This window comes from Pseudomonas sp. GW821-FHT02A11, assembly GCF_059421985.1.
This window is the reverse complement of record NZ_JBWKWB010000018.1, coordinates 1-55704: the sequence shown is the minus strand read 5'-3', so window position 1 is coordinate 55704 and position 55704 is coordinate 1. Positions and strand designations below refer to the sequence as shown.

General features: G+C 60.0%; 56 protein-coding genes (1 of these 56 only partly in view). 31 read left to right on the top strand and 25 right to left on the bottom strand.

Annotated elements, in window-relative coordinates; genetic code table 11:
- The 7 genes from AC07V9_RS21895 to gap all read right to left on the bottom strand — a co-directional run.
- On the bottom strand, positions 1–140 hold the 5' portion of the coding sequence (locus tag AC07V9_RS21895; protein ID WP_495017729.1) for a DUF5064 family protein. Its footprint begins 211 nt before the window's first position; the window shows 140 of its 351 coding nt (coding positions 1–140); its start codon is at positions 138–140; the stop codon falls past the left edge of the window.
- Between the two features lie 73 nt (positions 141–213).
- Complete coding sequence (locus AC07V9_RS21890) at positions 214–639, bottom strand: YbaN family protein (RefSeq protein WP_495017728.1); 426 nt, start codon at positions 637–639, stop codon at positions 214–216.
- Between the two features lie 94 nt (positions 640–733).
- On the bottom strand, positions 734–1333 hold the full coding sequence (locus tag AC07V9_RS21885) for a biliverdin-producing heme oxygenase (RefSeq protein WP_495017727.1): 600 nt from the start codon (positions 1331–1333) through the stop codon (positions 734–736).
- 190 nt (positions 1334–1523) lie between these two features.
- Entirely contained in the window at positions 1524–4112 is a 2589-nt protein-coding gene (locus AC07V9_RS21880; protein WP_495017726.1) for a TonB-dependent receptor, read from the bottom strand.
- Between the two features lie 121 nt (positions 4113–4233).
- Entirely contained in the window at positions 4234–5139 is a 906-nt protein-coding gene (locus AC07V9_RS21875) for a FecR family protein (RefSeq protein WP_495017725.1), read from the bottom strand.
- 140 nt (positions 5140–5279) lie between these two features.
- Positions 5280–5795, bottom strand: a complete 516-nt coding sequence (locus AC07V9_RS21870) for an RNA polymerase sigma factor (protein WP_495017724.1) — start codon at positions 5793–5795, stop codon at positions 5280–5282.
- A 259-nt stretch (positions 5796–6054) separates the two neighbouring features.
- Entirely contained in the window at positions 6055–7056 is a 1002-nt protein-coding gene (gene gap / locus AC07V9_RS21865) for a type I glyceraldehyde-3-phosphate dehydrogenase (RefSeq protein ID WP_495017723.1), read from the bottom strand.
- A 236-nt stretch (positions 7057–7292) separates the two neighbouring features.
- On the opposite strand from gap, the gene edd reads away from it, so the two are divergent.
- The 10 genes from edd (at position 7293) to AC07V9_RS21815 (ending at position 19586) form a co-directional block, all read left to right on the top strand.
- Positions 7293–9119: a phosphogluconate dehydratase gene (gene edd, locus AC07V9_RS21860; protein WP_495017722.1), complete on the top strand. Its 1827-nt coding sequence runs from the start codon at positions 7293–7295 to the stop codon at positions 9117–9119.
- Between the two features lie 8 nt (positions 9120–9127).
- Positions 9128–10081 (top strand): glucokinase, encoded by a 954-nt coding sequence (locus AC07V9_RS21855; protein ID WP_495017774.1) that lies wholly within the window; start codon positions 9128–9130, stop codon positions 10079–10081.
- A gap of 157 nt (positions 10082–10238) precedes the next feature.
- On the top strand, positions 10239–10976 hold the full coding sequence (locus AC07V9_RS21850; RefSeq protein WP_495017721.1) for a response regulator: 738 nt from the start codon (positions 10239–10241) through the stop codon (positions 10974–10976).
- A 6-nt stretch (positions 10977–10982) separates the two neighbouring features.
- Positions 10983–12443 (top strand): ATP-binding protein, encoded by a 1461-nt coding sequence (locus AC07V9_RS21845; protein ID WP_495017720.1) that lies wholly within the window; start codon positions 10983–10985, stop codon positions 12441–12443.
- Between the two features lie 273 nt (positions 12444–12716).
- A complete protein-coding gene (locus AC07V9_RS21840; RefSeq protein ID WP_495017719.1) occupies positions 12717–14003 on the top strand; it encodes an ABC transporter substrate-binding protein in 1287 nt (428 codons plus the stop codon).
- A gap of 146 nt (positions 14004–14149) precedes the next feature.
- Positions 14150–15058 (top strand): carbohydrate ABC transporter permease, encoded by a 909-nt coding sequence (locus tag AC07V9_RS21835; protein ID WP_110946572.1) that lies wholly within the window; start codon positions 14150–14152, stop codon positions 15056–15058.
- Positions 15051–15896: a carbohydrate ABC transporter permease gene (locus AC07V9_RS21830; protein WP_495017718.1), complete on the top strand. Its 846-nt coding sequence runs from the start codon at positions 15051–15053 to the stop codon at positions 15894–15896. The genes AC07V9_RS21835 and AC07V9_RS21830 overlap by 8 nt, the downstream gene beginning before the upstream one ends.
- A 2-nt stretch (positions 15897–15898) precedes the next feature.
- Positions 15899–17059, top strand: a complete 1161-nt coding sequence (locus AC07V9_RS21825) for an ABC transporter ATP-binding protein (RefSeq protein WP_495017717.1) — start codon at positions 15899–15901, stop codon at positions 17057–17059.
- A 138-nt stretch (positions 17060–17197) separates the two neighbouring features.
- Positions 17198–18553 (top strand): carbohydrate porin, encoded by a 1356-nt coding sequence (locus AC07V9_RS21820; protein ID WP_495017716.1) that lies wholly within the window; start codon positions 17198–17200, stop codon positions 18551–18553.
- 157 nt (positions 18554–18710) lie between these two features.
- Positions 18711–19586, top strand: coding sequence for an aldose epimerase family protein (locus tag AC07V9_RS21815; protein WP_495017715.1), 876 nt, complete (start codon positions 18711–18713; stop codon positions 19584–19586).
- Positions 19587–19713: 127 nt separating this feature from the next.
- On the opposite strand, the gene AC07V9_RS21810 is transcribed toward AC07V9_RS21815, so the two are convergent.
- On the bottom strand, positions 19714–20583 hold the full coding sequence (locus AC07V9_RS21810) for a MurR/RpiR family transcriptional regulator (protein WP_495017714.1): 870 nt from the start codon (positions 20581–20583) through the stop codon (positions 19714–19716).
- A gap of 231 nt (positions 20584–20814) precedes the next feature.
- On the opposite strand from AC07V9_RS21810, the gene zwf reads away from it, so the two are divergent.
- Genes zwf through AC07V9_RS21795 form a run of 3 tightly spaced genes read left to right on the top strand, consistent with a single transcriptional unit; the run spans position 20815 to position 23682 of the window.
- A complete protein-coding gene (gene zwf, locus AC07V9_RS21805) occupies positions 20815–22284 on the top strand; it encodes a glucose-6-phosphate dehydrogenase (RefSeq protein ID WP_495017713.1) in 1470 nt (489 codons plus the stop codon).
- Complete coding sequence (pgl, locus tag AC07V9_RS21800; protein WP_495017712.1) at positions 22271–22990, top strand: 6-phosphogluconolactonase; 720 nt, start codon at positions 22271–22273, stop codon at positions 22988–22990. Before zwf ends, pgl begins: the two co-directional genes overlap by 14 nt.
- A 17-nt stretch (positions 22991–23007) precedes the next feature.
- Positions 23008–23682 (top strand): bifunctional 4-hydroxy-2-oxoglutarate aldolase/2-dehydro-3-deoxy-phosphogluconate aldolase, encoded by a 675-nt coding sequence (locus tag AC07V9_RS21795; RefSeq protein WP_495017711.1) that lies wholly within the window; start codon positions 23008–23010, stop codon positions 23680–23682.
- Between the two features lie 352 nt (positions 23683–24034).
- Here the strand turns inward: AC07V9_RS21795 and AC07V9_RS21790 are convergent, their stop codons facing one another.
- Both AC07V9_RS21790 and AC07V9_RS21785 read right to left on the bottom strand, forming a co-directional pair.
- Positions 24035–25240, bottom strand: a complete 1206-nt coding sequence (locus AC07V9_RS21790; protein WP_495017710.1) for an aminotransferase class V-fold PLP-dependent enzyme — start codon at positions 25238–25240, stop codon at positions 24035–24037.
- 22 nt (positions 25241–25262) lie between these two features.
- Positions 25263–25526: a DUF3820 family protein gene (locus AC07V9_RS21785; protein ID WP_495017773.1), complete on the bottom strand. Its 264-nt coding sequence runs from the start codon at positions 25524–25526 to the stop codon at positions 25263–25265.
- Between the two features lie 230 nt (positions 25527–25756).
- On the opposite strand from AC07V9_RS21785, the gene AC07V9_RS21780 reads away from it, so the two are divergent.
- A complete protein-coding gene (locus AC07V9_RS21780; RefSeq protein WP_495017709.1) occupies positions 25757–26227 on the top strand; it encodes a PA2169 family four-helix-bundle protein in 471 nt (156 codons plus the stop codon).
- A 45-nt stretch (positions 26228–26272) separates the two neighbouring features.
- Here AC07V9_RS21780 and AC07V9_RS21775 read toward each other — a convergent pair whose 3' ends face one another.
- The 11 genes from AC07V9_RS21775 to AC07V9_RS21725 all read right to left on the bottom strand — a co-directional run bounded on the left by AC07V9_RS21775 (position 26273) and on the right by AC07V9_RS21725 (position 35086).
- Positions 26273–27802: a sensor domain-containing diguanylate cyclase gene (locus AC07V9_RS21775; RefSeq protein WP_495017708.1), complete on the bottom strand. Its 1530-nt coding sequence runs from the start codon at positions 27800–27802 to the stop codon at positions 26273–26275.
- A 233-nt stretch (positions 27803–28035) separates the two neighbouring features.
- Positions 28036–28308 carry an HPr family phosphocarrier protein gene (locus tag AC07V9_RS21770; RefSeq protein ID WP_495017707.1) on the bottom strand — a complete coding sequence of 91 codons (273 nt, stop codon included), beginning with the start codon at positions 28306–28308 and terminating at the stop codon, positions 28036–28038.
- A gap of 16 nt (positions 28309–28324) precedes the next feature.
- Entirely contained in the window at positions 28325–29182 is an 858-nt protein-coding gene (gene rapZ / locus AC07V9_RS21765) for an RNase adapter RapZ (protein ID WP_495017706.1), read from the bottom strand.
- 2 nt (positions 29183–29184) lie between these two features.
- The gene (ptsN, locus tag AC07V9_RS21760) at positions 29185–29649 is read right to left on the bottom strand and encodes a PTS IIA-like nitrogen regulatory protein PtsN (protein WP_495017705.1); all 465 of its coding nucleotides are present in this window, start codon (positions 29647–29649) and stop codon (positions 29185–29187) included.
- 12 nt (positions 29650–29661) lie between these two features.
- Entirely contained in the window at positions 29662–29970 is a 309-nt protein-coding gene (gene hpf / locus AC07V9_RS21755) for a ribosome hibernation-promoting factor, HPF/YfiA family (protein WP_003377554.1), read from the bottom strand.
- A 77-nt stretch (positions 29971–30047) separates the two neighbouring features.
- The gene (locus AC07V9_RS21750) at positions 30048–31547 is read right to left on the bottom strand and encodes an RNA polymerase factor sigma-54 (RefSeq protein WP_495017704.1); all 1500 of its coding nucleotides are present in this window, start codon (positions 31545–31547) and stop codon (positions 30048–30050) included.
- A gap of 187 nt (positions 31548–31734) precedes the next feature.
- On the bottom strand, positions 31735–32460 hold the full coding sequence (lptB, locus tag AC07V9_RS21745) for an LPS export ABC transporter ATP-binding protein (RefSeq protein ID WP_495017703.1): 726 nt from the start codon (positions 32458–32460) through the stop codon (positions 31735–31737).
- The gene (gene lptA / locus AC07V9_RS21740) at positions 32460–33008 is read right to left on the bottom strand and encodes a lipopolysaccharide transport periplasmic protein LptA (protein ID WP_495017702.1); all 549 of its coding nucleotides are present in this window, start codon (positions 33006–33008) and stop codon (positions 32460–32462) included. The genes lptB and lptA overlap by 1 nt, the downstream gene beginning before the upstream one ends.
- The gene (gene lptC, locus AC07V9_RS21735; RefSeq protein WP_495017701.1) at positions 32995–33567 is read right to left on the bottom strand and encodes an LPS export ABC transporter periplasmic protein LptC; all 573 of its coding nucleotides are present in this window, start codon (positions 33565–33567) and stop codon (positions 32995–32997) included. The genes lptA and lptC overlap by 14 nt, the downstream gene beginning before the upstream one ends.
- A gap of 10 nt (positions 33568–33577) precedes the next feature.
- Complete coding sequence (locus AC07V9_RS21730; RefSeq protein WP_495017700.1) at positions 33578–34111, bottom strand: KdsC family phosphatase; 534 nt, start codon at positions 34109–34111, stop codon at positions 33578–33580.
- Positions 34112–35086, bottom strand: coding sequence for a KpsF/GutQ family sugar-phosphate isomerase (locus tag AC07V9_RS21725; RefSeq protein ID WP_495017699.1), 975 nt, complete (start codon positions 35084–35086; stop codon positions 34112–34114).
- A 311-nt stretch (positions 35087–35397) separates the two neighbouring features.
- Between AC07V9_RS21725 and AC07V9_RS21720 the strand changes: the two genes are divergently transcribed.
- From AC07V9_RS21720 to hisC, 10 genes are all read left to right on the top strand, one after another.
- Complete coding sequence (locus AC07V9_RS21720; protein ID WP_495017698.1) at positions 35398–36207, top strand: ATP-binding cassette domain-containing protein; 810 nt, start codon at positions 35398–35400, stop codon at positions 36205–36207.
- Entirely contained in the window at positions 36207–37004 is a 798-nt protein-coding gene (gene mlaE, locus AC07V9_RS21715; protein ID WP_495017697.1) for a lipid asymmetry maintenance ABC transporter permease subunit MlaE, read from the top strand. Before AC07V9_RS21720 ends, mlaE begins: the two co-directional genes overlap by 1 nt.
- Positions 37004–37471 (top strand): outer membrane lipid asymmetry maintenance protein MlaD, encoded by a 468-nt coding sequence (mlaD, locus tag AC07V9_RS21710; RefSeq protein WP_495017696.1) that lies wholly within the window; start codon positions 37004–37006, stop codon positions 37469–37471. Before mlaE ends, mlaD begins: the two co-directional genes overlap by 1 nt.
- An 11-nt stretch (positions 37472–37482) precedes the next feature.
- Positions 37483–38139, top strand: coding sequence for an MlaC/ttg2D family ABC transporter substrate-binding protein (locus AC07V9_RS21705; protein ID WP_495017695.1), 657 nt, complete (start codon positions 37483–37485; stop codon positions 38137–38139).
- Positions 38136–38441: an STAS domain-containing protein gene (locus tag AC07V9_RS21700; protein ID WP_495017694.1), complete on the top strand. Its 306-nt coding sequence runs from the start codon at positions 38136–38138 to the stop codon at positions 38439–38441. The genes AC07V9_RS21705 and AC07V9_RS21700 overlap by 4 nt, the downstream gene beginning before the upstream one ends.
- Positions 38442–38555: 114 nt before the next feature.
- Positions 38556–38795 carry a BolA family protein gene (locus AC07V9_RS21695; protein ID WP_495017693.1) on the top strand — a complete coding sequence of 80 codons (240 nt, stop codon included), beginning with the start codon at positions 38556–38558 and terminating at the stop codon, positions 38793–38795.
- Positions 38796–38818: 23 nt separating this feature from the next.
- Positions 38819–40084, top strand: coding sequence for a UDP-N-acetylglucosamine 1-carboxyvinyltransferase (gene murA, locus AC07V9_RS21690; protein ID WP_495017692.1), 1266 nt, complete (start codon positions 38819–38821; stop codon positions 40082–40084).
- Positions 40085–40246: 162 nt separating this feature from the next.
- On the top strand, positions 40247–40882 hold the full coding sequence (hisG, locus tag AC07V9_RS21685) for an ATP phosphoribosyltransferase (protein WP_495017691.1): 636 nt from the start codon (positions 40247–40249) through the stop codon (positions 40880–40882).
- Between the two features lie 147 nt (positions 40883–41029).
- Positions 41030–42358, top strand: a complete 1329-nt coding sequence (gene hisD / locus AC07V9_RS21680) for a histidinol dehydrogenase (RefSeq protein ID WP_495017690.1) — start codon at positions 41030–41032, stop codon at positions 42356–42358.
- Between the two features lie 2 nt (positions 42359–42360).
- Complete coding sequence (hisC, locus tag AC07V9_RS21675) at positions 42361–43413, top strand: histidinol-phosphate transaminase (protein WP_495017689.1); 1053 nt, start codon at positions 42361–42363, stop codon at positions 43411–43413.
- A gap of 160 nt (positions 43414–43573) precedes the next feature.
- Here hisC and algW read toward each other — a convergent pair whose 3' ends face one another.
- On the bottom strand, positions 43574–44746 hold the full coding sequence (gene algW, locus AC07V9_RS21670) for a Do family serine endopeptidase AlgW (protein ID WP_495017688.1): 1173 nt from the start codon (positions 44744–44746) through the stop codon (positions 43574–43576).
- A 101-nt stretch (positions 44747–44847) separates the two neighbouring features.
- On the opposite strand from algW, the gene AC07V9_RS21665 reads away from it, so the two are divergent.
- From AC07V9_RS21665 to cysN, 3 genes are all read left to right on the top strand, one after another.
- Positions 44848–45606 (top strand): Nif3-like dinuclear metal center hexameric protein, encoded by a 759-nt coding sequence (locus tag AC07V9_RS21665; RefSeq protein ID WP_495017687.1) that lies wholly within the window; start codon positions 44848–44850, stop codon positions 45604–45606.
- A 277-nt stretch (positions 45607–45883) separates the two neighbouring features.
- Positions 45884–46801 (top strand): sulfate adenylyltransferase subunit CysD, encoded by a 918-nt coding sequence (gene cysD / locus AC07V9_RS21660; RefSeq protein ID WP_495017686.1) that lies wholly within the window; start codon positions 45884–45886, stop codon positions 46799–46801.
- A 16-nt stretch (positions 46802–46817) separates the two neighbouring features.
- Positions 46818–48716, top strand: coding sequence for a sulfate adenylyltransferase subunit CysN (gene cysN, locus AC07V9_RS21655; RefSeq protein ID WP_495017685.1), 1899 nt, complete (start codon positions 46818–46820; stop codon positions 48714–48716).
- 218 nt (positions 48717–48934) lie between these two features.
- Here cysN and AC07V9_RS21650 read toward each other — a convergent pair whose 3' ends face one another.
- Positions 48935–49117 (bottom strand): hypothetical protein, encoded by a 183-nt coding sequence (locus AC07V9_RS21650; protein WP_495017684.1) that lies wholly within the window; start codon positions 49115–49117, stop codon positions 48935–48937.
- A 150-nt stretch (positions 49118–49267) separates the two neighbouring features.
- Positions 49268–49705, bottom strand: coding sequence for a Z-ring associated ZapG family protein (locus AC07V9_RS21645; RefSeq protein ID WP_495017683.1), 438 nt, complete (start codon positions 49703–49705; stop codon positions 49268–49270).
- Between the two features lie 145 nt (positions 49706–49850).
- Here AC07V9_RS21645 and AC07V9_RS21640 point away from each other — a divergent pair, with 145 nt between their 5' ends.
- From AC07V9_RS21640 to zapE, 3 genes are all read left to right on the top strand, one after another.
- Positions 49851–50474 carry an alpha/beta hydrolase gene (locus tag AC07V9_RS21640; RefSeq protein ID WP_495017682.1) on the top strand — a complete coding sequence of 208 codons (624 nt, stop codon included), beginning with the start codon at positions 49851–49853 and terminating at the stop codon, positions 50472–50474.
- A 33-nt stretch (positions 50475–50507) separates the two neighbouring features.
- Entirely contained in the window at positions 50508–51857 is a 1350-nt protein-coding gene (locus tag AC07V9_RS21635; protein WP_495017681.1) for a tryptophan--tRNA ligase, read from the top strand.
- Between the two features lie 202 nt (positions 51858–52059).
- Positions 52060–53154 (top strand): cell division protein ZapE, encoded by a 1095-nt coding sequence (gene zapE, locus AC07V9_RS21630; protein WP_495017680.1) that lies wholly within the window; start codon positions 52060–52062, stop codon positions 53152–53154.
- A gap of 151 nt (positions 53155–53305) precedes the next feature.
- On the opposite strand, the gene AC07V9_RS21625 is transcribed toward zapE, so the two are convergent.
- Positions 53306–54202 carry a GlxA family transcriptional regulator gene (locus AC07V9_RS21625; protein WP_495017772.1) on the bottom strand — a complete coding sequence of 299 codons (897 nt, stop codon included), beginning with the start codon at positions 54200–54202 and terminating at the stop codon, positions 53306–53308.
- Positions 54203–54447: 245 nt separating this feature from the next.
- Here AC07V9_RS21625 and AC07V9_RS21620 point away from each other — a divergent pair, with 245 nt between their 5' ends.
- A complete protein-coding gene (locus tag AC07V9_RS21620) occupies positions 54448–55584 on the top strand; it encodes an acyl-CoA dehydrogenase family protein (RefSeq protein ID WP_495017679.1) in 1137 nt (378 codons plus the stop codon).
- The last annotated feature ends 120 nt before the right edge of the window (positions 55585–55704 follow it).

Here is a 55704-nt window from a genome sequence, read left to right as displayed (position 1 = left end):
TTGATCTCGCCATCCAGCGTGAAATGCAGACCGGGGCCGGAGGCGGTCTGGCTGGCTTCGTAGCGGATATGAAGGTCGTAACCGATGTCATCCGGTTGCAGGGCGGGGCGGGCGATGTGCAGATGGCCTGGCTCGAACATGTGACTGCTCCCTCAAGAAACGATGATCGTAAGGAGCAGACCGTGGACGATGGCGGGGGTTCATCCTCGCAGGTCAGGGTCGCCCGGAAGACTCCGGGCAGCTGTCGGTCTGCGCGCCGGGTTCGGGGCGTGACCAGATCCACAGATTGACCAGCACCATGCCGGTCACCGCGAAGTAGATCCACCAGTTGTGGTTGAGCACCACCAGCATGACCACTGCACAGATCAACATCGTGACCGTCGCGCTGATCTTGGCGCTACGGGCGATGAGTTTGCCGTTGCGCCAGTTGCTCAGCATTGGGCCGAACAGGCGGTGGTTTTCCAGCCAGGCGCTCAAGCGCGGCGAGCTTTTGGTCGCAGCCCAGGCGGCGAGCAGGATGAATTCGGTGGTGGGCAGCCCGGGAATGAAGATCGCAATGATGCCGATGGCGAGGCTGACGTAGGCCAGGATGCCGAACAGGATGCGGGACAGTTTGCTGCCTTGGGGTGTGTTGGTCATGAGTCTCGGGTACGGCAGGGTGACGACGTGTTTCCAAGAGGCGATCTCTCGAAAGGCGCCCAGCTTAACAGCGCCGGGCGCCAAACGCTTCGATTCAGGCAGGTTCCGTTTCAGCAGCCGACGTATAGGCATGTTCGAGCAACACATTGAAACGTTCGAAGGCCGCGACTGCGCCTTTGTCGATCTGGCGCTCCTGCTCTTCGCTCAACGGCAGATCGTCGAGAATCCGGATGAACCGCTTCCAGCCCTCGGCACGACCACCGGCCGGCTCACCCAAGTGGCGTGCGCCAAAGGTTTCGCTGAGGTTCAGGGCCACTGCGCGCTTGATCAGAAACGCTGCGCCCAGCTTCGAGCCTTCAGACACAAACAACCAGCCCAGCGCTTCGGCCAGCGGCGGTTGCTCGACAGCGCCTGCCACGGGCGCGGGAATTGGCGTGTCCAGATCGTGCAGATCGGCTTTTGCCTGTTCGGCGCGGCAACGTTGGGGCAGGTCGCTGATCAGCTCGATCAGTTGAGGGTCGGTGTACAGCGCTTTGAGTTCCTGCTGGAACAGGTATTGGGCGCTGAGAAAACGCGTGTAACTGGCCAGGGTTTCGAACGGCGCGTTGGCTTTGACGGCCTTGTCCAAGTGTTCGTGAGGCGCGTGGGTGATCTGGTTCAGCCGCTGTGAGCGACGGATCGAGTCGGTGGACATGGGTGTCTTCCTTGGAAATTGAGGCCTTGTAGACAAGACGAGTGAGCGCGGGCAAACGCGTAAAAATCCATCTGGCGCGCAACGCTGTAGAAGCGCGCTTGCCCGCCATAGGGTCTGTCAGGCAAACATTCATTGACTGACTCACCGCCATCGCGGGCAAGCGCTTCCGCAAGGTGAGGCGCGCTGAGCGTCAGATATCCCACACCAGATTGATCGCGAAGTTGCGTCCCGGCTGGGTCAGGCGGTCCAGGCTGGCCGGTGCGGTCACGCCCGCTTCGCCGACACCGTCGTAGCCGCGCACGTCATCCCACAGCCAGTATTTCTTGTCGGCCAGGTTGTACAGGCCGCTGCTGACGGTCACGTCGTCGGTGACTTTGTAGTAGCCGGTGAGGTCCATCAGGCCAAAGCCTGGGGTCTTGAACTGGGTCGACGAGCCGTCCGGCGCATGGAAGTTGGAGTCGTCCACGCGGGTCTTGCGTTTGACCAGCGTCCAGCTCAGCAGGCCGCCGTAGTTGTCCTGCTCGTAACCCAGGCCGAACACGCCGGTCAGTGGGTTGACGCTGTTGATCGGCTGGCCGGTGTCATCGTTGCGACCGTACGCGTACGCCACCGAGCCCTGGGTGTAGAGGCCTTGCGGCGCACCGAAGCTGTCCAGATTCAGGCGGCCCTTGAGCTCAACGCCCTTGATCGTGGCGTGTTTGATGTTGTTGGACTGGAACACCGCTTCAGTCGAGGTGGCAGGCTGAATAGCGTCTTCATTAATGAAGTCGCGGTATTTGTTGTAGAACACAGCCACATCGAACGAGCCCTCATCGAAACGACCACGCAGGCCGGTTTCGTAGCTCTTGCTCTTCTCGGGTTCCAGGTTCGGGTTCGGCTCGACGACGTAGCCGGTGTTGAGGTTTTCGAAACGGCCGTAAAGCGCTTTCGCGCTTGGCGTGCGGAAGCCTTCGGCGTACTGGCCGTACCAGGCGTAGGCGTCGTCGATGGCATAGGTCACACCCAGTTTGGGCGACAGGCGATGCCATTTTTTCTCTTTGTCGTTGAACTGGCTGGGGTCGGTCAGGCTGACGGCGCGCAGGAATTCAGGCGTCGCGTGGGGGTTGAGCGTGGTGTAGTCATAACGCGCACCGGGCATGAAGGTCCAGTCGCCCCACTTGATCTGGTCCTGAGCGAACAAGGCGTAGGTGTTGATGGTCGGGTCCGGGAAATCGCTGGTCGGGGCCAGGCTGTCGGAGGCGGTCGGGCTGGTGGCACCGATGGTGCGGCAGGTGCCCAGCACGCTGGCGCAGGTCGCGGTGCCGCTGCGCTCGCCTGTGACTTTTTGCTGTTTCAGTGTGGTGCCGTAGGTCAGCAGATGCTCGGTGTCGCCGATGGCAAACGCCTTGTCCAGCTGCGCGTCGAAAATCCACTGACGTTCTTTGTAATAGGTATCGCGGGTCCGCCAGACATCGCGGCTGCCCGGCACGTAGCGCTCGATCGTGTCCTGATCGGTTTTGGCGATCTGATAGTTCAGGCTCCACTTGACGTTATCAACGAGCAGGCTGTCCAGCGCAAAGGTGTTCTGCAGACCGAAACGCTCGCGAGTGATCACGTCGTTGCCTTCGCGTCCGCGATAGAAGCCGAAGCCGCTCCCTGCGTTGAACGGCCCGCCCACTGCGCTCTTCTGATTGGTGTGGGTGTCATCCTTGAATTTTTCGTAGGTAAAGGCCAGGCGATCGCCGTCGCCGTAGTTCCAGCCCAGCTTGGCCAGCATGTTGGTGGCGCGGACATCGCCGGGGTTCGCGGCTGTGCGGCCCAGGCCGGTGCCGCCGTGTTCGCCATAGGATTCGGTTTCACGGCCGTTGCGCTGGCTGACATGCAGCAAGCCATCGAAGTCCCCCTCGCGACCGGCGACGGTGGCCGAGTTCAGCCAGCTGTTGTCGGCCGAGCTGTAACCGGTTTTCAGGCGCGCGCCGACGTCTTTGCCTGGCTTGATGATGTCGTCCGGGTCCAGGGTGTAATAACTCACTGCGCCGCCGATGGCGCTGCTGCCGTACAGGGCCGAGGCCGGGCCGCGCAGGATCTCGACGCGCTTGATGATTTCCGGGTCCACATAGTTGCGGTGGGTGTTGGCGTAGGGGCCGGAGAAGTAGTTGTCCGGCACTTCGACGCCATCGACCTGCGTCAGAATCCGGTCGCCGTCGATGCCGCGAATGTTGTAGCCGCTGGTGCCCGCGCGCTGGCCTGCGCCGCCTACGGAAACGCCGGGCTCATAGCGCGCCAGATCACGAATGTTGTTGACGTTCTGCCGATCCAGATCGACTCGGTCGCGCACAGAAACGGTGCTGGGAACCGAGTCCACCGATTGCGCCTGCCGGGTCGCGCTGACGGTCACTTGGTCCAGCGCCAGGGTGCCGGCGTTGGTGCGTTTTTCCAGCACGACGTTGTTGCTGCCCAGGTTGCGGTAACTCAGGTTGCTGCCGGCCAGCAGGCGATCCAGCGCTTTTTCCGCCGACAGGGTGCCGCTGACGCCGGGCGAGGTGACGTTCTGCGCCAGATCCGAAGACATCCCGACCTGCCAGCCCGTGACCTTGCTGAATTCGTTCAGGGCCGAGACCAGCGGCTGCTGCTTGATCGCGAACCGATAGCTGCCAGCTACGCGCACCGGTTGTTCGGCGGCGGCGATTGGCGCGCTGTGCAGACCAGCGGAGAAGACCGCGACGGTCAGCAGGGAAAGGGCGAAGTTGCGGGTGTTGCCTGGCGAGTCGGATGTGGCGGGGTTAAACGTGGACGGCATCGAGAGCGCTCCGTGTCGTGCGTGTCGTTTTCGTGTTGGCAAGTGTGTGAGTAATAGGAATCACTTGCATTGGCTAAGACGAGACGTACGACGCAGAGCTATCGCGTAAAAATAATTATTCTCAGTTGAGGATGACCAGCGCAGGCAGTTCATGCAGGCGCGCCGAGGTGATTTGTGCCAGCGAGCGGACCACGTCGACTGGGTTGTCCAGACGGTAATTGCCTGTCACCGCAACCTTATCCAGCCGCGTGTTGGCGTTGACGATCCAGCCGGGGTAGTAGCGACGCAGCTCTGTCAGCACTTCGCTCAGCGGGCAGTTATCGAAAATCAGTCGACCCTGAACCCAGGCCAGGTCCTTGTTCTGGTCGAGCTTTTCCCGATGGCCGAACCCTTCAGGACCAACGCGCAGGCTGTCGCCCGCATTGAGGCTGACCTGAGAATTGCCTGTGGTCGCCTGCACGTTAACTGCGCCGCGTTCGACCTGAATCTGCGCCACGCCGTCCAGATAGCGCACGGCAAACGACGTGCTGCTGGCGCTCATGCGCACGGGGCCAGCCTCGACCTCCAGGGGCAAGCCTTTGGCGTTTGGCACGTCGAAGAAGGCTTCGCCCTCGTAAAGCCGGGCGATGCGCTGGCGGTCGTCGAGTTCGCTGGAGAACGCAGATTTGGTATTGAGTAGCACCTTCGAGCCGTCTCCCAACTCAAGACGCTGGCGCTCGCCAGCCACGGTCAGGTGGTCGGCCTTGAGGCGCAGCGGCAGGTCGCTAAAGTTGAACAGGCCCAGTATCAGGGCGGCGGCGGTGGCCAGTGGCACCCAGTGCGGGCGCAAACGGCGCACCATCGAAGGCTTTTTCGGCGCGGCGAGGGTGAGCGCAGCGTCGAACACCGGCTGGGAATTCCAGACAGCTTCGGCCTTGGCGAAAGCCTCGCCATGGGCGGGGTCGGCGGCCAGCCACGCCTCGAAACGCGCGCGTTGCTCGGCGTCGGCGCCTTCAAGTTCGATCAGCCAGTTCAGGGCCTGATCCATGGCACTGTCGTTGGCAGGGCCAGGTGAGTGAGAGTCCGTCAAGGAGCATCCTCGGCTACACGGTATGGGGCGGGAGTTTAGCGCTACGGTCGCTGACCTTCCGCAAGATTTCTTATGAAGTCAGGATCAAGCCGCTCTCATCAGCGTTCGAGTCGGGCAGCAACGCCGACGCAAATCGCCATGATCAGCTTGAGTTCCTTTTGCACGGTGCTGGCGGAAACCCCCAGTTGCTCGGCGATTTCCAGGTAACTACAGCCGTTGAGTCGGCTCAGGGTAAAGATTTTCTGCTGGCGCGGGGTGAGCTTTTCCAGGCTGGCGTTGAGGCTCATCAAGAGACGATTGGCATGGGCGGCGTCCTCCAATGACGCATCGGGGGCGACCACGTTGTGCACATCGGCCAACGGAACGTCGTCGATGATCGTGCGCGAATGGATGCGACGGGCGCGCAAATGGTCCAGCGCGAGATTGCGCGCGGTCTGGAAGACGAAAGGTTCGAGATGATCGATGGCGCGCTCGCCCAGGGCGCGGGTCACCCGCAGGTAGGTTTCCTGCAAGAGGTCTTCGGCGGTGCTGGGGTTGCGAACCATGCGCTGCAGGGTGCGCAGCAGAATCGTTCGCCTTGCGAGGAAAACGTCATTGAAGTGCGACTGACTCACGGGGATACCCGACCAGAAATTCAGCGAATGATAATGCTTATCATCTAGCCATTCGGTCAAGGCCGTAAGTTGCAAAGAATGTGTAAATGGTGGATCGCGTGCTGCGATCAAACCTGTGGGAGTGGTTTCATTCGCGATGCAGTGGGACTGGCGATAGAGATGTATCGTCTGTACCACCGTCTCGCGAATGAATTCGCTCCCGCACGTGCTGCCCAACGCATTTGCTCCCTGACAGATCAAGGGAGGCAAGCGTCCCGTCCTACTCGGCGTTCATCAACGCCAGGCAGTTGTCGAGCATGCGGTTGGAGAAGCCCCATTCGTTGTCGTACCAGGCCAACACTTTCAGCAGACGGCCACTGACTTTGGTGTGGTTGGCGTCGAAGATCGACGACAGCGGGTTGTGGTTGAAGTCGTGGGACACCAGCGGCAGGGTGTTGTAACCCAGGATTTTCGAGTGCTGGGCAGCTTCTTTCATGATCGCGTTGACTTCTTCAGCGGTCGCATCGCGCTTGAGCTGAATGGTCAGGTCGACCAGCGACACATTGATCACCGGTACACGCACGGCCATGCCGGTCAACTTGCCTGCCAGTTCCGGCAGCACCAGGCCCACGGCTTCGGCAGCGCCGGTCTTGCTCGGGATCATCGACTGCGTGGCCGAACGCGCGCGGTACGGGTCGGTGTGGTAGACGTCGATCAGGTTCTGGTCGTTGGTGTAGGCGTGAACGGTGGTCATCAGGCCGCTTTCGATGCCCAGCTCGCGGTTCAGCACCTGGGCCACCGGTGCCAGGCAGTTAGTGGTGCACGAGGCGTTGGAGATGATCTGGTGCGATTGACGCAGCACGTCATGGTTTACGCCATAGACAACCGTGGCGTCCGCGCCTTTGGCCGGGGCCGAGATGATGACCTTCTTGGCGCCAGCGGTGATGTGTGCTGCTGCCTTGGCACGATCCGTGAACAAACCGGTGCATTCGAACACCACGTCGATCTTTTCCGATTGCCACGGCAGCTCTGCTGGATTGCGAATGGCGCTGACCGAAATGCGGTCGCCGTTGACGGTGATGCTTTCCTTATCGTGCTCCACCGTAGCGTCGAACGGACCGTGGACGGTGTCGTATTTGAGGAGGTGGGCGTTGATCTCGCTGTCACCCAGATCATTGATGGCGACGATCTGCAGGTCCTGACGATAACCTTGGGTATAGAGTGCACGTAGGACGTTGCGGCCGATGCGGCCAAAACCGTTGATTGCGATTCGGAGAGTCATACACCCATCCTCAGTGAATTTGTTGTTGGAATTACAAGATTATTCTCATAAAAATAGAAAACAAGCCTTTTTAGTGGCAGTATTTTGTTTTATCTACAAATAGAAACCCGTCTGGACATCACAACTGTCTGAAAAATCAAAGCGTTGCTGAAGCGTTTCTTCACAGCCATGATTGCCTGTCAGTTTTTGTAAGCGCCTGAACGGGTGACCCATCCGCTAGCCTGGAGTTCATGACAATGCATCCCCGCGTCCTTGAGGTAACCGAACGGCTGATCGCTCGCAGCCGTGATACCCGTCAGCGCTATCTGCAACTGATCCGGGGCGCGGCGAGCGACGGCCCGATGCGCGGCAAGCTGCAGTGCGCCAACTTCGCCCACGGCGTTGCGGCCTGCGGCAGCGAAGACAAGCACAGCCTGCGGATGATGAACGCCGCCAACATCGCCATCGTTTCGGCCTACAACGACATGCTGTCGGCGCATCAGCCGTACGAACATTTTCCTGAGCAAATCAAAAAGGCATTGCGTGAGATAGGTTCTGTCGGCCAGTTTGCCGGCGGTGTCCCCGCCATGTGCGACGGCGTCACGCAGGGCGAACCGGGCATGGAGCTAAGTATCGCCAGTCGAGAAGTCATTGCGATGGCAACGGCGGTCGCTTTGTCGCACAACATGTTCGACGGCGCGCTGATGCTGGGGATCTGCGACAAGATCGTGCCGGGCCTGCTGATGGGTTCGCTGCGTTTCGGCCACCTGCCAACGATTTTCGTACCGGGCGGGCCGATGGTGTCGGGCATTTCCAACAAGGAAAAAGCCGACGTGCGGCAACGTTACGCCGAAGGCAAGGCGACCCGCGAGGAGCTGCTGGACTCCGAAATGAAGTCTTACCACGGTCCGGGTACCTGCACGTTCTACGGCACTGCCAACACCAACCAGCTGCTGATGGAGGTCATGGGGCTGCACTTGCCGGGCGCCTCCTTCGTCAATCCGTACACACCGCTGCGCGATGCCCTGACACGCGAAGCGGCGTTCCAGGTCACGCGTCTGACCAAGCAGAGCGGCGAATTCATCCCTCTGGGAGAGATTGTGGACGAGCGTTCGCTGGTCAACTCGATTGTTGCCCTGAACGCGACGGGCGGTTCGACCAACCACACCCTGCACATGCCGGCGATTGCCCAGTGCGCGGGCATTCAGTTGACTTGGCAGGACATGGCCGACCTGTCCGAAGTCGTGCCGACCCTGACCCACGTTTATCCAAACGGCAAAGCCGACATCAACCACTTCCAGGCGGCGGGCGGCATGTCGTTCCTGATTCGCGAGCTTCTGGACGCCGGTCTGCTCCATGAAGACGTGAACACCGTGATGGGCCGTGGCCTGCGTCGCTACACCCAGGAGCCGTTCCTGGAGGAAGGCAAACTGGTATGGCGCGATGGCCCGAGCGAAAGCCTGGACGAAAACATACTGCGCCCGGTGGCGCGTCCGTTCTCGCCGGAAGGCGGCCTGCGCGTGATGGAAGGCAACCTGGGGCGCGGTGTGATGAAGGTGTCCGCCGTGGCATTGGAGCACCAGATCGTCGAGGCGCCGGCCAAGGTGTTCGAGGACCAACAGGACCTGGCCGACGCCTTCAAGGCCGGCGAGCTGGAGTGCGATTTCGTTGCGGTCATGCGCTTCCAGGGCCCGCGTTCCAATGGCATGCCCGAGCTGCACAAGATGACACCGTTCCTCGGCGTGCTGCAGGATCGCGGCTTCAAGGTCGCATTGATTACCGACGGACGCATGTCCGGCGCATCGGGGAAAATCCCGGCGGCGATCCACGTATGCCCCGAAGCGTCCGATGGTGGCCCATTGGCACTTGTGCGTGACGGAGATCTCATCCGGGTGGATGGGGTCAAAGGAACGTTGCAAGTTCTGGTCGAACCGGCAGAATTGGCGGCCAGAGAACCGGCAATCGGACGTCTGTCCCACAATGTGGGCACGGGCCGTGAGCTGTTCGGTTTCATGCGCATGGCCTTCAGCTCGGCAGAGAAGGGCGCCAGCGCCTTCACTTCGAATCTGGAGACGCTCAAGTGACATTGGCGATGGTAGGTGATATCGGCGGCACAAATGCTCGTTTTGCCATCTGGGAAGACGATCAGTTGCATTCGATCCGGGTGTTCCCGACGGTCGATTACGCCAGTCCCGAAAAGGCCCTGCTGGTTTACCTGCAGGATCTGGAGTTGCAGCTGGGTGACGTCGGTTCGATCTGCCTGGCCGTCGCGGGGCCGGTGACCGGTGACGATTTCCATTTCACCAACAGCCACTGGAAGATCAATCGCCAGTCGTTCTGCGCGGCGCTGAAGATCGACAACCTGATCATGGTCAACGACTTCACCGCCATGGCGCTGGGCATGACCCGCCTGCGCGATGACGAATACCTGACCGTGCGCCACGGCAAGGGCGATCCCAAGGGCGCTCGCGTGGTGATCGGTCCGGGCACCGGGCTTGGCGTCGGCACGCTGATCCGCACCGGCGAAAGCCACTGGACAGCGGTGCCGGGTGAGGGCGGACACGTCGATCTGCCCATTGGTACCGCCCGTGAAGCGCTGCTGTGGACGCGCCTGATGGCCGAGCACGAGCATGTCAGTGCCGAAACCATCCTCAGCGGCGCTGGCCTTTTGCTGCTGTATCAGGTCAGCTGCGCGCTGGACAACATCGAGCCTGAGCTGAAATCTCCTGCAGCAATAACTTCGGCGGCGCTCAACGGCGATCCGGTAGCCTGCGCGGTGCTCGAACAGTTCTGTGTGTTCCTCGGGCGTGTGGCGGGCAACAACGTGTTGACCGTCGGCGGGCGAGGTGGCGTGTACATTGCCGGTGGTGTGATCCCGCGCTTCATCGACTTCTTCAAACAGAGCGGCTTTAACCGCGCGTTCGCTGAAAAAGGCCTGATGAAGGATTACTTCAAGGACGTGCCGGTTTGGCTGGTGACAGCGGAATACCCGGGCTTGATGGGCGCCGGCGTGGCGTTGGATCAGGCGCTGGCTGCCCAAGGCTGATTGATGCCTCCGGACCTGTAGGAGCGCGCTTGCCCACGAAGGCGATCTTTCAGTCACCGATGTGGTGTCTGGATTTACGCATCGCGGCCAAGCGCGCTCCTACACTGTGTTATCTGTGCCCATAACAATAATTTCAGTGCCAACAAGGACGACCAAAGTGAACGCTGTCAGTAAATCGATTCTGGTGGTCGACGATGATCAGGAGATTCGGGAATTGCTGCAAGCCTACCTGAGCCGCTCCGGTTTTCAGGTGCGCACGGTAGGTGATGGCGCGGAGTTTCGTCAGGCCTTCAACGACGAGCCCAGCGACCTGCTGATTCTCGATGTCATGCTTCCCGACGAAGATGGCTTCAGCCTATGCCGCTGGGTCAGGCAGCACCCCCGTCAGCCCCATGTCCCCATCATCATGCTCACGGCCAGTTCCGATGAGGCCGATCGCGTGATCGGGCTGGAACTCGGCGCCGATGACTACATGGCCAAACCTTTCAGCCCTCGCGAACTTCAGGCCCGGATCAAGGCCCTGTTGCGCCGTGCTCAGTTCGGTCAGGAACGCGGCGGTGGCGAAGTACTTCTGTTTGACGAGTGGCGTCTGGACATGGTCAGCCATCGTCTGTTTCACAACGATGGCGAGGAAGTGATCCTGTCCGGCGCCGATTTCGCGCTGCTCAAACTGTTCCTCGACAACCCCCAGCAGATCCTCGACCGCGACACCATCGGCAACGCCACGCGAGGCCGTGAGCTGATGCCACTGGAGCGCATCGTCGATATGGCGGTAAGTCGTCTGCGTCAGCGTCTGCGCGACACCGGCAAGGCGCCGCGCCTGATTCGCACCGTGCGAGGCAGCGGTTATCTGCTGGCGGCCAACGTGCTGCCGCAAGCCAGCAACGGCTACTGACCGGCGATGGTGACTGAGAAAAACCGTCGTCTGCCGGTGCCGCGCTCGTTGCTGGGGCGCATGTTGCTGCTCACCTTGCTGGCCGTGCTGCTGGCCCAGACCCTGTCGAGCCTGATCTGGCTTTCCCAGCTGCGCGCCACGCAGATGGAAGGCCTGATCACCAGTGCCCGCAGCCTGGGGTTTTCGATGTCGGCGAGCGTCAGTTATTTCCGCTCACTGCCCGTCGCCTTTCGGCCGATGGTGCTCGATCAACTGCGCAGCATGGGCGGCACGCGCTTCTTCGTGTCCCTCAACGATCGCCCTTTGGACATGCAGGTGTTGGAGCCCACGGTGCGCAAAACCGCCGTGATCGATGTCGTGGGTCAGGTGCTGCGGCAAAACCTCGGCGCTGACCCCGATATCCTCGTGCGCTTCGTGCGCCCGGAGGACCTGCGCATCTTCAACAGCGGCCTGAAACTCGACGAGTTGCCTCGTTCCTGGGCGCATTACGCGTTGACTCTGGAACCGGTGAATCCGCCCGTACTGGTGACACAGATCGAGCTGTCGCCGGGGGAGTGGCTGTACATCGCGTCGCTTTTACCCGAGCCCTACACCATGCTCGAAGAGGAAGGCCTGCCGTCGCAGCAGGTCTGGTTCATCGCCCTGACGAGCATCTTTTTGCTGGTGTTCATCGGCTTGTTGGTGCACTGGCAAAGCGGCCCGCTCAAGCGTCTGGCCCGGGCCGCGCGGGATCTGTCGCTGGGGGCTGACGTCGAGCCCGTGGTGGAGGGAGGAGGCAGTGAGGTCATTGAAGTGACCCGCGCCTTCAACACCATGCGCGAGCGCATCAGCCGTTACCTCACCGAGCGTGGGCAGCTGTTCAGCGCGATTTCCCACGACCTTCGCACCCCGATCACACGCCTGCGCCTGCGCGTCGAGTTGCTCGAAGACGAGGTCATGCAGGCCAAGTTCACCCGCGATCTCGATGAGCTGGAGCTGCTGGTCAAGGGCGCGCTGCAGTGCGTGAAAGACACCGACATTCACGAAAACATCGAACCAGTGGACCTCAACCATGCGCTGGATTGCCTGATCGAGCCGTATCTGGGGCCCAACGGGGATGGGCGCGTCACCCTCAAGGGCAAGGCGATGTCGATGTTCTACGGCAAGCCGTTGGCTCTGCGCCGCTGCATGGGCAACCTGATCGACAACGCCATCAAGTACGGCGACAAGGCCCATCTGGTTATCGAGGACGATGCCGAGGCCTTCGTGCTCCACGTCGATGACGAAGGCCCCGGCGTTCCCGAACAGCGCCTTGAACAGGTGTTCGAGCCGCATTTCCGGCTGGCGGGCAAACAGCAGCAGGGTTACGGCCTGGGCCTGGGCATCGCCCGCAACATCGCCCACAGCCATGGTGGTGAAGTGACTTTGCAGAACCTGCGCGAGGGCGGCTTGCGCGTGACGTTGCACCTGCCACGCGCAGCTGACTGACGCGTTTGCTGGCGTCTACGCAAACCTCTGTGGGAGCGAATTCATTCGCGAGAGGCCAGTACAGCCGATGGAAATGCGTCGGATGTACAAACGTCTCGCGAATGAATTCGCTCCCATAGGGACTCAGCGTCCGTATTTGCCATTTTGCGAATGTCACCAGCCTGTGACATTCGCGCATCCCTTCGTTACCGTCCGCTCTAACCCGTTGTTTAGAATCCATGCAGCGCAAGCACCAAGACTTGCTCATGCATAACAACAATAAAGGTCAAATAGATGAATTCGATCTCCCGTCTCGCAGCACTCATTTCTCTCGCCTCGTTGTTCCCTCTGAGCGCCATGGCCGCCGATTCCAAAGGCACTGTCGAAGTTGTCCACTGGTGGACGTCTGGCGGTGAAAAAGCGGCTGTCGATGTGCTTAAAGCCCAAGTCGAAAAAGACGGCTTCACCTGGAAAGACGGTGCTGTGGCCGGTGGTGGCGGTTCGACTGCCATGACCGTTCTCAAGAGCCGCGCCGTGGCCGGTAACCCGCCTGGCGTAGCCCAGATCAAGGGCCCGGACATTCAGGAATGGGCGTCTACCGGTCTGCTCGACACTGATGTGCTCAAAGACACCGCCAAGGCTGAAAAGTGGGACAGCCTGCTGGACAAGAAAGTCTCCGACACCGTGAAGTACGACGGTGATTACGTGGCCGTTCCGGTGAACATTCACCGCGTGAACTGGCTGTGGATCAACCCTGAAGTCTTCAAGAAAGCCGGCATCGAAAAAGCCCCGACCACCCTCGAAGAATTCTACGCCGCGGGCGACAAGCTGAAAGCTGCGGGCTTCATCCCGCTGGCTCACGGCGGTCAGCCTTGGCAGGACAGCACCGTGTTCGAAGCGGTCGTGTTGTCGGTGATGGGCGTTGATGGTTACAAGAAAGCCTTGGTCGACCTGGACAACGCTGCCCTGACCGGTCCGGAAATGGTCAAGGCCCTGGCCGAGCTGAAGAAGGTCGCGACCTACATGGACCCGGACGGCAAAGGCCAGGACTGGAACCTGGAAGCGGCCAAGGTCATCAACGGCAAGGCCGGCATGCAGATAATGGGTGACTGGGCCAAGTCCGAATGGACCGCCGCCAAGAAAGTCGCAGGCAAGGACTACGAGTGCGTTGCCTTCCCGGGCACCGACAAGGCCTTCACCTACAACATCGACTCCCTGGCCGTGTTCAAACAGAAAGACAAGGGCACTGCTGCCGGTCAGCAGGACATCGCCAAGGTCGTGCTGGGCGAAGACTTCCAGAAGGTCTTCAGCATCAACAAGGGTTCGATCCCGGTACGCACCGACATGCTGGCTGACATGAACAAGTTCGGCTTCGACTCCTGCGCCCAGACCGCCGCCAAGGACTTCCTTGCCGATGCCAAATCCGGTGGCCTGCAGCCGAGCATGGCGCACAACATGGCAACCACGCTGGCCGTTCAAGGCGCGTTCTTTGACGTCGTGACCAACTTCATCAACGACCCGAAAGCTGATCCGGCTGACGCGGCGAAGAAGCTGGGCGCTGCGATCAAGGCGGCTAAATAACGCGTAGCAGCAAAGTCTGTAGGAGCGCGCTTGCCCGCGATTAGGGTGTGTCATTAAACGACCATCGTCTGATTTGACGCATCGCGGGCAAGCGCGCTCCTACAGGAGCGTGTTTGCAAACTTTACCTTCTGTACTGGATTTCCCCATGAGTTCTGTTGCTGTGTTCAGCAAAGCCTCGCCGTTCGATGCACTGCAGCGCTGGCTACCCAAACTGGTGCTGGCGCCAAGCATGTTCATCGTATTGGTGGGCTTCTACGGCTATATCCTGTGGACGTTCGTACTGTCGTTCACTAACTCGACTTTCCTGCCGTCCTATAAATTCGTGGGCCTGGCGCAATACGCACGTCTGTTCGACAACGACCGCTGGTGGGTCGCCAGCAAGAACCTGGCGGTGTTCGGCGGCATGTTCATCGGTATCAGCCTTGTCGTTGGCGTGCTGCTGGCGGTGTTCCTCGACCAGCGCATTCGTCGCGAAGGCTTCATCCGCACCATTTACCTGTACCCGATGGCGCTCTCGATGATCGTCACCGGTACGGCCTGGAAATGGCTGCTCAACCCGGGCATGGGCCTGGACAAACTGCTGCGAGACTGGGGCTGGGAAGGCTTCCGTCTGGACTGGCTGATCGACCCGGATCGCGTGGTGTACTGCCTCGTTATCGCCGCCGTATGGCAAGCCTCGGGTTTCATCATGGCGATGTTTCTCGCTGGCCTGCGCGGCGTCGACCAATCGATCATTCGTGCCGCGCAGATCGATGGCGCGAGCATGCCGAAAATCTACTGGAAGGTCGTGCTGCCCAGCCTGCGTCCGGTGTTCTTCAGTGCAGTGATGATCCTGGCGCACATCGCGATCAAGAGCTTTGACCTTGTTGCCGCGATGACCGCCGGTGGCCCGGGCTACTCGTCCGACCTGCCTGCCATGTTCATGTACTCGTTCACCTTCAGCCGCGGCCAGATGGGTATGGGCTCGGCCAGTGCGATCCTGATGCTCGGTGCGATTCTCGCGATCCTCGTGCCTTACCTGTATTCCGAGCTGAGGACCAAGCGCAATGACTAGTCTCGCTGCCAAACCATCGCTAAGCCTGAGCCGGATCGCGATCTACGCCGTGCTCATTGGTGCGGTGCTGATCTACCTGATCCCGCTGGTGGTCATGCTGCTGACCAGCTTCAAGTCTCCCGAGGACATCGGCACCGGCAACCTGCTGAGCTGGCCGGCGGAAATCACCGCCATCGGCTGGGTCAAGGCCTGGGCGACGGTCAAGGGCTACTTCTGGAACTCGATCATGATCACCGTTCCGGCGGTGCTGATCTCCACCGCCATCGGAGCCTTGAACGGCTACGTGCTGTCGATGTGGCGCTTCCGTGGCTCGCAGATGTTTTTCGGCCTGTTGCTGTTCGGCTGCTTCCTGCCGTTTCAGACCGTGTTGCTGCCGGCCTCGTTCACCCTCGGCAAGATGGGCCTGGCCAGCACCACCACCGGGCTTGTGTTCGTGCACGTGGTCTACGGTCTGGCATTCACCACGCTGTTCTTCCGTAACTACTACGTGAGCATTCCCGATGCGCTGGTCAAGGCTGCACGCCTGGACGGTGCGGGTTTCTTCACCATTTTCCGGCGGATCATTCTGCCGATGTCGACCCCGATCATCATGGTCTGCCTGATCTGGCAGTTCACCCAGATATGGAACGACTTCCTGTTCGGTGTGGTGTTCTCCAGCGGTGATTCGCAGCCCATTACGGTGGCGCTGAACAACCTGGTCAACACCAGTACCGGGGTCAAGGAATACAACGTTGATATGGCGGCGGCGATGATCGCGGGTCTGCCGACCCTGCTGGTCTATGTGGTCGCAGGCAAGTATTTCGTGCGCGGGCTGACGGCCGGCGCAGTCAAGGGGTAATCATGGCAACGCTCGAACTTCGCAATGTAAACAAGACTTACGGGGCCGGCCTTCCGGACACCCTGAAGAACATCGAACTGTCGATCAAGGATGGCGAATTCCTGATTCTGGTCGGGCCTTCGGGCTGCGGTAAGTCGACCCTGATGAACTGCATCGCGGGCCTGGAAAACATCACTGGTGGCGCGATCATGATCGGTGATCAGGACGTCAGCGGCATGAGCCCGAAGGATCGTGACATCGCCATGGTGTTCCAGTCCTACGCGCTGTACCCGACCATGAGCGTGCGCGAGAACATCGAGTTCGGCCTGAAAATTCGCAAGATGAGCCAGGCTGACATCGACGCCGAAGTCGCCCGCGTGGCCAAGCTGCTGCAGATCGAACACCTGCTCAATCGCAAGCCGGGCCAGTTGTCCGGGGGGCAGCAACAACGGGTGGCCATGGGCCGCGCACTGGCGCGTCGCCCCAAGATCTACCTGTTCGACGAACCACTGTCCAACCTCGACGCCAAGTTGCGTGTCGAGATGCGTACCGAAATGAAACTGATGCACCAGCGCCTGAAGACCACCACGGTCTACGTGACCCACGACCAGATCGAAGCGATGACGCTGGGTGACAAGGTGGCGGTCATGAAGGACGGCATCATTCAGCAGTTCGGTACGCCCAAGCAGATCTACAACGATCCGGCCAACCTGTTCGTGGCCAGCTTCATCGGTTCGCCACCCATGAACTTCATCCCCCTGCGCCTGCAGCGCAAGGATGGCCGTCTGGTTGCACTGCTCGACAGTGGCCAGGCGCGTTGCGAACTGCCGATGAGCATGAGCGATGCAGGGCTCGAAGACCGTGAGGTGATTCTGGGCCTTCGCCCGGAACAGATCGTGTTAGCGTCCGGTGATACTGCGGGGATGCCGACCATTCGCGCCGAGGTGCAGGTCACCGAGCCGACGGGACCTGACACGCTGGTCTTCGTCACCCTCAACGAAAGCAAGGTTTGCTGCCGTCTGGCGCCCGACGTCGCGCCTGCCGTGGGCGAAACCCTGACCCTGCAGTTCGACCCGTCCAAGGTGTTGCTGTTCGACGCCCAGACCGGGGAGCGCCTGGGGGCCTTGGGAAAGCCGCAGCCGACTGAGGGCATGAGCAATGTCACGCGGTTGAACCGCAACTGATTCCGGGCGCAGGAGCACTGCGTCAACGAGCACATCTGACAGGGCGATTTCTGCCGTTAAAAGAGCCCTGTCAGGCACACGAGGCAAGTGGTTACAACGCTGTTCAGAGCTAATAACAATAAAACGAGGATCTAAGGGATGAAGAAGGTAAAAGGCAAATCGCTTAACCAGTTTCGGTTGATTGGTGGGCTATCCGTGCTGGGCGCTTTGACAATGTCGGGTTCGGCATTCGCACTGGAGCCTTTCAATGCCAATGAGCACATGACTGGCGATTGGGGCGGTCTGCGCAAAGAGCTGCACGACAAGGGCTATGACTTCAACCTTGAGTACGTCGGCGAGATGGGTGCCAACGTCAAGGGGGGTTATAACAACGACAAGACCGCGCGTTACAGCGACCAGTTTGCGATCGGCACGCAAATCGACCTGGAAAAGGCCTTCGGTCTGAAGGACGCGGAATTCAAGCTGACCATTACCGAGCGTAGCGGTAACAACATTTCCAACGATCGTCTGGGCGATCCTCGGATCGGCACCCTCAGCTCCTCGCAGGAAGTCTGGGGCCGTGGTCAGACCTGGCGCCTGACCCAGATGTGGGTCAAGCAAAAGTACTTCGACGGCGCTCTGGACATCAAACTCGGCCGTATGGGCGAGGGTGAGGACTTCGGCAGCTTCCCTTGCGACTTCCAGAACCTGACGTTCTGCGGCACGCAAGCGGCCAACTACGTCAACACCTGGTACAACTGGCCTGTCAGCCAGTGGGCCGCCCGCGTGAAATACAACATCACGCCGGAAGTGTTCGCGCAGGTCGGCGTGTACGAGCAGAACCCGTCCTACCTGGAAACCGGCAACGGCTTCAAGCTCAGCGGCAGCGGCGCCAAGGGTACTCTGGTGCCGGTGGAGGTCGTGTGGTCGCCAAGCATCGGTTCGCTGCCAGGCGAATACCGTCTGGGTTGGTACTACAGCAGCCCGAGCGCCAATGACCTGGAAGACGACGTCAACGGTCAGCCGCAAGCGCTCACCGGCGCGGACTTCAAGTCCCACGGCAGCAAGCATGGCTGGTGGGTCGTGGCTCAGCAGCAGTTGACCACTATCGGCGGTGACCCTTCCCGTGGCATGAGCGTGTTCTTCAACGCCACCGTGCACGACAAGGCCACCAACTTCGTCGACAACTTCCAGAACGTCGGTCTGGTGTTCAAGGGTCCGTTCGATGCCCGTCCTAAAGACGACATCGGCGTCGGTGTATCGCGCATTCACGTGAACAGCAACGTCCGTGACCGTGCGCGTCTGCTGAATGAAGTGAACGGCGCGGCCGATTACGACGATCCGAACTTCCTGCCGATCCAGACCACCGAGTACAACTCGGAGATCTACTACGGCGTACACGTCACCGACTGGCTGACTGTGCGTCCTAACTTGCAGTACGTCATGCACCCAGGTGGTACCGACCACGTCGACAACGCCCTGGTTGCCGGCATCAAGCTGCAAACCAAGTTCTAAGTGTCACCTGCGGCGCGTACCGCTCCTGCGCGCCGCACTCTCTCTGATGTGCTTCACAAACGATCAAGGGTCGTGTGTGCTTTACGGGCAGCCTGACTGCCCGTTTTTTTTGTGTCTGACAACTCCGCTTCTGGAGCTTTTTTCTTGAGGGGATCGCATGGCTATCAGAGACACCGGGTCGCTGGAGCATCCTCTTCAGCGTTTCTTCACCGCGACAAGGCCTCAGCCGACGTTCCAGTGGGAGCGTCATCAACAGCGCGATGTACTGATCATTACGCATCCGCAATGCCAGGCCGTGTTCAGCCGTCAGGGCGCGCAACTGCTGCACTTTCAGCCGACCGGGCAGAAACCCTGGCTGTGGTGCGCATCGCAATGGCCCCAGGTCGGGGCGATTCGTGGCGGTGTGCCGGTGTGCTGGCCGTGGGTGGGGCGTCATCCGGGGGAGGGTGGCTGGCCTGCCAATGGCTGGGGGCGTCTGCTCGACTGGAAGCTGATCGACAGCCAGGCACTCGAGCAAGGCGTCACGCTGCACTGGCGCCTGAGCCTGTGGGACTGGCAGGCGGATCTATATGCGCAGCTGGGGCAGGGCATGGACCTGCGCCTGGAAACCCGCCATGAAGACAGCGAACCGTGCCAGTTCGGGCAGGCCTTGCACGCCTACTGGCGCATCAGCGATATCGGCGATGTCGCGCTGGAAGGCCTCGATGGCGCGCAGGGCTACGACGAACTCAGCCGCCGTGCCTGCGAGCAGAAGGGGCAACTGCGGGTATCGGGCAGCTGTCAACGGGTGTTCGAGCACGCTGGGGCTCTTGAGCTGCACGATGACAACTGGCAACGCCGCTTGAGCATAGACACCCATGACAGCGCCAACACCGCCGTCTGGCACCCCGGCAGCCGACCGTTGCTGGGGGTGGCCGGTCATGAAGCGATGGGGTTCGTGCGGCTCGAAGCGATGTCAGGAGCGGACGAAGGCGTGAGCCTGGCGCCAGGTCAGCAGGCCCGTTTGAGCCTGCAGGCCAGTCTGGTGGATTGAAGGGTTGGCTTGAGACCGCCACATGATGCCCTTCGGGCCTATTCGCCGGCAAGCCAGCTCCTACATTTTTTGCAACGTGCCACAGTCTGAAAGGTCGCCTTGTCCGCTTTTTGATTTCCAGGTCAAGTCAACCCAACTCATCATCCACCGGATACCGGCTGGCATTGAGGCTTTCCTTGATCTTGCGCAGGTGCGGCTGGAAGTCCACGCCACGGCGCAGGGTCATGCCGGTTGCCAGCACGTCGAGCACTGTCAGCTGGATGATCCGCGATGTCATCGGCATGTAAATGTCGGTGTCCTCGGGCAGCGGGATGTTCAGGCTCAGCGTGCTGGCTTTGGCCAGAGGGGAGCCTGCGGCGGTCAGGCCGAGTACAGAGGCGCCGTTCTCCCGGGCGATGCGCGCCACTTCTACCAGTTCGCGGGTGCGGCCAGTATAGGAAATGATCACGAACAACTCGCCGGTGTGCGCCACCGACGCCAGCATGCGTTGCATCAGCACGTCGGCATGGGCGGTCACTGCCAGATTGAAGCGGAAGAATTTATGCTGCGCATCCAGCGCCACCGGCGCCGAAGCGCCGAGGCCGAAGAAGTGAATCTGCCGGGCCTGAATCAACAGGTCCACGGCCTTGCTGATCAGGTTCGGGTCCAGTACCTGACACACGCTGTCCAGCGACGCGATGGCACTGGCGAAAATCTTGCGGGTGTAGGCTTCGGGGTTGTCGTCGGCTTCCACCGCACGGCTGACGTACGCTGCGCCGCTGGCAAGGCTCTGCGCCAATTGCAGCTTGAGCTCCGGATAGCCGCTGACGTCGAACGAGCGGCAGAAGCGATTGACGGTCGGCTCGCTGACCTTGGATGCCTGCGCCAGCGCGGCAATGCTGAAGCGCGTCGCCTGTTGGGGGTTGCTCAGAATCACCTCGGCGACCTTGCGCTCGGCCTTGTTCAATTCTTCAAGACGACTCTGGATCTGCTCCAGAAGATTGCGTACGCGGTCCATTCAAAGTCCTTCTTGGAAAGCTGTAACAGGCTGATCTTTGAGCCTTTCTGCAAAAGTTGCTCAACAGGGCCTTTAGCCTGTAGCAAAGGTGGCCTATCGTACTGAGGGCCTGTAGTGATCACCACTGTAATGTGGTGTTTGGTTAAATGTTGTGGTTATTACTACATTTGGCCTTGAGTAACGCCTTTAAAAAAGGTATTTGTAGCCTAACTTGATAAAAGAACCAACATTATGCTCTCGATTACGGTTGAACCGTGCACTTTTGCCTTGTTCGGCGCCCTGGGCGACCTGGCTGTGCGCAAACTGTTTCCTGCGTTGTACCAGCTGGACCGTGCTGGACTGCTGCACGCCGAGACCCGAATCCTTGCTCTGGCCCGTGAAGCAGGTACGCCTGAGGAGCATCTGGCGTATATCGACAAGAGCCTGCGCCGTTTCGTCCCCGAGGCGCAGCTTGAGAGTGAACACGTGGAGCGTTTTCAGGCGCGCCTGAGCTACCTGCACGTGGATTTCCTCAAGGGCGAAGACTACGTTGCCCTGGCTGAAGCCGTGGGCGATGCGCAAACCATGATCGCCTACTTCGCCACGCCGGCCTCGGTTTATGGCGCGATCTGCGAAAACCTTGCACTGGTCGGCCTGACTGACCGCACCCGCGCCGTTCTTGAGAAACCCATCGGTCACGACCTGGCATCTTCGCGCCGGGTCAACGATGCCGTGGCCAGGTTCCTGCCGGAAAACCGCGTTTACCGGATCGACCACTATCTGGGCAAGGACACCGTACAAAACCTCATCGCGCTGCGTTTCGCCAACAGCCTGTTCGAAACCCAATGGAACCAGAACTACATTTCCCACGTCGAGATTACTGTGGCGGAGAAAGTAGGGATCGAAGGCCGATGGGGCTACTTCGATCAGGCCGGTCAACTGCGCGACATGATCCAGAACCACCTGTTGCAGCTGCTGTGCCTGATTGCGATGGACCCCCCGAGCGACCTGTCCGCCGACAGCATCCGCGATGAAAAGGTAAAGGTGCTCAAGGCATTGGCGCCGTTCACTCCGGAGCGCCTGGCAACCCAAGTGGTGCGCGGGCAATACATCGCCGGTTACAGCGAAGGCAAGCCGGTTCCCGGTTATCTGGAAGAGGAAAACTCCAACACCGCGAGCGACACCGAAACGTTCGTTGCCATTCGTGCCGACATCCGTAACTGGCGTTGGGCGGGGGTTCCGTTTTATCTGCGTACCGGCAAGCGCATGCCGCAAAAGCTGTCGCAGATCGTGATCCACTTCAAGGAACCGCCGCACTACATCTTCGCCCCTGAGCAGCGGATGCAGATCAGCAACCGTCTGATCATCCGCCTGCAGCCCGATGAAGGTATCTCGCTGCAGGTGATGACCAAGGATCAAGGGCTGGATAAAGGCATGCAATTGCGCAGCAACCCCTTGCAACTGAGCTTCTCCGACGCCTACCGCAGCGCCCGTATCCCGGACGCATACGAGCGGTTGTTGTTGGAGGTCATGCGCGGCAATCAAAACCTGTTTGTCCGCAAAGATGAGATCGAGTATGCGTGGCAATGGTGCGACCAACTGATCGCTGGCTGGAAAAAGGCGGGCGATGCGCCCAAGCCTTATGCAGCAGGCTCCTGGGGGCCGATGAGTTCCATTGCGCTCATTACTCGTGACGGGAGGTCCTGGTATGGCGATATGTGAACTTGAATTCCCGGCGGGCCTGAAAGCCTTGGAATTCGACAACCCCGAACTGCTGGCCAATGCGTTGGCCGATCACGTGGCCGAGCGTCTGAGCGCGGCCATTACCCACAACCCGCACGGCATCGCCACGTTGGTGGTGTCAGGCGGCAAGAGCCCGGTGGCGTTCTTCAAGGCACTGGCGCAGAAGCCGATCCAGTGGTCCAAAGTCGTCATCAGCCTGGCTGACGAACGCTGGGTGCCCACCGAACACGCCGACAGCAATGCCGGTCTGCTCAAGCGCTTCCTGTTCCAGGGCCCTGCGGCCGAAGCAGGCTTCTTCAGCCTGTATCGCCCGACCACGACCCTGGAAGAAGCCGCTGCGGCCACCGACGAGGCGCTCAAAGAGCTGCCGAAGATCGACGTGCTGGTGCTGGGCATGGGCGACGATGGCCACACTGCGTCGCTGTTCCCCGAGAGCCCCCATCTGGCCGAAGCGTTGGATCTGAGCAGCGAACGCCGCTGCCTGCCCATGCAGGCGCCGACTGTTCCGCATCAGCGTCTGACCATGACGCGTTCCCTGTTGGCGTCGGCAACGACTCCGATCCTGTCCATTTCCGGGCAGGCAAAACTGGAAACCCTGCGCAAGGCGCTGGCAGGCGACAACCTCGCCGAAATGCCGGTGCGTGCGTTCCTCAACCCGGCTTTAGAGATCTACTGGTGCCCATAAGCAAAGGATCAGCCGCCATGGAGAAAACCCAAGTGACACAACCGTTGAATAGCATGGCGAGCAAAGTTGCCCAGATCGACGAACTCTGCGCGAAAGCGAAGATTCTTCCGGTCATCACCATTGCACGCGAACAGGACGTGCTGCCGCTGGCCGATGCGCTGGCGGCAGGCGGCTTGAACGCGCTGGAAATCACCCTGCGTTCCGAGTTCGGCCTCAAGGCCATTCGCATCCTGCGTGACGCACGCCCTGAGCTGTGCGTTGGCGCGGGTACCGTGCTGGATCGCCACATGCTCAAGGCGTCCGAGCAAGCCGGTTCGCAGTTCATCGTCACCCCGGGCAGCACCCAGGATCTGCTCGAAGCGGGCGCGCAGAGCGAACTGCCTCTGCTGCCAGGCATCAGCAGCGCGTCGGAAATCATGATCGGTTATGCCTTGGGCTATCGCCGCTTCAAGCTGTTCCCGGCGGAAATCAGCGGTGGCGTGGGTGCTATCAAGGCGCTTGGCGGTCCATTCCCTGAAGTGCGCTTCTGCCCAACCGGCGGCGTCAGCGCTGCCAACCTGAAAAGCTATATGGCACTGCCAAACGTAATGTGCGTGGGCGGTACCTGGATGATCGACAACGCCTGGGTCAAGAACGGCGACTGGGGTCGCATTACCGATGCGACCGCTGAGGCTGTCGCGCTGTTCGATTGATACAGGCGTCAAACGCCCCGCAGATTGATCCCCGACAGCTCCCGTTCATGCGGGGGCTGTTTTAATCATCTTCAGATGATGAATTCAAGCGCTGGGCGCTGTTACAGAAGTCGTTGTTGCATGGCTGTTTGACGGTGTTCCCTTGGTCCGGAATGCCGTTTTTTTTGCCCGGAATCTGGCAAGCCGAACGGCCACAGGGGCTTATGCGTTTTTTGCGTATGCGATAAATATGTACCGCACTCAATGGACGAGCCGCGCGTATCGTTGGCTCTCCTTTGTAGTTCGCTTTTCCATGAAGCTCTTTAGCGGCACCGCTTCGGCGGTTGCCGCTTTTTTTCGTCTTCAGCAGGGCTCAGGCCAGTGCCCGCAGAGCCTCTACCAGGCGTGCCACGTCGTCTGTTGAGGTCACGAAGCCGGGAGTGATGCGAATGCAGGGGCCGCACGCCGAGCCGTTTCGCGCTACGGCGAAAATGCCGTGTTCGTCCAGCAACCGTTGGGTCATGAGCTGCTGATCGGCATGACGCGTAAAGCGAAACGAAGTGATGCCGCAGTACAGGCGGGGATCGTCCGGGGTCAGCACCTCGATGCCGTCCATGCTGCGCGCCTCGCTAACCCAAAGGTCTCGCAGGTACGAAAGACGCGCGCCTTTCACCGGCGAGCCGCCAATGGCGCGGTGCTCGGCAAAGACCTGCGTCAGCGTCATCAGGGCTGGAATGTTCGGTGTGCCATAGGGCGCGCGACCAAGAATGTCGTCAGCGGCATAGCGCGTGTCACCCATGTCCGGGTCGATGGCGGTGATCCGGTCCTGCTGTATGTAGATAAAACCGAGGCTGAGCGGCGCGCCCATCCATTTCTGCAAATTGAAGCCGGCGAAGGCCACACCCAGCTCATCGAGCTTGAAATCCAGCTGACCCAGCGCGTGGGCGCCATCGAGAATCACATCGATGCCTTGCGCTTTCGCCATCTGTGCAATGGCCTGAACAGGCATGACCAGGCCGGTCCGGTGGGTGACGTGAGTCAACGCCATCAGCTTGAGCCGTGGGTGAGTCGCGAAGGCATCGCGATAGGCGTTGATGAGTGAATCGTAACTGGCGGGATGCTCATGGCGGATTTCAACCACCTCGACCCCGCGTTGTCTGGCCAGCCAGCGCATGGCGGTCTGCACGCTGTTGTAGTCCAGGTCGCTGATCAGCACCCGATCTCCGGGCTGCAAGCCATTGTAGTTGCGAATCAACGTTTGCAGGGATTCGGAAGCGCAGCGGGTGAGGGCGACTTCGCGAGGGGCGAGGTCAAGAAGCTGGGCCAGATCGGCACGAATGACCTCGCTGTCCTCGGTATCGAAACGCTGGCGAACGTACACCGCGTTGCTGCGGTTCACATAAGCCAGATGCTGTTCGTAAGCGCGCAGCACCTGGCGGGTCATGCGCCCGAAATAGCCGTGCTCAAAGTTGAGGGGGCCGGGCTCGACGTCGTACTGGCGTGCGATATCTCGCCAGAAACTTTCGTCTCGGGCGCGTTCGAAGGCTGAATCCTTTGCAGCAGGTTGAACGGAGGGCATCGGTCGCTCGTCTCGTCAATGATCAGGAAAAACGAATCGGGGTTTTCAGCGGGCTTTCCCGCAACGGTTCGCGTGGGCGGGTGCGCAATGGGTCGAGAAGCGCCGACAGGCCGTTGTGATCGATCTCGTGCATTAACGCCAGCAGAGTGCCAAGTTCACCTGTGGGGAAGCCTTTGCGTGCGAACCAGTTCAGATAGTCACCCGGAAGATCGGCCAACAGGCGCCCTTTGTATTTGCCATAAGGCATTTCACGGGTCACCAGAAGTTTGAGTTTCTCGGGATTCATGAAGCCGCCGTTGGTCTTTTTCAGTGAACTAGAACGATACGTGCATTCTGCACGCGCGCCAACGTACAGATCATGCAGAACGCGACTGCGCTCTGTATGGTCATATTTATAACTCTTTGATAAATAAGTGTTTAATTTAAAAGGCAAGCTGGCACGGCGTCTGCAATATCCCTGTTATGGAGTTTGGCTACAACAAGTCATCCATTAACCTGCCAGAAAGGAACTGCAAAATGACAGACATCAATAAAGAAGCGATCTCGATACTGAATGATCTGATCGAGACCAGCATTGACGGCGAAAAAGGTTTTCACACCAGCGCCGAAGACCTGAAGAATCCTGAAATCAAAGCATATTTCCTTTCTCGTTCCACAGAATGCGCCGCAGCCGTCAGCGAACTTCAGGCTGAAGTGCGCGCATTGGGTGGCGATCCGGAAGACTCGTCGAGTGCGACCGGCAGTCTGCACCGTCTGTGGGTGGAGCTGAAATCCGCCGTGACGGGTAAGAGCGATGAAGCTGTGCTCAACGAAGTTGAACGTGGCGAAGACCATGCGCTGAAGGCTTACAAAGAAGCCTTGGATAAAGCGAAACAGAAGAATCTGCCTGCCAGTGTCATCGACCTGATTCAGCGTCAACTGCCGGGCGTACAGGCCAATCACGATAAAGTCAAAGCGCTGCGTGACTCCGTGCGCAGAGCCAGCTGATCCATTTTCTGAGATCAGGAAAACGCCAGCCAGTCTGGCGTTTTTTTATGGGCGCTGCTCATGGGGAGGCAGTGTTTCATGGGGCTGATATTCGATCCGATTACGGCCATTATGCTTGGCCTGATACAGCGCTTTGTCGGCATCTGAAAACAGTTGGGTCTGTTTTTGACCGGAGCGAGGGCGCTGTGAGGCGACGCCAATGCTCACGGTCACGGGATGTTTGTCGCTTGCAAAAGGCGGTAGTGATTCGATCGCCAGCCTGATCTTCTCGGCCAAGGCGCTGGCGCCCTGCAGGTCGGTTTCCGGCAGCACCACCATGAATTCCTCTCCGCCGTAGCGCGCGGCGAGATCCCCAGGGCGACGAATATTGGCGGCCAGGGTTTTGGCCACATTACGCAGCGCGACATCGCCGCCGTGGTGTCCGTGACGATCATTGAAGGCCTTGAAATGGTCGACGTCGATCATCAGCAGCGAAAGGGGCATGCCAGAACGCGTGCTGCGCGACCATTCCTGCTTGAGCACCATGTCCAGGCGTCGTCGGTTAGCCAGCCCGGTCAAACCGTCGGTCGCGGCCAGCTCGGCGAGCTCTTGCTCGGCCCGTAGCCGCAGTCGCAGTTGTTTGCCCAAGAGATACGACAGCCAGAGAATCCCCAGACACAATAGCCCGGTCGCGCCCGACATTAACAAGGCGTTGCGTTTCCAGACCGCATACACCTCCTCCCGCGATTGCGCGACCACCACGATCAGCGGTAGATCACCGACCCGCGAAAACGTATAGAGCCGCTGCTCGCCATCCAGATCCGAGGTTGCGGTAAAACTGCCGCTCGCTTGCTTCAAGATACGCTGGAAGTTCGGCAGTTGACTGAAGTCCTGACCGATGAACGTGCGTTCGGTTTGCTCCGGTTCTCTGGCCAGCATGATTCCTTCGGCGTTGATCAGGTTGATGGTGCCATGCTGGCCCACGTCCAGCCCCCGGAACAGGCGACTGAAATAGGCAAGGCGCATCGACGCCGAGACGACGCCGACGAAGCGGCCATCGGGGGAGGGGATGCGACGGCTGAAACTGATGCACCAGTCCTTGAAGCCCCAGCGTGACTTGAACGGGCCGTCCACTACCAGCGCCAGCGAGTCATTTTGTTTGTGTTGGGTGAAGCTGGTGCGATCGGAGAAATTGTCCTCGCGGGCAATCACCGACATTGAGTCGGCGACGATCGCTCCCTTGTCATCCAGCACTACCAGATCGCCCTTGTAGGGCGCAGCGGTCGAACGGTCAAACAGCACCTGCTGACGGAGCTGGGCGGAAATCGACATCACCTCCGGCTGCTGCCACGTCGCGATCATGCCCTGCAGCGAAGTGTCGTACAGATCCGCATTGCGCTGCACATCCGCATCGATCAGTTGCACCACATTGTTCGCCGAGCGCACGGCCAGATCGGTCGCATTGCCGTACTCACGGGTCAGCAGCGAGGTGACGATCGCCAGAATCGCGATCACCGCCAGCAGGCTGCCGGACATCAGCATCTTTTCCGGGCGGGACCAGGCTCTTTGCAGCGTCAAGGCGGCGGACAATGTCATCGATCAGCTCTGTGTAGATACAACCATTGCTCCCGTCGCGCATGGGCATGGACGTCAGTCGTTCATTCGAGCTGATCCATGCTGAGGGTGAAGATTGGCGACGGGGTGTTTCAAGGCGATGAATTAAAGATCCATCGCGGTGATTGATCAAGTCTGATGATAGGGGGGTGGCTGTCAGGGGCCGGCCTGATTGAAGCGCGATGCGTCAACCAGGGGGGAGGCGCAGAGGGCGATCACTCGCCCTCGTCGAACTTGTTGTTGATCAGCTCGATCAGGCCTTCCAGCGCAGCCTGTTCGTCGTCGCCTTCGGTCAGCAAATGAATCTCGGTGCCTTTGCCGGCGGCGAGCATCATGACGGCCATGATGCTTTTGCCGTCGACCATGCTGTCCGGCGAGCGGCCGACCCGGATCTGGCACGGGAATTTGCCGGCGACGCCGACGAACTTGGCTGCGGCGCGAGCGTGCAGGCCCAGCTTGTTGATGATGGTGATCTGGTGAGCGGGCATCGCGTTGGGGGTCCTTTCAGCTTAGGTCGCGGTGGCGGACCTGAACATTCTTGAGCGATTGTTGCAGGACCTGACCCAAGCGTTCGGTCAGGTAGACGGAGCGGTGGTGCCCGCCGGTGCAGCCAATGGCAATGGTGACGTATGCACGGCTGCTGGCGGCGAAGCGCGGCAACCATTTGATCAGGTATGAGGAGATGTCCTGAAACATTTCCTCGACATCAGGTTGAGCCGCCAGGTAATCGGCCACCGGCTGGTCGAGCCCCGATTGCGCGCGCAGTTCGGGTTTCCAGTAAGGATTGGGCAGGCAGCGCACATCGAACACGAGGTCGGCGTCCACCGGCATGCCGCGCTTGAAGCCGAACGACTCGATCAGAAACGCAGTGCCCGGCTCTGGCTTGTTCAGCAGGCGCAACTTGAGGGTGTCGCGCAGCTGGTAGAGGTTCAGGTGGGTCGTATCGATGGTCAGGTCGGCCAAGTCGATGATCGGCCCGAGCAAGTTCTTTTCGTCACGAATGGCTTCGGCCAGCGAGCGTGTGGCGTTGCTCAGCGGGTGGCGGCGGCGCGTTTCGGAAAAGCGTTTGAGCAACGTGGATTCTTCGGCGTCCAGGAACAGCACGTCACAGCGGATGTGCCGCCCACGCACCTCTTCGAGCAGGCGCGGGAAGCGTGTCAGGTGGCTGGGCAGGTTGCGGGCATCTATGGAAACGGCCAGCAACGGCTCGGCGAGCTCAGTGTTGATCAGCGCGCGCTCGGCCAGTTCGGGGAGCAAGCCCGCGGGCAGGTTATCGACGCAGTAGAAACCGCTGTCTTCGAGAACATCGAGGGCCGTACTCTTGCCGGAGCCGGAGCGACCGCTGACGATGATCATGCGCATGATCAGTGACCGTTCTGAACGTGAAGCACGACGTTGTAGAGCTCATCACTGCTTTTGGCGCCACGCAGGCTTGCCCGCACGTCGGCACGGTCGAGCATGCTGGCGATCTGGCGCAGCAGTTCGAGGTGCGCGTCGGTGGCCGCCTCGGGGACGAGCAGGACGAACAATAGATCCACGGGCGCGCCGTCAATGGCGTCGAAGTCGACCGGGCGTTCAAGATGCAGCACGGCGCTGACCGGCGCGGTGCAGCCTTTGAGTCTGCAGTGAGGAATGGCGATGCCGTTGCCAAAGCCGGTCGAACCGAGCTTTTCGCGGGCGATGAGGCTTTCGTAGACGGTTTGCCAGTCGAACTCGGGCACTTCTTTGCCGATCAGCTTGGCAATCTCTTCGAGTACAGCTTTTTTACTGCCGCCTGGCACGTTCACGAGGGAACGGCCAGGGGTCAGGATGTTTTCAAGTCGGATCATGGATGAGGGGTATCAGCGAGCTGCCGCACCTTTGAGGATGCTTTGCTGCTTTTCCTTATGCTTGAGCAATTGTCTGTCCAGCTTGTCAGTGAGCAGGTCGATTGCCGCGTACATGTCGTCATGTTCCGCATTGGCAACCACTTCTCCACCGTGGATATGCAGCGTGGCCTCGATCTTCTGTTTGAGTTTCTCGACGGCCATCGTCACCTGAACGTTGGTAATCTTGTCAAAGTGCCCTTCGAGCTTTTTGAGTTTCAGCTCGACGTATTCGCGCAGGGGCTTGGTTACTTCCAGTTGGTGTCCACTGATGTTGACTTGCATACAGCTTCTCCTTCGTTGCCAGTGCATTAAGAGGCAGGCTTGGATGCCTGCCACTGGAACGCTGTGGCCTGTGCCCTTTACATCAGTCGCTTGCGTTCGCTTGAAGGCGCTATCCCTAGAGATTCGCGGTATTTGGCGACTGTGCGACGGGCCACTTGAATGCCTTGTGCCTCCAGTAAACCAGCGATCTTGCTGTCACTCAACGGCTTTTTCTGATTTTCCGCAGCAACCAGTTTTTTGATGATCGCGCGGATCGCCGTGGACGAGCATTCACCGCCTTCGGAGGTACTGACGTGGCTGGAGAAGAAGTACTTCAGTTCGTAAATGCCGCGCGGCGTGTGCATGAATTTCTGCGTGGTGACACGAGAAATCGTTGACTCGTGCATGCCAACCGCTTCGGCGATATCGTGCAGCACGAGCGGCTTCATCGCCTCGTCGCCGTACTCCAGGAACCCGCGTTGATGTTCGACGATCTGGGTGGCGACCTTCATCAGGGTCTCATTGCGGCTTTGCAGGCTCTTGATGAACCAGCGCGCCTCCTGCAACTGGTTGCGCATGAAGGTGTTGTCGGCGCTGGTGTCGGCGCGGCGCACGAAACCTGCGTACTGCGGATTCACGCGCAGACGCGGCACGGCTTCCTGATTCAGCTCGACCAGCCAGCGCTCGTTGTCCTTGCGCACGATGACGTCAGGCACCACGTACTCGGCTTCGGTGGATTCGATCTGTGATCCGGGACGCGGGTTGAGGCTCTGGACCAGTTCAATGACCTGGCGCAGGTCGTCTTCCTTGATCTTCATGCGGCGCATCAGCTGCGCGTAATCGCGGCTACCGAGCAGGTCGATGTAGTCGCTGACCAGCCGCTGTGCTTCGGCGAGCCACTTGGTCTTGGCCGGGAGCTGACGCAGTTGCAGCAGCAGGCATTCGCTCAGGGTGCGGGCGCCGATGCCTGCGGGTTCGAATTGCTGAATGCGATGAAGCACGGCTTCGATTTCGTCCAGCTCGATGTCGAGTTCCGGGTCGAAAGCGTCCAGCAGTTCTTCGAGGGATTCGTCCAGGTAACCCTGGTTGTTGATGCAGTCGATCAGCGTGACCGCGATCAGGCGGTCGGTATCGGACATCGGTGCCAGGTTCAGTTGCCACAGCAGATGGCTCTGCAGGCTCTCGCCCGCGGAGGTGCGGGTGGTGAAGTCCCACTCGTCATCGTCATTGCTGGGCAGGCTGCTGGCGCTGGTCTGGTAGACATCTTCCCAGGCTGTGTCGACGGGCAGTTCGTTGGGAATGCGTTCGCTTTCGCTCCACTCGCTGTCTTCGAACGTGTCGACGGTCGGTGCTGATTCCTGGTAGGTCGGTTCCTGAATCTCAGGGGTGGGCTTTGTTTCGATATTGTCGGCCATGGGGTCGGCGTTATCGAAATCGTCGCCTTCTTCCTGGCGCTCCAGCATAGGGTTTGACTCCAGTGCCTCCTGAATTTCCTGTTGGAGATCCAGCGTCGACAGTTGGAGTAAGCGGATGGCCTGTTGCAGCTGCGGTGTCATCGTCAGCTGCTGGCCCATTCTCAAGACTAGCGAAGGTTTCATGGCAGGGACTTAACACCTTATTCGCCGGCGCACATGGGCGCCATCCACTACTAGGGCGCCGGGGCGCCAACTTAAGCAAATTATATGCCTGAAACCTGTGTGTTTGCCTAGGGTGTGATGGCAATTAATGCGAGGTTGGCGATGAGTCGCATGTTGCGTTCATCCGCCAACCCTTGCCATCGGCCGCTTACAGGCGGAACTCGTGGCCGAGATACACTTCCTTCACCAACTGGTTGGCGAGAATGGTTTCAGAGTCACCTTCTGCGATCAGTTGCCCATCGTTGACGATGTAGGCCGTTTCACAGATGTCGAGGGTCTCGCGGACGTTGTGGTCAGTGATCAGAACGCCGATGCCCTTGGCCTTGAGATGGTAGATGATCTGCTTGATGTCACCCACGGAGATCGGGTCGACACCGGCGAAGGGTTCGTCGAGCAGGATGAACTTGGGGGCGGTGGCCAGGGCGCGTGCGATTTCGACACGGCGGCGTTCGCCACCCGAAAGGCTCATGCCAAGGTTGTCGCGAATGTGCGTGATGTGGAATTCCTGAAGCAGGCTCTCCAGCTCTTTGCGACGCCCGGCGCGGTCGAGTTCCTTGCGGGTCTCGAGAATGGCCATGATGTTGTCCGACACCGACAGCTTGCGGAAGATCGAGGCTTCCTGCGGCAGGTAGCCGATACCGGCGCGTGCGCGGCCGTGCATGGGCTGATGGCTGACGTCCTGGTCGTCGATCAGGACGCGGCCCTGATCGGCCTGAACCAGGCCGACGATCATATAGAAACATGTCGTCTTGCCTGCGCCGTTAGGACCCAGGAGGCCGACGATCTGACCGCTGTCGATGGACAGGCTGACATCACGTACGACCTGGCGAGCCTTGTAGGCCTTGGCCAGGTGTTGGGCTTTCAGCGTCGCCATTACTGGGCCTTCTGCTGGTCGGTTTTCTTTTTCGGCTGGATCACCATGTCGACGCGAGGACGGGCTTCAGTGACCTTGCTGCCTGTTGCGCGGCCGGCACTGGCAAGCTTTCTGACCGTGTCATAGACGATTTTCTCGCCCTGGGTCACGTTGTTGTCCTTGTCGACCACTTTGGCCTTGTCGATCAGCACGATGCGGTTTTGCGGCGCGTGGTACTGGATCGTCACGCCCCAGCCCTGAACGGGTTTGGGGTCGCCGGCCGTCTGCAACTGCTCGAAGTAGGCCAGGTTGCCCACCGAGGTCACGACGTCGATGTCACCTTCCGGGGTGCGGGTCATGGTCACCTTGTTGCCGGTGACCTTCATCGAGCCCTGGGTGATGATCACGTTACCGGTGTAGGTGGCGACGCCTTGCTTGTCGTCCAGTTGGGCGTCGTCGGCCTGAACACGGATAGGCTGGACTTGATCGTTCGGCAGAGCCCAGGCGCTCACGCTTCCCAGTGCTGCGCCCAGGCCGAGCAAAATAGGGAGGGTTTTAAGGAGCCTCATACTGTCCTCTTGCGTTCGATAGCAGGTGTATCCTGCTTTCTTTTAGATAGGCCTTCATACCCGTACCGGTGCTCACGCCGTTAAAGCCGTCGATTCTAACGGGTTGCGCGGTTTCCGCATATTGCTTCTGAGGGAAGACTGTCATGCGGGTGCTGGTGATGATCGTGGTCCGGTTCTTTTCGTCGGTGCGGTTGATGTGCACCTGATCGATCAGCTCGACCTGTTCCCCGCCCGGCGACACCTCGGCGCGCACGCTCTTCACATGCCATGGGAACTCGGTGCCGCGATACATCGCCATGACCGGAGTCGTCATCAGGGTCACGTCGGTGGCCTTCAGATGCTCGGCCTTGTCGGCAGTCAGGTCGTATTGCACCGTACCGTCAGGCAGGTACTGGATGGTGTGGGTGTTGGTTGCATAGTAGTCGATGGCGCTTTCGTCGACCGCCACCTTGGGCTGGTCCATGAAGCTTTCCGGGCTGATGTTCCAGTAGCCCGCAGCCGCCAATAGCGCGGCAAGGACCCCGAAGATCAGAAACGTACGAATTCTTTTGCTCAGCATAAATGCACTTCTATAAGTAGGCGGCGTGGGCCGCTTCGAGGTTGCCCTGAGCACTCAGGATCAACTCGCAGAATTCTCGGGCAGCTCCTTCACCGCCTCGGGCCTGGGTCGTGCCATGGGCGTGTTGGCGGACGAATCCGGCCGCGTTGGCCACCGCCATGCCCAGCCCTACGCGACGAATTACCTGCAAATCGGGCAGGTCGTCGCCCAGATAGGCCACCTGTTCGTAGCTCAGGTTCAGCTGTTGGAGCAGTTCGTCGAGCACCACCAGCTTGTCTTCGCGGCCCTGGTAAAGATGGGCGATACCCAGGTTCTTCGCACGGCGCTCTACGACAGGGGTCTTGCGACCGCTAATGATAGCCGTTGTGACGCCAGAGTTGATCAGCATCTTGATGCCCTGGCCATCGAGGGTGTTGAAGGTCTTGAACTCGCTGCCGTCTTCGAGGAAGTACAGGCGACCGTCAGTCAGTACGCCATCGACGTCGAAGACCGCCAGTTTGATCTGTTTGCCGCGTTGCATCAGGTCGTTCATGTCGAGGCTCATTTACATCACTCCTGCGCGAAGAAGGTCCTGAAGGTTGAACGCACCGACAGGGCGGTCGTTCTCGTCGACGACGATCAGCGCGCCAATCTTGTTGTCTTCCATGATTTTCAGCGCTTGGGCTGCGAGCATTTCCGGGCGGACGGTCTTGCCGTGCTTGGTCATGACATCGTCGATGGTTGCCTGACGAATATCGATGTCGCGGTCCAGCGTACGGCGTAAGTCGCCGTCGGTGAAGACCCCGGCCAGCGCGCCGTCCGGTTCGAGAATGGCGGTCATGCCCAGGCCTTTGCGGGTCATTTCCATCAGCGAATCGCGAAGTGGAGTGCCGCGGGCAACCCAAGGCAGCGCGTCGCCGCTGTGCATGACGTGCTCGACCTTGAGCAGCAGGCGGCGGCCCAGCGCGCCGCCCGGATGCGAGAAAGCGAAGTCTTCGGCGGTGAAACCACGTGCGTCGAGCAGCGCGACAGCCAGCGCATCGCCCATGACCAGCGCCGCAGTGGTCGACGATGTGGGAGCGAGATTCAACGGGCAGGCTTCTTTTTCGACCCGCGCATTGAGGTTGACGTTGGCGGCCTTGGCCAGGGTCGAGTCGGGGTTGCCGGTCAGGCTGATCAGCTTGATGCCCAGGCGCTTGATCAGCGGCAGCAGGGTCACGATTTCGGCTGTGGTGCCCGAGTTCGACAGCGCCAGGATGATGTCGGCGCTGGTGATCATGCCCATGTCGCCGTGACTGGCTTCGGCCGGGTGTACGAAGAACGCCGGGGTGCCGGTGCTGGCCAGAGTGGCCGCGATCTTCTTGCCGATGTGCCCGGATTTGCCCATGCCGACCACCACGACGCGGCCCTGGCTTGCGAGAATCATCTCGCAGGCGCTGACGAAGTCTGCGTCGATGTGCGCAAGCAAGCCTTCCACCGCTTCAATTTCAAGGCGGATGGTGCACTGTGCGGAGTGAATCAGGTCGCGAGCGTTGGTCATGTCTGGAAAGGGTCGGTCGGGTGAAAAGGCGGCGATTATAGCGGCAATGTTGAAAAGCCTCACGCCTCATCGCAGGACTTTGTGTATAGAAAGGATCCTTCCTTCGGCCCCAGTCCGGCAATGGCTTAATAAGTGTGGGAAATTTCCACAGCTGCCGAAATATTTCTCCGAAGATACAAGTGGCCACGTTGGAGCTTTGGCGGCGTACGACAGCGGTGTTATAGTTCGCCGCTTGTTCGGCCCCTCCAGACAGTGTGTCGTTCGAAAAGGACGCGGCATCTGAGAGACAGGCTGCCTCGCAAGGAGTTTAGATGAGTGCCGATAACGCCTACGCGGTCGAATTGAAGGGTGTTTCCTTCAAACGCGGTACGCGCAGCATCTTCAATAATGTGGACATCCGCATCCCCCGGGGCAAAGTTACCGGCATCATGGGGCCGTCAGGCAGTGGCAAAACAACGCTGCTGCGACTGATGGGAGCACAACTGCGTCCGAGCAGCGGTGAGGTCTGGGTCAATGGCCAGAACTTGCCGCAGCTTTCGCGCAGCGATCTTTTCGATGCTCGCAAGCAGATGGGTGTCCTGTTTCAGAGCGGTGCGCTGTTCACCGATCTCGACGTATTCGAAAACGTGGCGTTCCCGCTGCGTGTCCATACCCAATTGCCTGAAGACATGATCCGCGACATCGTCCTGCTCAAACTGCAGGCGGTGGGTCTGCGCGGCGCGGTCGAGTTGATGCCCGATGAGCTGTCCGGCGGCATGAAGCGTCGCGTTGCGCTGGCCCGGGCGATTGCGCTGGACCCGCAGATCCTCATGTATGACGAGCCTTTCGTGGGGCAGGACCCGATTGCCATGGGCGTGCTGGTGCGCCTGATCCGTCTGCTCAATGACGCGCTCGGCATCACCAGTGTCGTGGTGTCTCACGACCTGGCCGAGACCGCGAGCATCGCCGACTACCTCTATGTGGTCGGCGACGGACAGGTCCTGGGGCAGGGGACTCCGCAGGAATTGATGCAATCGGATAATCCGCGCATTCGCCAGTTCATGACAGGGGATCCAGACGGCCCTGTGCCTTTTCACTATCCGGCACCGGATTATCGCGAAGATCTTTTGGGGAAGCGCTGATGCGCAGAAAGTCGTTGATGGATCGTGTTCGCCTGATGGGGCGTTCGGCGATCGATATTGTTGCAGTATTGGGGCGTTCGGGGCTGTTTCTGTTTCATGCCTTGCTAGGACGAGGCGGGATCGGAGGCGGTTTCCAGTTACTGGTTCGCCAGCTTTACTCGGTCGGCGTGATGTCGCTGGCGATCATCGTCGTTTCCGGTGTTTTCATTGGCATGGTGCTGGCCCTGCAGGGCTTCAGCATCCTGGCCAAATACGGCTCAGAGCAGGCGGTTGGGCAGATGGTTGCCTTGACGCTGCTGCGTGAACTGGGGCCGGTGGTGACTGCGCTGTTGTTCGCGGGGCGTGCAGGTTCGGCATTGACCGCGGAAATCGGCAACATGAAATCTACCGAGCAGTTGTCCAGCCTCGAAATGATCGGTGTCGACCCGCTGAAGTACATCGTCGCGCCGCGTCTGTGGGCAGGTTTCATTTCCCTGCCCGTGCTCGCCATCATTTTCAGCGTTGTCGGTATCTGGGGCGGCTCCTGGGTGGCCGTTGACTGGCTGGGCGTCTACGAAGGTTCCTTCTGGGCGAACATGCAGAACAGCGTTTCCTTCCCCAACGACGTCATCAACGGTGTCATCAAAAGCGTCGTCTTCGCTTTCGTGGTCACCTGGATTGCCGTGTTCCAAGGCTATGACTGCGAGCCCACTTCAGAGGGGATCAGTCGCGCCACGACCAAGACCGTGGTCTATGCCTCTTTGGCCGTATTGGGCCTGGACTTTATTTTGACCGCCTTGATGTTTGGAGACTTCTGATGCAAAACCGCGCCCTCGAAACCGGTGTCGGCCTGTTCCTGCTGGCCGGGATTCTGGCTTTGCTCTTGCTCGCCCTGCGCGTCAGTGGTCTGAGCGCCAGCACGACAAGTGACAGCTATAAACTTTATGCAAATTTCGACAATATCGCTGGTTTGACTGTCAGAGCGAAGGTGACCATGGCCGGTGTGACCATCGGCAAGGTCACTGCAATCGATCTGGACCACGATACCTTCACCGGCCGTGTGACCATGGAAGTCGACAAGCGGGTCAACAACCTGCCTTCCGACTCCACGGCATCCATTCTCACTGCCGGCCTGCTGGGTGAGAAATATGTCGGCATCAGCGTGGGCGGTGATGACAAGCTGCTCAAGGACGGCGGGACGATTCATGACACCCAGTCGTCGTTGGTACTCGAGGACCTGATCGGTAAATTCCTGCTTAATTCCGTGGGTAAAGACGCCAAATGAGGAGTTTTTTCATGATCTCGATTCTGCGCCGTGGCCTTCTGGTGCTGCTGGCTGCTCTGCCACTGTTTGCCAACGCGGCTGCTACTGCATCCTCAGCTCATGATCTGGTGGACAGCACGACCAAGCAATTACTGGCAGACCTTGCGGCGAACAAGGAAACCTACAAAACCAACCCGCAGGCGTTCTATGACGCGCTCAACGGCATCGTGGGCCCGGTAATCGATGCGGACGGCATCTCCAAAAGCATCATGACTGTCAAGTATTCGCGCAACGCTACACCTGCGCAGATGCAGCGCTTCCAGGAAAACTTCAAGCGCAGCCTGATCCAGTTCTATGGCAACGCGCTGCTGGAATACAACAACCAGGGCATAACCGTTTCCCCGGCCAAGGAAGAGGGTGCCGATCGCACCTCTGTCGACATGTCGGTCAAGGGTAACAACGGCGCCGTGTACCCGGTTTCGTACACCCTCGTGAAGATCAACAACGAGTGGAAAGTGCGCAACGTGATCATCAACGGCATCAACATTGGCAAGTTGTTCCGCGACCAGTTCGCTGACGCGATGCAGCGCAACGGCAACAACTTGGACAAGACCATCGATGGCTGGGCTGGCGAAGTCGCCAAGGCCAAGCAGGAGACCGAAAAGTCGCCTGACAAGGTCGTCAAATGAGTGAAGCATGTGTCACAGCGGTGGGTGGTGGCGAGCTGAAGCTGTTTGGCGTGCTCGACTACCGCTCAGCCCCCGCGCTGCGCAAGCAGGGTGCCGATTTGATCAAGGCCAGTGATGCACCAGCAATGGTGCTCGACTGCTCAGCCGTGGAGAAGTCCAGCAGCGTGGGCCTTGCGCTTTTGCTGGCCTTCATGCGCGACGGGCAGGCGGCTGGCAAGTCGGTCACCGTCCGAGCGTTGCCCGAAGACATGAAAGAAATCGCACAGGTCTCGGGTCTGACCGAACTGTTCGAACAACATTGATTGCTGTCATCGATCAAGCCCCTCGTCCGGCTCCTGCAACGCAGGGTTCGCAACGAGAGGGCTTTTTTGTATGATGGCCGACCCGCGCGCGTAGAGCGCCGATTGAGGTTAAGCATGCAGGCCGTAGAAGTTAAAAGCTTCCTTGAAGGTAAGCTGCCAGAGGTCCAGGTCGAAGTTGAAGGCGAAGGCTGCAACTTCCAGTTGAACCTGATCAGCGATGAGCTGGCTACACTGAGTCCAGTCAAGCGCCAGCAGCAGATCTACACGCATTTGAACCCATGGATCGCCGATGGCAGCATCCACGCGGTCACCATGAAATTTTTCAGCCGCGCTGCATGGGCCGAGCGCACCTGAGCCTAATTGGCGTCGAGATTCCAATGGATAAACTGATTATTACTGGCGGCGTTCGTCTTGATGGCGAAATCCGCATTTCCGGGGCGAAGAACTCTGCCCTGCCGATTCTTGCTGCAACCCTGCTGGCCGATGGGCCGGTCACCGTGCAGAACCTTCCGCACTTGCACGACATCACCACCATGATCGAGCTGTTCGGCCGCATGGGCATTGAGCCGATCATCGACGAGAAGCTCAGCGTCGAGATCGATCCTCGCACCATCAAGACCCTGGTCGCGCCCTACGAGCTGGTGAAAACCATGCGCGCCTCGATCCTGGTGCTGGGTCCGATGGTTGCCCGCTTCGGCGAGGCTGAAGTCGCTTTGCCTGGCGGTTGCGCCATCGGTTCGCGTCCAGTCGACCTGCACATCCGTGGCCTGGAAGCCATGGGCGCGATCATCGAAGTCGAAGGCGGCTACATCAAGGCCAAGGCGCCAGAAGGCGGCCTGCGTGGCGCGCACTTCTTCTTTGACACCGTCAGCGTGACGGGTACCGAAAACATCATGATGGCCGCAGCCTTGGCCCGCGGCCGCAGCGTGTTGCAGAACGCTGCGCGCGAGCCTGAAGTGGTCGATCTGGCGAACTTCATCAACGCCATGGGTGGCAAGGTTTCCGGTGCTGGCACCGACACCATCACCATCGAAGGCGTCGAGCGTCTGGGCCAGGCGACCTATCGCGTCATGCCTGACCGCATCGAGACCGGCACTTACCTGGTTGCCGCTGCCGTGACCGGTGGCCGCGTCAAGGTCAAGGACACCGATCCGACCATCCTTGAAGCCGTTCTCGAGAAACTGCGTGAAGCGGGCGCAGAAATCACCACCGGTGAGGACTGGATCGAGCTGAACATGCACGGCAAGCGTCCGAAGGCCGTCAATCTGCGCACCGCGCCGTACCCAGCTTTTCCGACTGACATGCAGGCTCAGTTCATTTCGCTGAACGCCATTGCCGAAGGCACCGGCGCGATCATCGAGACGATCTTCGAAAACCGTTTCATGCACGTGTACGAAATGCACCGCATGGGCGCGCAGATTCAGGTCGAGGGCAACACGGCCATCGTCACTGGCTGCGAAAAGCTCAAAGGCGCGCCAGTGATGGCCACCGACCTGCGTGCTTCGGCCAGCCTCGTGCTGTCGGCACTGGTCGCCCAGGGCGACACGCTGATCGACCGCATCTACCACATCGACCGTGGTTATGAGTGCATCGAAGAAAAACTGCAGATGCTGGGCGCCAAGATCCGTCGCGTTCCGGGCTGATTGCTTGAGGAGCCCGCTGTCTGCGCTGAGCAGGCGGCGGGTTGCCGATGCAGGTTTGACCTTTTGAATCGTTTCACTTCGAGTCCTATGGTTCTGACTCGAAGGTGGTCGGGCGCCACTCGCGACCCGGCACGTGCTTGCTGATAAGGACTGACGTTTCCCATGTTGACCATCGCACTGTCCAAGGGCCGAATCCTTGACGACACCCTGCCGCTTCTCGCTGCGGCGGGCATCGTGCCGACCGAGAATCCGGACAAGAGCCGCAAGTTGATCATTCCAACGACCCAGGACGATGTACGCCTGCTGATCGTGCGGGCGACCGATGTGCCGACCTATGTCGAGCATGGCGCGGCGGATCTGGGTGTGGCGGGCAAGGACGTCCTGATGGAGTACGGTGGCCAGGGGCTGTACGAGCCGCTGGATCTGCAGATTGCCCAATGCAAACTGATGACCGCGGGTGCTGTAGGTGCCGCCGAACCTCGCGGCCGTCTGCGTGTGGCGACCAAGTTCGTCAACGTTGCCAAGCGTTACTACGCCGAACAAGGCCGTCAGGTCGACATCATCAAGCTGTACGGCTCCATGGAGCTGGCGCCGCTGGTCGGCTTGGCCGACAAGATCATCGACGTCGTCGACACAGGCAACACGCTGCGTGCCAACGGTCTGGAGCCTCAGGAGCTGATCGCCCACATCAGTTCCCGTCTGGTGGTGAACAAGGCTTCGATGAAGATGCAGCACGCCCGCATCCAGTCGCTGATCGACACGCTGCGCGGGGCCGTGGAGTCGCGACACCGCGGTTGACTGATTCGCGCAACGTCACACGACGTTGCGCCCAGCTATCCGTGTCATAGCCAAATTTCTCAGGTGCCTGCGCGGATGGCTTGGTAGCTTAGGCTCCTGCCTTCGCATTAGGCTCCTGAGAAAACGCCATTTATAGAGGCTCACGCTATGACCACTTCCAACACCATTCGCCGACTCAACGCTGCTGACCCGGATTTCGCTCGACATCTGGATCATTTGCTGAGCTGGGAAAGCGTGTCTGACGATTCGGTCAATCAGCGTGTGCTGGACATCATCAAGAACGTGCGTGAGCGCGGTGATGCGGCGCTGGTGGAATACACCCAGCGCTTCGATGCGCTGGACGTCGCCTCCATGGCCGACCTGATCCTGCCGCGCGAGCGTCTGGAACTGGCCCTGACTCGTATCACCCCGGCTCAGCGCCAGGCGCTGGAAAAGGCAGCCGACCGTGTGCGCAGCTACCACGAACGGCAAAAACAGGACTCCTGGAGCTACACCGAAGCCGACGGCACCGTGCTGGGCCAGAAGGTCACGCCACTGGATCGTGCAGGCCTGTACGTGCCAGGCGGCAAGGCGTCGTACCCATCTTCGGTACTGATGAACGCGATCCCGGCCAAGGTGGCAGGCGTCGGTGAAGTCGTGATGGTCGTCCCGACCCCGCGCGGCGAGATCAACGAGCTGGTGCTGGCTGCGGCCTGCATCGCGGGCGTTGATCGCGTGTTCACCATCGGCGGCGCGCAGGCTGTCGCGGCATTGGCCTACGGCACTGAAAGCGTGCCGCAGGTCGACAAGGTGGTCGGCCCAGGCAACATTTATGTCGCCACGGCCAAGCGCCACGTGTTCGGTCAGGTCGGTATCGACATGATCGCAGGTCCCTCGGAAATCCTCGTGGTGTGCGACGGCCAGACCGATCCGGACTGGATCGCCATGGACCTGTTCTCCCAAGCCGAGCACGACGAAGACGCCCAGGCGATTCTGGTCAGCCCCGACGCCGAGTTCCTCGACAAGGTCGCCGCGAGCATCGCCAAACTGATGCCGACCATGGAACGCGCCGAGATCATCAACACTTCGATCAACGGCCGTGGCGCCCTGATCAAGGTGGCGGACATGGCCCAGGCCATCGAAGTCGCCAACCGCATCGCGCCAGAGCACCTGGAGCTGTCGGTTGCTGACCCTCAGGCCTGGCTGCCACAGATTCGTCACGCCGGTGCCATCTTCATGGGCCGTCACACCTCTGAAGCGCTGGGCGATTACTGCGCAGGCCCGAACCACGTGCTGCCGACGTCCGGCACCGCGCGTTTTTCCTCGCCACTGGGGGTCTACGATTTCCAGAAACGCTCCTCGATCATTTTCTGCTCGGAGCAGGGCGCCTCGGAGCTGGGCAAGACCGCGTCGGTGCTGGCGCGCGGCGAGTCGTTGACCGCTCACGCCCGCAGCGCTGAATACCGCATCGTCGACACTCAACAAGAAGGCAAGTGAGCATGAGCAAATTCTGGAGTCCTTTTGTCCGTGACCTCGTGCCTTACGTGCCGGGCGAACAGCCGAAAATCACCAAGCTGGTGAAACTGAACACCAACGAAAACCCTTATGGCCCGTCGCCAAAAGCCCTTGAGGCGATGCGCGCCGAGGTCAATGACAATCTGCGTCTTTACCCGGACCCGAACAGCGACCTGCTCAAGCAGGCCGTCGCGCGCTACTACGGCGTCGACGCGAATCGTGTGTTCCTCGGCAACGGTTCCGACGAAGTGCTGGCTCACGCCTACCACGCGTTCTTCCTGCAGGAAAAACCGCTGCTCTTCCCGGACATCAGCTACAGCTTTTACCCGGTGTACTGCGGCCTGTATGGCGTTGAGTACGAGGCGGTGCCGCTGGACGAGCAGTTCCAGATCCGCGTTGAGGACTACAGCCGCCCGAACGGCGGGATCATCTTCCCGAACCCCAATGCTCCGACCGGCTGCCTGCTCGCGCTGGAGGCAGTGGAGCAGATCCTCAAGGCCAATCCTGATTCGGTGGTGATCGTTGACGAAGCGTACATCGACTTCGGTGGCGAGACGGCCATCGGTCTGGTGGATCAGTACCCAAACCTGCTGGTCACGCAGACGCTGTCCAAGTCCCGTTCACTGGCCGGCCTGCGGGTCGGGCTGGCGGTCGGCCACCCCGATTTGATCGAGGCGCTGGAGCGGGTCAAGAACAGCTTCAACTCTTATCCGCTGGATCGCATGGCCATTGTCGGCGCTGCCGCCGCGTTCGATGATCGCGAGTACTTCGAGCAGACCTGCAAGCAGGTGATCGCGAGCCGTGAAATCCTGGTTGAGCAGCTGGAGGGCATAGGCTTTGAGGTGCTCCCATCGGCCGCGAATTTCATCTTCGCCCGTCACCCTCAGCATGATGCGGCGGGTCTTGCGGCCAAGGTGCGTGAGCAGGGCGTGATCGTGCGCCACTTCAAACAGGAACGCATCGCGCAATTCCTGCGCATTACCATCGGCACGCCTGAGCAGAATCAGGCGCTGGTGGATGCGTTGGGAGCGTTGTAGCGATTTATTGTAGGAGCGCGCTTGCCCGCGAGTGCGATGGGTCAATGGCTGATATCTTGCCTGACCGAACGCGATCGCGGGCAAGCGCGCTCCTACCGTTGGACGCGGCGAGCAGGCCAACAATCGGGTTGCCTGCACACCGCCTCGGCATGTCCGAAGCTTAATCCTCAGCCGCAGGCGCAGGCGCAGGCGCAGGCGTCTGTGGCGGACGCAGTCCCACTTCCGCCATCAACTTCAATTCCTTGCCGTTCCGCATGACTTGAATCGCAATCTTGTCTGTCGGTTTGGTCCGAGCGACCTGGTTCATCGACTTGCGTCCGTCACCGGCCGGTTCGCCATTGATGCTCAGAATCACGTCACCCAATTGCAGGCCGGCCTTCTGCGCCGGGCCGTCGCGGAAGATCCCGGCGACCACGATGCCTGGGCGATCCTTCAGGCCGAAGGATTCCGCCAGCTCCTGAGTCAGCGGCTGCACCTCGATCCCCAGCCAGCCGCGAATCACCTGGCCATGCTCGATGATCGACTTCATCACTTCCAGCGCCAACTTGGTTGGAATGGCAAAGCCGATCCCTTGAGAGCCGCCCGACTTGGAGAAGATCGCCGTGTTGATTCCGGTCAGGTTGCCATTGGCGTCCACCAGTGCGCCGCCCGAGTTGCCGGGGTTGATGGCCGCGTCGGTCTGGATGAAGTCCTCGTAGGTGTTGAGGCCCAGCTGGTTGCGCCCAGTGGCGCTGATGATGCCCATGGTCACCGTCTGGCCCACGCCAAACGGGTTGCCGATGGCCAAGGCAACATCGCCGATGCGGATGTTGTCGGAGCTGCCGAGGGTAATGGAGGGCAGGTTCTTCAGGTCGATCTTGAGGACCGCAAGGTCGGTTTCCGGATCGCTGCCGATCACCCGAGCGATGGTTTCGCGACCGTCCTTCAAGGCCACGACGATCTGGTCGGCGCCGGAGGTGACGTGGTTGTTGGTCAGCAAATAGCCTTCAGGGCTCATGATCACCGCCGAACCGAGGCTGGACTCCATTCGCCGCTGTTTGGGCAGGTTATCGCCGAAGAAACGCCGGAACTGCGGGTCTTCGAACAGCGGATGATTGGGTTTGTTGTTGACCATCTTGGTCGTGTACAGGTTGGCCACCGCAGGCGCGGCGCTGCTCACGGCATCGGCGTAGGACACCGGGCCTTGCTGGATGAAGGCCGTCTGTGGCGCCTGTTGCAGGTTGACGTCCTGGCTCGGCAGGCCGACCCACTGCGGATAGCGCTGAATAATCAATAAAGCGATAAGCACACCAGCAAGCAATGGCCAGCCGAGAAAACGCAGCGCTTTGAACATTGAACAAGGTCCTGAAGGAAAAAACGCAGCTTACCTGCGCCATAATGGCGGGCATTATACGAGGACCAGCACGGTCTGAAATGCCTATTTAGGAGACTTTTATGGCTGTTTCTCTGAACACACTCGTTGAGGAAGCGGACCGCTATCTGGGCAGCGCACGGGTTCAGGATTATTGCCCCAACGGCTTGCAGGTCGAAGGGCGGCCGCAGGTCACCCGGATCGTTTCCGGCGTCACCGCAAGCCAAGCCTTGCTCGATGCGGCGGTGGAGGCCGATGCCGACCTGATCCTGGTCCATCACGGGTACTTCTGGAAAGGTGAAGACGCGCGCATTACCGGCATGAAGCAGCGTCGTTTGAAGACCTTGCTCAAGCACGACATCAGCCTGCTGGCCTATCACTTGCCGCTGGATCTGCATCCTGAGGTGGGCAACAACGTGCAGTTGGCGCAGCAGCTCGACATCACTATAGAAGGCCCGCTCGATCCGGAAAACCCTCGCATCGTCGGGCTGGTCGGCTCGTTGTCCGAGCCCATGACGCCTCGGGATTTCGCTCATCGAGTGCAAAGTGCGTTGGGGCGCGAGCCGATGTTGATAGAGGGCAGCGGTATGGTCCGTCGCGTGGGTTGGTGCACGGGAGGGGGGCAGGGCTATATCGATCAGGCGGTGCTGGCCGGTGTCGATCTGTACCTGAGTGGCGAGGCGTCTGAGCAGACCTTCCACAGCGCTCGCGAAAACGACATCAGCTTCATCGCGGCTGGCCATCATGCCACCGAGCGTTATGGTGTGCAGGCGCTGGGCGATTACCTCGCGCGTCGATTTGCGCTGGAGCATCTGTTCATCGATTGCCCCAATCCGATTTGAGGTTAACCCACGCAACCACAGGTGCCCCCTGTGGGAGCCTGCTTGCTGGCGAAAGCAGTGTGTCATTCAACACATCTGTGGCTGAACTGACGCCTTCGCCAGCAAGCCGGCTCCCACAAAATGGTGACCGCAAATGCGACGGGTCCAAAGCCTGAGCTATATGTTTATACCGTTTCGATCTATGGGGGCCGCTGATTAGAATCAGGCCTCATGATAAAGTGCCTCGCTCGACAGAGCCCGCAGGCTCTCCATAAAGTACGTTATCCCGTGAGTAACCATGGTCGACAAACTGACGCATCTGAAACAGCTGGAGGCGGAAAGCATCCACATCATCCGCGAGGTCGCCGCCGAGTTCGATAACCCGGTGATGCTGTACTCGATCGGCAAGGACTCCGCCGTGATGCTGCACTTGGCGCGCAAGGCCTTCTTTCCGGGCAAGTTGCCGTTCCCGGTGATGCACGTGGACACACGTTGGAAGTTTCAGGAGATGTATCGCTTCCGCGACAAGATGGTCGAGGAGATGGGCCTTGAGCTGATCACCCACATCAACCCGGAAGGCGTGGCGCAGGACATCAACCCGTTCACCCACGGCAGCTCCAAGCACACCGACATCATGAAAACCCAGGGCCTGAAACAGGCGCTGGACAAGCACGGCTTCGACGCCGCTTTCGGCGGCGCGCGCCGCGACGAGGAGAAGTCCCGCGCCAAGGAGCGCGTGTATTCCTTCCGCGACAGCAAGCACCGCTGGGACCCGAAGAACCAGCGTCCCGAGCTCTGGAACGTGTACAACGGCAACGTCAACAAGGGCGAGTCGATCCGCGTGTTCCCGCTGTCCAACTGGACCGAACTGGACATCTGGCAGTACATCTACCTCGAAGGCATCCCGATCGTCCCGTTGTACTTCGCCGCCGAGCGTGAAGTCATCGAGAAGAACGGCACCCTGATCATGATCGACGACGATCGCATCCTTGAGCACCTCACCGACGATGAAAAAGCACGCATCGTCAAGAAGAAGGTGCGTTTCCGTACTCTTGGCTGCTACCCGCTGACGGGCGCTGTCGAATCCGAGGCCGAGACCCTGACGGACATCATTCAGGAGATGCTCCTGACCCGTACGTCCGAACGCCAGGGCCGCGTCATCGACCACGATGGCGCCGGTTCCATGGAAGACAAGAAACGCCAAGGCTACTTCTAATTTTCAGGGTCTCCTCATGTCGCACCAATCTGATTTGATCAGCGAGGACATCCTCGCCTACCTGGGCCAGCACGAACGTAAGGAGATGCTGCGCTTTCTGACCTGTGGCAACGTCGACGACGGCAAGAGCACGTTGATCGGCCGTTTGCTGCACGACTCCAAGATGATCTACGAAGATCACCTGGAAGCCATCACCCGTGACTCCAAGAAGTCCGGCACCACCGGCGATGACGTCGACCTGGCGTTGCTGGTGGACGGTCTGCAAGCCGAGCGCGAGCAGGGCATCACCATTGACGTGGCCTACCGTTACTTCTCGACGGCCAAACGCAAATTCATCATCGCCGACACCCCCGGCCATGAGCAGTACACCCGCAACATGGCCACCGGCGCGTCCACCTGTGACCTGGCGATCATCCTGGTCGACGCACGTTACGGCGTGCAGACCCAGACCCGTCGCCACAGCTACATCGCGTCGCTGCTGGGTATCAAGCACATCGTGGTCGCCATCAACAAGATGGACCTCAATGGCTTCGACGAGACCATTTTCGAGCAGATCAAGGCCGACTACCTGAAGTTCGCCGATCGTATCTCCCTGAAACCGACCACCATGGAATTCGTTCCGATGTCGGCGCTCAAGGGCGACAACGTGGTGAACAAGAGCGAGCGTTCGCCTTGGTACACCGGCCAGTCGCTGATGGAAATCCTCGAAACCGTCGAGATCGCCAGCGACCGCAATCTCGACGACCTGCGCTTCCCCGTGCAGTACGTCAACCGCCCGAACCTGAACTTCCGTGGCTTTGCCGGGACGCTGGCCAGCGGCATCGTGCGCAAGGGCGACGAAGTCGTCGTGCTGCCCTCGGGCAAGGGCAGCCGGGTTAAATCCATCGTCACCTTCGAAGGTGAGCTGGAACACGCAGGCCCAGGTCAGGCCGTGACCCTGACCATGGAAGACGAAATCGACATCTCCCGTGGCGACCTGTTGGTGCACGCCGACAATGTCCCGCAAGTGGCTGACGCCTTCGACGCCATGTTGGTGTGGATGGCTGAAGAGCCGATGCTGCCGGGCAAGAAGTACGACATCAAGCGCGCCACGTCTTATGTGCCGGGCTCGATTGCCAGCATCACCCACCGGGTCGATGTGAACACGCTGGAAGAAGGTCCTGCCAGCGCGTTGCAACTGAACGAAATCGGTCGCGTGAAGATCAGCCTTGATGCGCCGATCGCCCTGGACGGCTACGACAGCAACCGCACCACCGGCGCGTTCATCGTCATCGATCGCTTGACCAATGGCACCGTCGCGGCGGGCATGATCATCGCCAAGCCGGTGGTGGCGGGTCACGAAACCCATCACGGCGCGCTGGCTCACGTTTCGGTCGAGGAGCGCGCCCAGCGTTTCGGCCAGAAGCCTGCCACCGTGTTGTTCAGCGGCCTGTCTGGCGCGGGCAAGAGCACACTGGCCTACGCCGTCGAGCGCAAGCTGTTCGACATGGGGCGCGCGGTGTTCGTCCTTGACGGCCAGAACCTGCGTCACGACCTGAACAAAGGTCTGCCGCAGGATCGCGCCGGTCGCACCGAGAACTGGCGTCGTGCCGCGCACGTGGCGCGTCAGTTCAACGAAGCGGGCTTGCTGACCCTGGCGGCGTTCGTCGCACCGGATGCAGCGGGTCGCTCCAACGCCAAGGCGCTGATCGGGGACGATCGCCTGATCACCGTTTACGTTCAAGCGTCGCCTCAGGTTTGTAGCGAGCGTGATCCGCAGGGCCTGTACGCAGCTGGCAAGGACAACATCCCGGGTGAGTCCTTCCCGTACGACGTGCCGCTGGATGCCGATCTTGTGATCGACACCCAATCGCTGAACGTCGAAGAAAGCGTCAAGCAAGTGCTGGATCTGCTGCGAGTCCGCGGCGCGATCTAAGCGTTTTTTGATGCACAAGAAACCCGCCAGCGATGGCGGGTTTTTTTATGGGTGTGATTTCAGCGGCGCACCGCCTTTCCCCTGTGAGAGCGAATTCATTCGCGATTGGCCAGTACATCCAACACGTATTCGCTGGATGTACCACCGCATCGCGAATGAATTCGCTCCCACAGGGGACGATGCAGCCCCTGTGTTCTTTCATCAGGACCAGATGGCGATCACAACGCTAATCGCGATGGCGAGCGCCCCTCGCAGCGTCGATCAAATGTGTGCTTCTCGCACAGCTTTTCCCAGCGCGACTCATACTCCTCCTGCTCCGTGATGTAGCAATCCCTGACGCAGTCCTGCGAAACGCAACCCGTCAGCGCGACGCACGCCGCGACTGTTTTGATGATGTGCATGACCCCTCCTGAAGACCGAAATGGAGCATAGGGTTTGTCGAGAAGCGTTGTAACCGGGCATGTCCTGAAAGTGCGTAAGGCATTTCCGAACGCCCACAAAAAAGCCCGCCACTGATCACCTCAGGGGCGGGCTTTTCGATGGGTATCGTCTTACTTCTTCAAGCCGTAATGCTCATCCAGCATGCCCGGGGTGTTTGGCGCTTTTGGCGCGTAGTCACGTGGTGGCTCGGCGGCGGTGCGTGGCGGGGTCAGGCGGTCGCGTGGCGGTTGCAGTGCATCGGGGTGCAGGGCGGCGAGCAGGCGCTGGCGGGTCAGGTCGTCCAGGGCCAGACGGTTGGCGCCCTCGGCGAGGTGTTCCTGTACGTCCTGATAGCTCTGGGACAGCTTCTGCACCAGGTTGGCCGTGCTGTTGAAGTGGGTGACCACCTCGTTCTGATAGGTGTCGAAACGCTCCTGAACGTCATCCAGCTGGCGCTGAGTGCTGTTAGGCGCGGCATTGGGCAGCGCACGCGCCACGAAGAAACCGATGGCGACACCAACGATCAGGGCGATAGTCGGCAGCAACCAAACTAAGAGCGAGTAATCCACGAGTCCTTCCTCTATAAACGGCTTTGCTTTACGTTAACGGCTCGAACCTGCGCTGTATAGCGGCGACGCGTCGCCCACATGCCAGCCACAGACAATCAGCTAGACGAGTCGACCCAATTGAAGGTCACGGAGTTCATTCTTGCTCATGCGTGAAACCCCTGTATTCATCGACGGCCCGGTGGGCCAACTCCAAGCCCTGTACCTTGACCTGGAAGGGGCCAAGGGCGTGGCGCTGATCTGCCATCCTAACCCGGTTCAGGGCGGCACGATGCTCAATAAAGTCATCTCGACCCTGCAACGCACCGCGCGGGACGCAGGATACATCACGCTGCGTTTCAATTATCGCGGCGTCGGCGAAAGTGCGGGGGCCTCGGACATGGGGCAGGGCGAAGTCGATGACGCCGAAGCTGCGGCGACCTGGCTGCGGGAGAAACACCCGGATCTGCCAATGACCCTGTTCGGTTTCTCCTTCGGTGGTTTTGTCGCGGCCACCCTGGGCGGGCGTCTGGAAGCCAAGGGTGAAACGCTGAACCATCTGTTCATGGTCGCGCCTGCGGTCATGCGTATCGCTGACCCGAGTGCGCTGGCGCAAAAGGCGCCGCTGACCCTGATCCAGCCGGAAACCGACGAGGTGGTCGACCCACAACTCGTATATGCCTGGTCTGACGCACTCTCGCGCCCCCATGAGCTGCTGAAAGTGGCAGAATGCGGACACTTTTTCCACGGCAAGCTGACCGACCTCAAGGATCTGGTCCTGCCGCGCCTCTGAATCGATTGCCGCACCCAGCATAAGCGACCTGCCATGACCACTCGTATCCTGACCGGTATCACCACCACCGGTACGCCCCATTTGGGCAACTACGCCGGTGCCATTCGCCCGGCCATCGTCGCCAGCCGCCAGAGCGATGCCGATTCGTTCTACTTCCTGGCCGATTATCACGCGCTGATCAAATGCGATGACCCGCTGCGCATTCAGCGCTCGCGTCTGGAAATCGCCGCAACCTGGCTGGCAGCCGGTCTGGATGTCGATCGCGTGACCTTCTATCGTCAGTCCGACATTCCGGAAATTCCCGAGCTGACCTGGCTGCTGACCTGCGTGGCTGGCAAGGGCCTGCTCAACCGCGCCCACGCCTACAAGGCGTCGGTGGACAAGAACGTCGAAGCCGGTGAAGACCCGGACGCCGGCATCACCATGGGCCTGTTCAGTTACCCGGTGCTGATGGCCGCCGACATCCTGATGTTCAACGCTCATCAGGTGCCAGTGGGGCGCGACCAGATCCAGCACGTCGAAATGGCGCGCGACATTGGTCAGCGTTTCAACCACCTGTTCGGCCAGGGCAAAGAGTTCTTCGTCATGCCCGAAGCGCTGATCGAAGAGAGCGTGGCGACCTTGCCGGGCCTGGACGGCCGCAAGATGTCGAAGAGCTACGACAACACCATTCCATTGTTCAGCAGCGCCAAGGAGATGAAGGACGCGATTTCGCGCATCGTCACCGACTCGCGCCTGCCCGGCGAAGCGAAAGATCCGGACAATTCGCACCTGTTCACCCTCTATCAGGCATTCGCCAGCAATGATCAAAGCGAAGCGTTCCGCGCCGACCTGCTGCAAGGCCTGGGTTGGGGCGAGGCCAAGCAGCGTCTGTTCCAGCTGCTCGACAGCGAACTGGGCGAAGCCCGCGAGAACTACCATCGTCTGATTGAGCGCCCAGCCGATCTGGAGGACATTCTGCACGCCGGCGCACAGAAGGCACGTCGCATTGCCACGCCGTTTTTGGGTGAGCTGCGTGAAGCTGTCGGCTTGCGTTCGTTCCGCGAAACCACGCCAGTCGTTGCAGCCACCAAGAAGAAGGCCAGCAAGGGTGCGCGCTTCGTCAGCTTCCGTGAAGACGATGGCAGCTTCCGTTTCCGCCTGCTGGCGGCTGATGGCGAGCAGTTACTGTTGTCCCGCTCGTTCACGGACGGCAAGGCGGCGGGCGCGGTGAGCAAACAGCTGCAACAAGGCGGCGATCTGGACATTCGCACAGAGGGCCAGGCGTTCAGCGTATGGCTTGATGGCGCATGCGTGGCCGACAGTCCTGCCTTCGCTGACGCCGCTGCCCGCGACGCTGCGGTCGAGAGCCTGAAACTGGCCCTGGCGCCACAACAGGATTAATTGCCATTACAACGGGCCGTCGCTACAGTGTCGGCCCGTTTTTGCTCCCTTGCGGCGGCTCCGTACGAAATGTTTCGAGCGAAGGTCAGGCAAGGCGAAAACAGCCGAGGAAGCGGAGTTTAGGCCCCTAAATGAGCATTCCGAGGCTGTTTTCAACGCAGCATCACCGAGCGCAGATACATTTCGTACGAGCCGAAAGACTATGACTCCCCTAGAAAGCTATCAAAACGACCTTAAAAAGCCTGAATTCTTCCACGATGCCGCTCAGGAAAACGCTGTGCGTCATCTGCAGCGCCTGTATGACGATCTGGTCGCGGCCCACGAGAACAAGCCTGGCCTGTTCGGCAAGCTGTTCGGCAAGAAAGAAGTCACGGTGATCAAGGGCCTGTACTTCTGGGGCGGCGTTGGCCGTGGCAAGACCTACCTGGTCGACACCTTCTTCGAAGCGCTGCCGTTTGAAGACAAGATGCGCACGCACTTCCACCGCTTCATGAAACGCGTCCACGAGGAGATGAAAAACCTCAAGGGCGAAAAGAACCCGCTGACCCTGATCGCCAAGCAGTTCGCGGGCGAAGCGCGAGTCATCTGCTTCGACGAGTTCTTCGTCTCCGACATCACCGACGCCATGATCCTCGGCACGCTGATGGAAGAGCTGTTCAAGAACGGCGTGACCCTGGTTGCCACCTCGAACATCGTGCCGGACGGCCTGTACAAGGACGGCCTGCAGCGCGCCCGCTTCCTGCCGGCCATCGCGCTGATCAAGCAGAACACCGACATCGTCAACGTCGACAGCGGCGTGGACTATCGTCTGCGTCATCTGGAGCAGGCCGAGCTGTTCCATTTCCCGCTCAACGAAGCGGCTCAGGACAGCATGCGCAAAAGCTTCCGCGCGCTGACCCCCGAGTGCACCAAGGCTGTGGAAAACGATGTGCTGATCATCGAAAACCGTCAGATCAAGGCGCTGCGCACCTGCGACGACGTGGCCTGGTTCGACTTCCGCGAGCTGTGCGACGGCCCTCGCAGTCAAAACGACTACATCGAGCTCGGCAAGATCTTTCACGCCGTGTTGCTCAGTGGCGTTGAGCAGATGAGCGTCACCACCGACGACATCGCTCGGCGTTTCATCAACATGGTCGATGAGTTCTACGACCGCAACGTCAAACTGATCATCTCGGCTGAAGTTGAGTTGAAGGATCTTTACACCGGTGGGCGTCTGAACTTCGAGTTCCAGCGCACGTTGAGTCGCTTGCTGGAAATGCAGTCCCACGAGTTCCTGTCTCGGGCGCACAAGCCTTAAGAGAATTCGACAAAAAACGCCCGCATCTTGCGGGCGTTTTTATTGATGGCGTCCATTGTAGGAGCGCGCTTGCCCGCGATGGCGATTGATCAGTCAGAACAGGGTTGTCTGACACGACGCTATAGCGGGCAAGCGCGCTCCTACAGGCTATTCAGGCCGCCTGCTGAAATTGTTGGCGATACTGATTGGGCGACAGCTCGGTGTGTTGCCGGAACAGTCGTGCGAAAAAGCTCGCATCGTCGTAGCCGACTTCGTAGCTGATGGTCTTGATGCTCTTGCGCGATCCTGACAACAGGCCCTTGGCGGTTTCGATGCGCAGGCGTTGCAGATAGTGCAGCGGTTTGTCGCCCGTGGCCGTCTGGAAGCGACGCATGAAGTTGCGAATGCTCATGCCATGTTCCCGCGCTACGTCTTCGAAGCGGAATTTGTCGGCGAAGTGCTCTTCGAGCCAGTGCTGGATCTGCAGGATGATCACATCCTGATGCAGTTTCTGACCGCCGAAGCCCATTCGGCCTGGCGAGTAGCTGCGCTGGACTTCATACAGGATGTCTCGCGCCACGGTTTGCGCGACGTTGGCGCCGCAGAAACGCTCGATCAGGTAGATGTACAGGTCACACGCCGAAATGGTCCCGCCCGCGCAATACAGGTTGTCGGCGTCGGTCAGGTGCTTCTCCTGATTGAGCAGCACCTTGGGAAACCGCTCGGCGAATTCGTTGAAGAACCGCCAGTAGGTGGTCGCCTCCTTGCCATCGAGCAGCCCGGCTTCGGCCAGCCAGAACACGCCACTGGCCTCGCCGCACAGCACGGCGCCGCGGGCGTGCTGTTCACGCAGCCAAGGCAGGATTTGTGAGTAGCGTTGTCGCAGGGTGTCGAAGTTATCGACAAAGGCTGGGAGGATGATGATGTCGGCGTTTTCGAGCGCGCCGTCCACCGGCAACACGACTTCGCTGAAGCTGCGAACTTGCTGGCCGTCGGGGCTGACGAGACGGGTTTCAAAAGCGGCTTTGAGGCCTTGGCCCAACTGTTTGCCATAGCGCAGGCTGGCCAGATGGAAGAAGTCCTTGGCCTGGGTCAAAGTGGACGCGAAGATTCCATCGATCGCGAGGATGCTGACGCGCCGCAATGGCACGTTGTGTTGAGTAGACATAATCTGTTGTTCTTATAAGGGAAAGTGGTCAAGCAACGGCGTGATCGTCTTATTTTTTGTCGGATGTGTCCAGTGTCGTCGTCAAATTCCTCGGCATACGCTCTGTTCGCACTGCTCCCCGACGATCCCTCAAGACAAGGTGCCCCATGCTCCCAAGAACTCTTTTCAGCCCGGAACACGAGCTTTTCCGCGACAGCGTGCGCAAGTTTCTCGAGCAGGAGGCCGCGCCATTTCATGCGCAATGGGAGAAGCAGGGGCACATCGATCGCACCCTGTGGAACCGCGCGGGGGAGCAGGGCATGTTGTGTTCGCACCTGCCTGAGGCCTACGGCGGCATGGCGGCGGACTTTCTCTACACCACCGTCGTGATCGAGGAAATCTACCGGCTGGGCCTGACCGGCATCGGGTTTTCCCTGCACTCGGACATCGTCGCACCCTACATCCTGCATTACGGCAGCGAGGCTTTGAAGCAGAAATACCTGCCGAAGATGGTGTCTGGCGAGATGGTGACTGCTATCGCGATGACCGAACCGGGCGCTGGCTCTGACCTTCAGGGCGTGAAGACCACAGCGGTGCTCGACGGCGATGAGTACGTTATCAATGGCTCCAAGACGTTTATCACCAATGGCTTCCTGGCGGATCTGGTCGTCGTCGTAGCCAAGACCGACCCCAAAGCGGGCGCCAAGGGCACCAGCTTGTTTTTGGTGGAGGCGGGTACGCCGGGCTTCGAAAAGGGCAAGCGCCTGGAGAAAGTCGGCATGAAGGCCCAGGACACGTCCGAATTGTTCTTTCAGGACGTCAGAGTACCCAAGGAGAACCTGCTGGGCCAAGCCGGGATGGGCTTTGCCTATCTCATGCAGGAGCTGCCCCAGGAGCGCCTGACGGTTGCCATCGGTGCCATCGCCTCGGCCGAAGCGGCCTTGCAGTGGACGCTGGAGTACACCCGTGAGCGCAAGGCGTTTGGTCAGGCGATTGCCGACTTTCAGAACACCCGTTTCAAGTTGGCGGAAATCGCCACTGAAGTGCAGATCGGCAGGGTCTTCATTGACCGCTGTCTTGAGTTGCATCTGCAGGGCAAGCTGGATGTCCCGACAGCAGCCATGGCCAAGTACTGGGCGACGGATTTGCAATGCAAGGTGCTCGACGAATGCGTGCAGCTGCATGGCGGGTACGGTTTCATGTGGGAATACCCGATTGCGCGCGCGTGGGCGGATGCGCGGGTGCAGCGGATTTATGCAGGGACCAACGAGATCATGAAGGAGATTATTGCGCGGGCTTTGTAGGGGCGGGGTGGGCTGACTCGGATGGGACTGTTGTTGCGAAACCCTGTGGGAGATTCTATGTTTGGGGGGCAACCCCCAAACGTCTGGCAGGGTCGTAATCCTGCTTTTTCTTCAGCAACG

Excerpts from the sequence above, each read along its gene's own strand:
- AC07V9_RS21890 (WP_495017728.1), bottom strand. The coding sequence starts at position 639 with ATGACCAACACACCCCAAGGCAGCAAACTGTCCCGCATCCTGTTCGGC.
- AC07V9_RS21885 (WP_495017727.1), bottom strand. The coding sequence starts at position 1,333 with ATGTCCACCGACTCGATCCGTCGCTCACAGCGGCTGAACCAGATCACC.
- AC07V9_RS21880 (WP_495017726.1), bottom strand. The coding sequence starts at position 4,112 with ATGCCGTCCACGTTTAACCCCGCCACATCCGACTCGCCAGGCAACACC.
- AC07V9_RS21875 (WP_495017725.1), bottom strand. The coding sequence starts at position 5,139 with ATGGATCAGGCCCTGAACTGGCTGATCGAACTTGAAGGCGCCGACGCC.
- gap (WP_495017723.1), bottom strand. The coding sequence starts at position 7,056 with ATGACTCTCCGAATCGCAATCAACGGTTTTGGCCGCATCGGCCGCAAC.
- edd (WP_495017722.1), top strand. The coding sequence starts at position 7,293 with ATGCATCCCCGCGTCCTTGAGGTAACCGAACGGCTGATCGCTCGCAGC.
- AC07V9_RS21855 (WP_495017774.1), top strand. The coding sequence starts at position 9,128 with ATGGTAGGTGATATCGGCGGCACAAATGCTCGTTTTGCCATCTGGGAA.
- AC07V9_RS21845 (WP_495017720.1), top strand. The coding sequence starts at position 10,983 with ATGGTGACTGAGAAAAACCGTCGTCTGCCGGTGCCGCGCTCGTTGCTG.
- AC07V9_RS21840 (WP_495017719.1), top strand. The coding sequence starts at position 12,717 with ATGAATTCGATCTCCCGTCTCGCAGCACTCATTTCTCTCGCCTCGTTG.
- AC07V9_RS21835 (WP_110946572.1), top strand. The coding sequence starts at position 14,150 with ATGAGTTCTGTTGCTGTGTTCAGCAAAGCCTCGCCGTTCGATGCACTG.
- AC07V9_RS21830 (WP_495017718.1), top strand. The coding sequence starts at position 15,051 with ATGACTAGTCTCGCTGCCAAACCATCGCTAAGCCTGAGCCGGATCGCG.
- AC07V9_RS21825 (WP_495017717.1), top strand. The coding sequence starts at position 15,899 with ATGGCAACGCTCGAACTTCGCAATGTAAACAAGACTTACGGGGCCGGC.
- AC07V9_RS21820 (WP_495017716.1), top strand. The coding sequence starts at position 17,198 with ATGAAGAAGGTAAAAGGCAAATCGCTTAACCAGTTTCGGTTGATTGGT.
- AC07V9_RS21815 (WP_495017715.1), top strand. The coding sequence starts at position 18,711 with ATGGCTATCAGAGACACCGGGTCGCTGGAGCATCCTCTTCAGCGTTTC.
- AC07V9_RS21810 (WP_495017714.1), bottom strand. The coding sequence starts at position 20,583 with ATGGACCGCGTACGCAATCTTCTGGAGCAGATCCAGAGTCGTCTTGAA.
- zwf (WP_495017713.1), top strand. The coding sequence starts at position 20,815 with ATGCTCTCGATTACGGTTGAACCGTGCACTTTTGCCTTGTTCGGCGCC.
- pgl (WP_495017712.1), top strand. The coding sequence starts at position 22,271 with ATGGCGATATGTGAACTTGAATTCCCGGCGGGCCTGAAAGCCTTGGAA.
- AC07V9_RS21795 (WP_495017711.1), top strand. The coding sequence starts at position 23,008 with ATGGAGAAAACCCAAGTGACACAACCGTTGAATAGCATGGCGAGCAAA.
- AC07V9_RS21790 (WP_495017710.1), bottom strand. The coding sequence starts at position 25,240 with ATGCCCTCCGTTCAACCTGCTGCAAAGGATTCAGCCTTCGAACGCGCC.
- AC07V9_RS21785 (WP_495017773.1), bottom strand. The coding sequence starts at position 25,526 with ATGAATCCCGAGAAACTCAAACTTCTGGTGACCCGTGAAATGCCTTAT.
- AC07V9_RS21780 (WP_495017709.1), top strand. The coding sequence starts at position 25,757 with ATGACAGACATCAATAAAGAAGCGATCTCGATACTGAATGATCTGATC.
- AC07V9_RS21775 (WP_495017708.1), bottom strand. The coding sequence starts at position 27,802 with ATGACATTGTCCGCCGCCTTGACGCTGCAAAGAGCCTGGTCCCGCCCG.
- AC07V9_RS21770 (WP_495017707.1), bottom strand. The coding sequence starts at position 28,308 with ATGCCCGCTCACCAGATCACCATCATCAACAAGCTGGGCCTGCACGCT.
- rapZ (WP_495017706.1), bottom strand. The coding sequence starts at position 29,182 with ATGCGCATGATCATCGTCAGCGGTCGCTCCGGCTCCGGCAAGAGTACG.
- ptsN (WP_495017705.1), bottom strand. The coding sequence starts at position 29,649 with ATGATCCGACTTGAAAACATCCTGACCCCTGGCCGTTCCCTCGTGAAC.
- hpf (WP_003377554.1), bottom strand. The coding sequence starts at position 29,970 with ATGCAAGTCAACATCAGTGGACACCAACTGGAAGTAACCAAGCCCCTG.
- AC07V9_RS21750 (WP_495017704.1), bottom strand. The coding sequence starts at position 31,547 with ATGAAACCTTCGCTAGTCTTGAGAATGGGCCAGCAGCTGACGATGACA.
- lptB (WP_495017703.1), bottom strand. The coding sequence starts at position 32,460 with ATGGCGACGCTGAAAGCCCAACACCTGGCCAAGGCCTACAAGGCTCGC.
- lptA (WP_495017702.1), bottom strand. The coding sequence starts at position 33,008 with ATGAGGCTCCTTAAAACCCTCCCTATTTTGCTCGGCCTGGGCGCAGCA.
- lptC (WP_495017701.1), bottom strand. The coding sequence starts at position 33,567 with ATGCTGAGCAAAAGAATTCGTACGTTTCTGATCTTCGGGGTCCTTGCC.
- AC07V9_RS21730 (WP_495017700.1), bottom strand. The coding sequence starts at position 34,111 with ATGAGCCTCGACATGAACGACCTGATGCAACGCGGCAAACAGATCAAA.
- AC07V9_RS21725 (WP_495017699.1), bottom strand. The coding sequence starts at position 35,086 with ATGACCAACGCTCGCGACCTGATTCACTCCGCACAGTGCACCATCCGC.
- AC07V9_RS21720 (WP_495017698.1), top strand. The coding sequence starts at position 35,398 with ATGAGTGCCGATAACGCCTACGCGGTCGAATTGAAGGGTGTTTCCTTC.
- mlaE (WP_495017697.1), top strand. The coding sequence starts at position 36,207 with ATGCGCAGAAAGTCGTTGATGGATCGTGTTCGCCTGATGGGGCGTTCG.
- mlaD (WP_495017696.1), top strand. The coding sequence starts at position 37,004 with ATGCAAAACCGCGCCCTCGAAACCGGTGTCGGCCTGTTCCTGCTGGCC.
- AC07V9_RS21705 (WP_495017695.1), top strand. The coding sequence starts at position 37,483 with ATGATCTCGATTCTGCGCCGTGGCCTTCTGGTGCTGCTGGCTGCTCTG.
- AC07V9_RS21700 (WP_495017694.1), top strand. The coding sequence starts at position 38,136 with ATGAGTGAAGCATGTGTCACAGCGGTGGGTGGTGGCGAGCTGAAGCTG.
- AC07V9_RS21695 (WP_495017693.1), top strand. The coding sequence starts at position 38,556 with ATGCAGGCCGTAGAAGTTAAAAGCTTCCTTGAAGGTAAGCTGCCAGAG.
- murA (WP_495017692.1), top strand. The coding sequence starts at position 38,819 with ATGGATAAACTGATTATTACTGGCGGCGTTCGTCTTGATGGCGAAATC.
- hisG (WP_495017691.1), top strand. The coding sequence starts at position 40,247 with ATGTTGACCATCGCACTGTCCAAGGGCCGAATCCTTGACGACACCCTG.
- hisD (WP_495017690.1), top strand. The coding sequence starts at position 41,030 with ATGACCACTTCCAACACCATTCGCCGACTCAACGCTGCTGACCCGGAT.
- hisC (WP_495017689.1), top strand. The coding sequence starts at position 42,361 with ATGAGCAAATTCTGGAGTCCTTTTGTCCGTGACCTCGTGCCTTACGTG.
- algW (WP_495017688.1), bottom strand. The coding sequence starts at position 44,746 with ATGTTCAAAGCGCTGCGTTTTCTCGGCTGGCCATTGCTTGCTGGTGTG.
- AC07V9_RS21665 (WP_495017687.1), top strand. The coding sequence starts at position 44,848 with ATGGCTGTTTCTCTGAACACACTCGTTGAGGAAGCGGACCGCTATCTG.
- cysD (WP_495017686.1), top strand. The coding sequence starts at position 45,884 with ATGGTCGACAAACTGACGCATCTGAAACAGCTGGAGGCGGAAAGCATC.
- cysN (WP_495017685.1), top strand. The coding sequence starts at position 46,818 with ATGTCGCACCAATCTGATTTGATCAGCGAGGACATCCTCGCCTACCTG.
- AC07V9_RS21650 (WP_495017684.1), bottom strand. The coding sequence starts at position 49,117 with ATGCACATCATCAAAACAGTCGCGGCGTGCGTCGCGCTGACGGGTTGC.
- AC07V9_RS21640 (WP_495017682.1), top strand. The coding sequence starts at position 49,851 with ATGCGTGAAACCCCTGTATTCATCGACGGCCCGGTGGGCCAACTCCAA.
- AC07V9_RS21635 (WP_495017681.1), top strand. The coding sequence starts at position 50,508 with ATGACCACTCGTATCCTGACCGGTATCACCACCACCGGTACGCCCCAT.
- zapE (WP_495017680.1), top strand. The coding sequence starts at position 52,060 with ATGACTCCCCTAGAAAGCTATCAAAACGACCTTAAAAAGCCTGAATTC.
- AC07V9_RS21620 (WP_495017679.1), top strand. The coding sequence starts at position 54,448 with ATGCTCCCAAGAACTCTTTTCAGCCCGGAACACGAGCTTTTCCGCGAC.